A 42,707-nucleotide genomic window follows, 5' to 3' on the forward strand; every position below is an offset into this window, starting at 1 on the left:
GCCTCCAAGACTGCGGTGCGAGCGCTCTTGCTCTCGGTCGCGTGCGTGGCGGGATAGATGCCGAGGGCGTCGTGGTGGCGGAGGTTGCAGTAGCCGCGGGTGTCTGCGGGGTTCATGTGGCGGCTGGCGATGGCCACGCAGCGGTTGAAGTCCCCGGCGGTGCCCCAGCCGATCTGGGCGGCTCCTTCGCCATGCACGTACCAGTGGCGAAGCTGCTCGGCGTCGCCGCGGTTCTTGTCCAGGCCGCCAGCTGTCTTGGCTTCGAATACTGCGGTCCGGGCGGTCTTCGCCTCCGGGCTCGCTCGTCTCCCCGGATCGTTCTTGTCCCGTTGTGAGGGCCTCGGCTCGGGTAGTTCTTCGTGCCCCTTGGACTGGGCGGTCTTGCGTTCCAGCCCTGCGTCATCAGCCTTGACTTCCAGGGAGCGCGTCATGGGGTGCGCGCCGTGCAGTACCGGGGAGACCTCGTACAGGTCGAGTTTGTGGATGACGCGCACGCAGTCAGCGCGCTTGGTCGCACCCGATGGCGGGACCCGGTAGCCGATGGAGAACTGGGCTTCGCCGTGCTCGTGCCACTGGCGGACCTGCTCGTACACGTCGCGGCCCTTCGACGTGCGCAGGTTGAACCGGATCGTTGCCACGAGGGCGCCCGCCTCGGGGGGCCAGTTCGGTATGCCGGAGAACCGGGGATCTCCGGGCTGCCACTCGGCGATGTCCTGGACGACCCCGATGGGGTCCTTCCATTCGTGGTGCCAGACCGTTTTCACGGGCCTGGTGGCAAGGGTGTGGGCGAACGCGCCGGGGACGATGAAGTCCGCCACCTCATCGACGACGCCGGTGACGGCGAAGATCGCCCGGCAGATGCCCTTGCGGGGGGTCGTGGTTCGGGACGGCACGGCGGGGAACCTCCGGCGACTGGACAGGCGGTCCCCGGGACCGTGCCGGGCGCGCAGGGCTACTGTCCTGTCGGCTCCTGCGCCGCCTCGTCGTCTGCCTGCCGCGCCTCCGCCGCAGTGCGCGCGGAGACCCATCCCTGCGTCCAGTAGCGCGCGCCGAACTGCTGCTCCGGATCGGCGCTGTACGGGTCGTAGGGGCAGGCATCCGACGGGTCGCCAGCCGTAAACGCGGCTTCCCCCTCACCGAGCAACGCCAGGTACGCCTGACGGTTCAGCTCCACCGGTGCGGCTCCTAACTCCGGGACGGGAAGAGCGGATCTTGTCCGCCGTGTTCGGTCGGCGGATCGCTCTCGTCGCCGTCCTGGGTGCGGCTGTGGGTGCGGGTCATGTGCGCGTCGTCGACATCAATGGCCCACACGTCCGGGTCGGGGTACCGCCACACCTGTCCGGTGGTGTCCCGGACCCATCCCGTCAGTGTGCCGTCCTGAGCCTGGTCGAGCCACGCCTCCTCGCCGTCCTGCCCCTGGTAGGCGGCGAAGGCGTCTGCGGGATCGGTCTCGTCGCCTTCGTCGTACATGTCGCCGGACCACGGGCGGGCGTCGTCCGGGGGAAGCGGGGGCTCCGCGCTGTCCGGCGGAGGTTCGGTCCCTTCGCCTTCGGCGGATCCAGTGGATTGCTCCGGCTCCAGCGGCGGGGCCTGGACGTCGCCGGTCTCTTCCTGTGGCTCCGCGTCCGAGTCCTCAGCGGCGGCATCGGCGTCGGTGGGCCGGGCGTCCTGGTCCTCGTCCTCTCCGGACGGCTTGCCTTTCTTGGGGAGTGCCTTGATGGCGAATCCGTATCTGGTCACGGTGGGAAGGGTGGGGAAGCCGGGTGGCTTGTGTCCTGCCGCCGACGTGACCTTCTCCGGTCGTGATCATTCTTGCCCATTTGTGCAAGCCCTCCCGCGCCGTGCATCACCTCCAGGACGTTCGTGTGCCGCTGGAGGAGGGCGAGGATGGCCGCCTGGTCGTTGCGAGACACACGGCGAAGCGGGCCCGTTGGCGACAAGGGGATCGCCTCGCCCCTATGCAATGCGACAAGGGCCGCCGCCCGGCGCGAGCCGGTCACCGGCCGGTCCGCGTCACCGGTGACCTGCACGTGGTAGGCGGACCCGTCGTCGAATCGGCCGGTGACGGTGAGCGGCATCGCGATTCCCTTCATCGGGTGGCGAGCAGACCGAGGAGGAACGCGCGGAGGTCGTCGTCCTCGTACCAGTCGCCGTTGAACATGGCCTGGAGGGACCGGGCGAGACTGTCACCCGTCTCGGGCTGCGTCTGCTGCGGGGCGAGGAGCCGCCCCAGGGCGCTGCGGTCGGGCCTGCGCGCGCCGGGGCGCCCGGCGTGGGTCCGGACGAACCAGAACATCCGCTGTGCGGCATCCAGGTCCGGGAGGTGTCCGGCAAGGTGCTGGGCCATGGCGTGTGCGGCGGTGCCCTGCCCCTCGTCGCCGAGATCAGCGATGGTGGCGAGGTGCGCGCCCGGTTCGTAGCGGCCCGTGTCGCCGTCCACGGCGGTGAGACGGCGCCCGTCCGGTGCGGAGAGCCAGTCCCGGGGAATGAGCCGCTGCACGCTGCGCACGGCCCGCTCGGCGTCCGGGGTGCTGTCCGGGCCGAACACGATTCCGGCGTTGCCCCGGGGACCGAGGTCGCGCAGCTCAGCGAGGGCTCCGGCGACGGCATCGGGGGTTGCCGCAGCGTATCGGGCGCGCAGTGCCTCCCATTCACGGCGCGCGGCTGCGGCCTCCATCTGTGCGGCGGCGATCTCCACGTCCACGTCTCCGTCCTGGAGGGCGCTTCCGCTGCGCGCGGCCTGGAGGTTGAGCAGGCGCCGCTCGGTCGCGGCGACGTAGTCGTCGGCGAGGCGCATGGTGCCGTGCGGGTCGCTGCCGAAGTCATCGCCGAGCGCCGCGCCCAGACGCCGTGTGACTTGCCGGTCAACGTCCGCGCCGGCAGCCCGCAGGGCAGCCATATGCCGTATGGCGGTCAGCCCCGGGCCGCCGTCGGCCGCGCGGTCCGGGACCCATTGGGTTCGGTCGGAGCGGCCGGGGAGCCGCCCCGCGGCGAGCTGCGCCCACGTCGTCGGCCGCCACCAGGTGACGTGGCGGGACACTTGGCCGAAGCGGCCCCGCTCGGGCAGCAGGCTCGCCCAGTGGGATACGCGCGTGACCAGGGAGCCGCCCTCGGGCTCGGGGAGATCGAGCGCGGTGCGCACACGCGCGAGGTGACGGGTCTCCGGCCAGTTCCGCACGCGGGAGACAAGGCGGCGCAGGAACGACTTCAGTCGGGATAGCCGGTCGCGGTTCTCGCGCCACATCTCGGCGATCTTCCGTGCGGCGGCCTTCACCAGTTCGATGAGGCGGCGGCCAAGACGGCCGAGGAGAGCGACGGTGTGGGCGAGGAGTCCGGGTTGCCGTGTGGCGTCCGGTGCCGCGGCTCCGGCCCGGCGGACAATCTGGCGGGCTGCGGCCTGCCGCGTCGCGTCCAGGTGCGCGGACAGGTGCCGGGCCAGCGCCTCGGGGTCGGCCGGATCGGCTCCGGCGTCGCCGAGCTGCCGTAGGAGCGCGGTCACAGCGTCATCGGCATGCGCGGTGACCGCGCGAGCCACTTCGCTGTCCTCGTCCTCCCCGCGCTGGTGAGCGGCATCGTGGACCCTCGCCGGGATGAGCCGGAGCAGGTCCGTAGCGCGCTGTGCCAGGTCCTCGTTGCTCTCACCGGGGAGCGGTTCGAGGTCGTTGATCGTGCGCAGGGCGGCCCGGACTGTCTGGGCGTGCGCGTCCTGCCCGGCCCGCTTGAGGGCCTGGTGCGCGGCGGCACGCTCGGGGCCGGTGATCCCGGCCGTGTCGAGGGCGTTGCGCGCCTCCCGACGGGCAGCCTGCCCGGCTCCGCGCAGGGACTCGGGCGTGAGGCGCCGCGCGATCTGCTCGCGCAGCGCGTGGATGTCGCCCGGCGGCTCGGTTCCAGCTGTCGCCTCGTCGATGATCCGCGCGGCCACGGTGCGGGCGTGATCATCAACGATCCGGTTCATGGCCACTGCGGGGGCCATGCGGGGAGCGCGCGGCTCCGGGGCCGGGATCGGCTCGCTCGTGTGGTCGTCGCCTGCCGGGGGCGGCTCGGGAAGCTGCCAGAGGGGCATGGCGGCATGGACGAGGCGCCGCCGCCACTGCCGGTCTTCGTCTTCGAGGAGCAGGCTGCGTATGCCGCCGGGGCCTTCCTCCACGTCCAGGACGCGGAAGACGTGGACCTCGTCGCCGTGTCGCTCATCTGGCATGGCGATGACGTCGCCCTCGCCGATCTGCGCCGCGTTCGATGGGCGCGGCCGGTCGAGTCCGTCAGGGGCGGGTCGGCCGGCGGCCCGGTCGAGGTGGTCGGCTGCCCGTAGGGCTGCCCGGCCTTCCGCGGTCCTCGGGTCGGCGGATGCCCGGAGCTGGGCAACGAGCGCGGTCGCCTGGTCCGGCGTGACGGGCAGATCCACGCCGAGCCGGGCGGCTGCCTGCTGGGCGTCGGGGGTGTCCTCGGGGCTGTGGCCCTGGTCGGCGATGGCGTCACGGTCGCCGGGTGTGAGCTCCGGGTCGATGGTGGGGCCGGTGACGGGGGTGATGGCTGGCAGCGGCTCGTGCACGGTCAGCTCGTCGGAGGGGGCGGGCGCGTCGTCCGGCCCGAGGTCCGGCGCCCCGCCGCCGAGCCCTTCGGCCCGGTGGACGACGGCGGTCGCGTCCAACTCCATGACGCCCAGTTCGCCGGTGCTGGTGTCGGCGTACTCGAAGGTGACGCGATCCCCTTCGCGGTTCTTGCTGCGGATCTCGACCGTCGTCAAGGTGTCGTCGAGGTCGAGCACAGCGACGTCGCCTTCGTTGACCTCCGCGGCTGTCGGGTCCGTGATGCCGGTGACCGGGGAGGTCTCGGGGGCTTCGTCTCGGACTTCGCCGATGACGCGGAGGTCTGCGGCGCTGCGGGTGAGAGTCCCCTCGGCGGTGGTGACCGTGATGCGGTCGCCGTTCGCCTCGTCGACAGGGCCGAGGAGTGCTCCGTTCTCGTCGGCGACGACATGGCCGGGGCGGACTCGCTGGCCGCTTGCGGTCCAGCCCTCGGGCCGGTGGTCCTCGGAGTCGACTGCGGCCAGGGAGGTGGGGGCGGTGCCGGTGTCCGTGCCGCCGTCGGCCCACCTGACGGACACGGTGGTGTCGGTGGCTCCGGTGATCGTGCCCTGCCGGTCTCCCGAACCGGTGACCTGGCGGCCGGGGAAGAGGCCGCGGCCTTCGGCGTCTGCGGGTATGCGGTCGGGCAGCTCGCCGCTGATGACATCGCCCTGGGCGCCAGTGACTGGGGCGCCGGTGGCCGCTGTGTCCGGGGCATCGGCGCGGGCTGCGGCGCTGTCGAGCGGGGTGTAAACGACGTTGCGGGTGCCGGTGCGGCCGTCGAGGCTCTCGCCGATCGACGTGCGCCACATGTCCTGGGTGCGGCCTCGCCGGGTCACCGTGACGCGCTCGGGCGGGTCCAGGACGTATCCGGTGCGGGTCGTAGTGCGCCCGTTGCGTGTGGTGCCGTCGATACGAGCCGTGTCGCCGGGCCGGAGCCCGTCGACGCGGGCCCACTGCGCAGGCTGGCCGCCGACCGGTTCGGGCTCGGCCAGTGGTTCGGGCGGGTGCGTCTCGTCGTCGTGGGGCGGCTCGTGGACGGTGTCCGGGCCTGCGGAGGTGGGTTGTTCGGGGCGGGCAGGCCCGTCGGGTGCTGCGTGCTCGGGCTGGGTGCCGGAGCGTGTGAGTTGGTCGCTGCCTGGCGTGTTCGTCTCCGCCGCGCGGGGCTTGCGCCGTACGACGCCGAGTTCCAGGCGCGCGTCGTGCTGACGCATGGATTGCCCGTCCGGTCCGGTCCAGGTGACGTCAGCCGGGTAGCGGTGGTAGTCGCGCGAGCCGAGGGCCTGGATCCCGGTGGGGTTCCAGATGCGGGACTGGTCCTCGGTGATCGTGCCCCGCACGGTGCCGATCGGGTCCGCGCCACCGTGCGGGGACCGGTCGGTGCTGTCGGCCAGGGGGTAGGCGACCTCGTCTCCGGGCTGGAGGTCTGCGGGGTCGGCGAGCACGGTGTAGCCGTCGGCTTCCTGCTGCCGATGCCAGGCGGGGGCCATCTGGCGCCAGGCGCGTTCCTCGTCGGCGCGGTTGATGTCGAACTGCCAGCGGGGACCCTGGTCCTGGTCGTTGGCCAGCGCGCGGGCCATGGTCTCGGCGAGGCTTTCGTCGTTCGGGCCCCGGAACGTGCGGGCTCGTTCGATGGCGTCGGGGGCGTCCCACGGAAACGGGGTGCCGTCGGCGTCCCGCACGTCCTCTTCGAGGACGTTTGCCGCGTGAAGTGCGGCCTTCAGGGTGGAGAAGCCGTCGATGTGGTCGTTGAGGACGGGGGTGAGACTTCCGGGGGCGGCCACGATGTAGCGGCGGTTGTACTCGGCGCCTTCACGGACCGCACGGTTGCCGTAGACCAGGAGCCGCCTGCCCTGGGACAGGCGAGTGTTGGGGTCATCCGCAATCTCACGCCGTTCCTCGGGGCTCGGTGGGCTGGTGTGTAGTCCAGCACCGGGAGCGGGGGCGTCGAGCTGTCCGCTGCGGATGTGGTCGCGTACGGCGTTGAGATCAGCGAACCGGGGGGTGTCTGAGCTGCTCGGGGCGGCTGCCCGTTCTGACTGGCGGCCGTGATTGGGCTGCGGCTCCGGCGTATCGGGGGTTGACGGGGCCGGGGTGCTGTCCGACTCGGGTACATCGTCCTCGCCCCGGGGCTCCTCTGCTGGTGCGGATGCCTCCGGGGTGTCCTCGGCTCGACGCTGTTCCTCCTCATGCCGTTGGCGCTCGATCCGTTCTTCGGCACGGCGTTGCTGCTTGAACTGGTTGTACGTCAGCCGCCCACCGTTGTTGTCGAACCATTCGATCAGCTCTTCGCTGGCATAGTCCCGCCACCGACCGAACCGGGACAGATTCCCGCCCGAGAACACGTCGCGCTCGCTGACGGACGGCAGGCGCCTGCTGTTCCGGCTGAAGAAGTAGCCGTTGGTGGCAGCGAGGGCAGCCGTGTACCGGGCCTCGTCGAGATCCTGGAACTCGCGCTGCAAGCGCTCCTCGCGAGTCTGCGGGCGCCGAGTGACGTCCGTGCCGCCGAAGCCGAGGGCGGCATCCATGGCCTCACCGCGGCGCCTCACCTCGTCCGTGTCGGCTGCCGGGGTGGCGGGAATGGCGTCGCGTACGCGCTGGTCAGCGTCGTCGCGGCGGTCCATCTCCTCCATGACCCGCATCTGATCGGCCTCCGAGAGGCCGGTGCCCCATGCGGCGGCCAATTCGTCGTCTGACAGAGAGTGGAGTTCGTCTGGCAGGGCGGCGGGCTGCGGCTCGCCGGGGACGGCAGCAGGTTCCGGCTGTGCCTGCGGGATGTCGCTGTCGTCGTGCTCGCGGTCTCGCTGGAAAGCATCCCGCACCGCGCGCAGGGCCTCGGACAGCGGGCGCCTCTTGCTGTCGCGCCACTGGGCGATCACGTCGGGCGTGAGTGGCTCATGCCAGTCGATGGGCAGTCGGGACCCGTCGGTGATGTCCTCGAACCGGTCGGCCAGCTCTCGGGCCTCGTCCGCGTCTCGCGTGGTCAGGCTGATCTTTCCCAGGCGACCGCCGTTGCGTGCCTGAGCGAACCGCCACTGTCGCGCTCCGTCGGGGTCGTCGGCGGCATCGTCGGTCCAGGTGACGAGCCCGCCGCCGGAGGAGAGGGTCAGCGTCGGGTTGTCGGCGAGCTGCGCGAGGAAGGCGCGCCGCTCCGGGGTGTTCTCCCCGGCGGTCAGCCGGTCGCCGCGCCGCCATGCTTCCCGCAGGTCCGCCACCGTGCGGGGCGGTTCACGGTCGAGCGTACCGCCGTCGTGATCAGCAGTGTCTGCACCGTCGGTGCCAGGCGGCATGCGCGGACGGTGTGGTAGGTCGGCTCTGGGCGCTCCTGGGCCACCCGCCGGGCCGCGGCCTTCTCCACCCGCACCGTGGATTCCTCGGTGACGACGGTGATGGCCGCGATCGTCTTCCCTGTCCTGAGCTGCTGGCTCTTCAGCGTTCGGGCGGTCCTCGGTCCTGCCGTCTGGAGTGCCCGGTGCCTGGGGGCCGCCGTCGGCCCCTTCCGGGCCCTCGTCCGGCGATGCCGCGTCCGCATCCGTGTTGGGGTCGGGGTGGCTCCGTTCATGGTCGCGCTGCTCGTCCTCCCCGTGCTGAGCGTCGTCATCGTCCTGCTGCTCGTCTTCCGGTCGCTGAGGCTCCGTTGTCTCGTCGCGCGCGGTGTCTTCCTCATGCGTCGGCACGGTGGCCGTGTCGCCTGCGGGAGAGTTGTTGTCGCGGAGATCCGGTGTTGGCTGCCCGTCTCGGTCGTCTCTGTTGATCTCCTCGTCCGGATGCCGCAGACGGAGTTCGGAGTCGCGCCTGTAGAACCGCTCCTCACCGTCGCTCGTGACGATCCGGACGCGGCCCCGGCCCGTGAGATTCGGCGGCTCGGCAACTGTGTGAGTGCGTCCGTCGGGGTCGGTGTACCGGTCGCCCTCCTCCAGGTCGGCGGGGTGGCGCATCCGGACCGGACGCAGACGGCTGGTGTCGCGCCCCTCGTGGTCCGCGAACATGTCCGGCGTGCCGAAGTCGTCGTCGGGCTGGTCGAGCGGGTTGTCCGGGTCGGCTACTTCGGGGGACTGCGTCTCCGGCTCGTCGACGTCGAAGAGGCCGCCTCCCGCGTCTGCGGGCTCCGGCTTCTTCGGCTCGGCCTTCGGTGCCCGCCCGGCACGGCGGTCCTTCTCCGCCTCCAGCACGGCCATGCGGGTCCGGTCGGCGCCCGTCAGTTCCCCGTGGGCCATCTCCCGCTCCATCAGGGCCACGATCTCGTCGGCGAGCTCCTGATCCGTCATCGCGACGGGCGCCTTGGTGCCCTCGGGACGTATGGCGTCGAGCTGCTGGGTGACCTCGTCCTGGCCGAGGGCGACCGAGTCGTCTGAGCCCGCGGTGTCCGCTCCGGGACGGTCGGCGATCGGCTCGTCGCTTGGGGCCGGTGCCGTCTGCCCGTCGCCTTCCTCCTCGGGGGTCTCGTCCTCGCCGGAGGCAGCGGGCACCGGCGGCAAGGTGGGGCCACCGCTGTCGCCATCGCCTGCGTCCGCCAAGGTGTCCGGTGTATCGGCGTCGTCGTCACGCGTGGCGTCAGCTCCTGGCCGGAGGCGGCCGAGGGTCTGGGAGACGTCCTCGGACGGAAGCCGCACCGTGTCCCGCTCCGGTTCGTCCGGCTGTTCGGCGCGCTGGGGCTCGGGGTGCTCGCGGTCGAACTCTTCGAGGGTGAGCACCGCGGCGCCGACGGCGGCTTGGAGCGGTACGCGGGCCTGGTGGCGTTCCTCGACGATCTTCCGGCGCTGCGCCTTGGTCAGTTTCTTGTCGAGTTCGGCCTCGTCGATCTCGGGCAGCTTGTCGAGGTCGGCGATCCTGCCGACCACATCTTCCAGAAGGTGGGTGCGGGCCCGTGCGTGGTCGATCTGCGGGGTGAGGTCCGCTGCTGTCTGTGCGGACTGCAGGAGGGCTATCTGCTCATCGAGCTCGGGCAGGCGCGCCCGGTCCGTCTGTTGAAGCGCCGGGGCCTTCTCCAGGGCGTTGACCAGCCGGGTGATCATGCCCGCCCCGGCGCCCTTCTTCTTCAGGTCGTCCGGGCTGCGTGCGAAGTCGCTGCGGGCGAGATCGGGGAAGCCGACGTGTGCGACGAGCTGGCCGTCCGCGCGGCGTTCGGTGCGCACGCCAAGGTCGAGCCCGCCGAACTGGCCCAGGATCCTCCAGGGCCCCATGCCGTCGCGGTCGTGTTCCAGGAGCTGGGTGGTGACCTGCCGGTGCAGGGCGGCTGCGGCGTCGGAGCGCTCGGCGTACGACTGGCCGCCGAGGTTCATGCCGAAGGTGTCGCGCACGTCGCGGATGCGGGGCAGGGCGTCCTCGCGGCGGACGATGCCCTCGCGGGTGTCGGCGAGGTCCTGTTCCAGCTCTGCCAGCGTCTCGGCGCGGCGGACGCGCTCGGCGGCCTCGTTGTGCTGGTCGATCTCCAGGTCACGGAGCGTGCGGCGGGCCTTCATGAGCTGGCTCATGTAGGGGTTGCCGCCGATCTCGGCTTCCATCGTCTCGTAGTCGAACTCGGCGCCGTCGAGCTCGGAGACGGTGTCGCTGGTGTCGCCTTCGGCGGTCTCCGGGCGCTGGATGTCGATCAGCCCCTCGGCCTTGGCGGCTACGAAGCCCGCCTTCCAGCCGTCCATGGATCCCTTGGTCGCGAAGATGTCGATCTCGACTTCGGGGTTCTGGTTGCCGTAGCGGAGGATGCGGCCGTTGCGCTGTTCCATCTGCGCGGCGCCCCAGTCGAGGTCGACGTGCGTCAGGGAGACCATGCGGTTCTGCGCGTTCATGCCCGTGCCCGCGACGGTGCTGGAGCCGATGAGGACGGAGATCTCGCCGTCCCGGGCCTTGCGGAACAGCTCGGCCAGGTCCTCGGGCTTGCCGGACTTCTTGGCGTCCTGGACGAACGCGATCTTCTCGCGGGGGATGCCGCGCTCGACCATGAGGTCCCGCAGCTCGGCGTAGGCGTCGAAGCCGCCCTTGTTGTTGCCGCCCGGCACGCCCTCGTTCAGGAAGATCATCTGGAGTGCGCCGGGGACCGGGTGGTCCTGTGCCCTGCCGTAGTACGTCTTGTAGACGCGGTCCTTGTAGCGGTGGTAGCGCTCCGCGTGCGCGTCGGCGACCGCCCGGAGTTTGTGACCGGCCGGCGCCTTCGGGTCGATGAGCCGCGGGTCCAGGGCCACGCTGCTGCCTTCGTTGGACACCGCGAGCATGTTGTCCTCGTGGCGGTCCACGTCGCCGTTGTGGATTGCCCGGCCTCGGGCGACGAGGCTCTTGAGGCGGTCCAGCTGGTCCCGGGTCGGTTCGACCATGACCAGGTTCGGGGTGCCGCCCCGGAGTGCCGGGCGGGGGATGCCCACGTCGTCGGCGCGCTTGGTGTCGGCGATGAGGCCCCACATGGTCTTCATGGCGCGCTTGTTGTGGAACTCGGAGAACCGCTCGACGACGCGGAGTCCTGAGCCGTCGGGGGCGTTCTCGACACGCAGGACCTTGCGGCCGAATGTCGCGGCCCACAGGTCCGGGGCCCCGGCGTTGTACGTGTCGAGGATCCATGGGGCGGCGAGGGCGAGCATCGTGTACTGCTCGGTGATCGAGTTCGACAGCGGGGTGCCGGTGGCGAGGGTGACCGTGGCCCGGCCCGCGCGGCGACGGTGCAGGTCGGTCAGCTTCTGGTGCAGGTCGATGCCGCGGATCGAGGCCGGGTCTCCGCCGCCCTCCTTCGAGCGGAAGCCGACGCCCTTGTACCGGTGGGCCTCGTCGACGACGGCATAGTCGAAGCCGAGGTCGTCCCAGTACGTCTCACCCGGCGTACGCATGGGCGCGGCGTTCTTGCTGATCTTGTTCTGCACCGTCGCGATGCGCTGCTCGATCTTCGCGACGATGAACGGGTGGTTCGGGTTGTCCGCGTCCTCGTACTGCCGGTCGAGCTGCTCGCGCAGGGCCTCCAGCTCGCGGAACTCGTACTCCTCCTGCGCCTCCGGCGACATCTTGACCGACCCGAAGGCGGGTTCGGTGAAGATGACCAGGTCGGGCTTGTTGGCGCGCAGCCACTCCAGGGTGCTCGCGCGCCGCCCGTCGGCCAGGTCCGCGGACGTGATCAGGTGAATGTCCGCGTTCGGGTACGCGAACCGCGCCTCGTCGTACCACTGCTGCGCGAGATGGTCGGGGACGACGGCGAATGGCTTCTCGATCTGGCCGGAGGCCCGCAGCGCCTGGGTGCCCATCACCAGCGTGGAGGTCTTTCCCAGGCCCACCTCGTGGGAGAGGACCACCGACCGCTCGAACTGCATGCGCGCGGCGCCGGACAGCTGCCATGGGTGCGGGGTGCGGTCGGGGGTGAAGCCCTCCAGCGTGGGGGCCATGCCGTCGTAGGAACGGACGACGTGCCCGTTCATGATCTTGTTGTAGGAGTCGGTCAGGCGCGTGAGGCGGTCAGCGTTGGCCGTCGCGTACTTGGCGAACTCCGCCCGCATCTGGTCGGCCTTCTGCCGGACCAGGCGGGACGTTTCCTCATCGACATCCCGGCGCTTGTCGTCGTGGTAGACGGTCAGCGAGCCGTGGCCGAGGACGGCGCGGGCGATGTGGACGGCGTCCTTGCCCTTGGTGCCCTTCTCCGCGTTGGCCGCGACGCCGTACATGGTGTTGTTGGCCTGCGGGACCTTCCCCGCGTGGAGGATCCAGCCGTAGCGGTCGTCGTGAGCGACGCGCAGCGTGCGGTCGCCCAGGTACTCGCGCAGGAAACCCTGGACAAGCTCGGGCGGCGTCCAGTGCGCGCCCATCTCCGGGGTGAACTCGCCGATGGTGCGCTCGGCGGGCTGGACGGCATCCAGGGCGGCGACGTTGACGGCGTACGCCGGATCCTTCTCGGCTGCGCGGCGCGCGGTGTCGAGCTTGTCGCGGACGGGGCCGGACAGGTAGGCGCCGGCCAGCTCCAGGCGGCCGGTGGCCGGGTCGGTGAAGACCTCTTTGCCGAGGCGGCGCACGGTCTCCTGCGGATCGAGATCCAGCAGGCGGGAGACCTCGCCGAGATCGACCTCGCCGGTCGCGGCGACGACCGCGGCCAGTGCCGCTTTCGGGTCGTCGGTGCGGGTCAGCGGCTGGCGGCGGGCGGCGGCGCGCTCGGTGAAGACGCGGGAGAGGACCGGCTCGCCCTTCTCGGCGTCCCACCGCTCCAGCGCGAGGACGGAGGCGGCGTCCGGGTCGGAGCGGAAGTAGCCCCACGCGGTCGGGGTGCGCTCCTGCGAGCCGTCCGGCCGGGTGCCGGACTTCATGCTGCGCACCTGGCCGGGCTTGGACATGGGCCCGAACTCGGCGACGTACGCGGTGTGCAGGTCGCGCAGCTTGCCGCGCAGGTTCTCGGCGCGCTCGTCCTCGTCGTTCTTCCGGTCCAGCTCGCGCAGCTCGGCGGCTACGTCGCGCAGCCGGATCAGGGCGCGGAGCTGGTCGGTACGCCCGTCGGACGGCACGACGGCGACCGGGTCGCCGCCGTTGACGTGCTGGTAGAGCTGACCGTCGTCGTCCTCGTAGAGGCGGCCGGTCCAGTCGTCGGCGTGCTTGTCCCGCGCGGTCCGCAGGAGCACCGGCGGCCGGTCGTCCCCGTCGGGGTGCGGCTCGTAGCCGTTGCCGTCGGCCACGGCCTGGGCGGCGATCTGCTCCAGGGCGTCACGCAGCTGGTCGGCGGCCTTGGCCGGGTCGCCCTTGACGGTCAGGCGCGGGCCGTACGGGGATGACTCGGTGGCCAGGTCACCGAGGATGTGATCGGGGTGTTCGGTGAAATACGCGTTGACGTGCTCGGTGACGCGGCCGACCTTCCGTTCCGGGGCGTTGAGCCACGACGTGTCGCCCGGCTCCTGGCCGTCGGCGCGGCGCCGCAGCACGAGCACGTCCGTGACGACGCTGGTGCCCGCGTCGTGGAAGACGCCGGAGGGCAGGCGCACCGCGCCGATCAGGTCGCCGTACTCGGCGATCCGCCGCCGGGCCTTGTCGCCCTTGGAATCCAGCGTGTGCCGTGAGGTGATCAGCAGCGTGACGCCGCCCGGCCGCGTGAGAGCCAGCTCCTTGGTGATGAACCCGTTGTGCAGGCTCTCCGCCGGGTAGCGCTTGTCACCGAAGGGGACCGAGGCGAAGGGGACGTTGCCGATGCCCGCGTCGAAGGCGCCGGGGTGGGCGTCGGTCTCCGCGAAGTTCTCGTTGAGGACGTTAGCGTCCGGGTAGATCGCCTTGGCGATCCGCGCGGTCGTCGGGTCGAGCTCGACGCCCGTGAGGCGCGCGCCTGCCGGGGAGACGCCGAAGAACGCGCCCGAGCCAGATCCGGCCTCAAGGACGTCGCCACGCTCGAAGCCCAGGGCCTTCAGGCCGTCCCACATCGCCTCGGCGATGGGCTGCGGCGTGTAGTGCATGGACAGGGTGCCGCGGGACGCCTGCCGCCACTCCAGCGGCGTCAGCTCCCTCTGGAGCATGGTGCGCAGGTCGCGGTACTCGGCCCACCGGGCGTGGTCCTGCGCGAACTTCCCGTACCGTGCGCCGCCCTGCTGGTAGCGCGGTTCCTTCTCGTTCGGCTCGGCCGCGAACATGACCGGAACCGAGCCCCACCCGCTCCAGCGGGCGAGGGCGCGCTTCTCCTCGTCGGTGGCGGGACGCTCCTCCCGCTCCAGCCGCTTGAGGACCCGGATCGCCTCGACGTTCGCGGCGGCGCGCTGAATCGGGCCCTTGGCCGCGGCGTCGGCCGGGTCCGGCCGGAAGCGCGGCGCTACATGTCGTACACCGCGTCCTTCATCGCCTGCAGGTCCCGCATCTCCGGGCTGAGCGTCGGCCGCTGCTCGGCCCCCGGCTCCGGCTCCGGCAGCAGATCGCGCAGCACCTGCTCCGTCGCGCTCGCCCTGATCTGCTTGATCTGCCCCGCCCGCTCCTCGTATTCCGTCGCGGCCGGCACGGTCTCCTCCAGCGCCTCCTCGGCCGCCAGAATCGACGTCTCGATCTCCCTGCCCTTGTTCAGGAAGAACGCGTCCGGGTCCGCCATCGTCGCCAGCTCCTGCGGCCGGTACTTCGTCCAGTGCTCCCGTGCCACCTGGCTGTAGATGCTCACCGTCAGCTCCCTCCTCATCCGTTCCCAGGGCAGCGCGCAGGGCCGCCTGCTGCGCTTCGATCTCCTCGCGCGAGATGACCTTGCGGTCGTCGTCCCCACCATCCTTGCGCACGCCCTCGCGCTGCGCCCCGATCGCGTGGAGCGCAGCGTTGATCGAGGCCAGGCGGGTCTTGGCCTTCGACCGGTCCGAGGAGTCCAGCTCCCGGTCGCTGGCCCACAGCATCATCTCGCGGGACAGTTCCTCAGTGGCGCGCTGGAACTCGGCCAGCAGGCCCTCGGGCACGTTCAGATTGACGCCCTTGCCGCTCTTCCCCGTCAGCGGGTTCGTGCCGTCGGACCAGCCGTAGTAGTGACCCTTGAACAGGCCGTAGAGGGTCTGGCGCTCCTTGGTCGCCGAGTCGAAGCCGTCGGCGCGCCGGGAGTCGCGGTACAGCTCGAAGAACATCTTCGGCACCCACAGGCGCCGCACGGACCCGTAAAGGCGCACCGGCTCGGTGTCGGGGTCCTGGTCGTAGCGGTGCACGAGCGCCGCCAGAGCCTCCGTCATGGACGGGTACGCGCCCAGGATGCGGCCGTGCGTGTCGAGCTGGGCGTTCCACCCCTCCTTGGGCCCGCCCGTATACGCGGAGCCGTACTCGCGGTAGACGACCGTTCCGTACCTGTTGCCGTCGACCGTGACAGCGGTGCCGTACGAACCGCTGCCCCGTAGCGGGTCCTCGCGGGTGTCGGCGCGGCTGACCGTCTGTTCCCGGCCCTCGACGCCGCGGCGGTTCTGCTCGTCGAAGACGGCCTTCAGCCGCTCGTCAAGAGCCTCTCGTTCACCGCCGCTGGCCGTTCTGCGCTGCTTGTACAGCTCGCGGAACTCGTCGGTCAGGGCCTGGTCGTCCAGCCCGGTCGGCTCGGGCCGGTTGCGGTAGGCGTCGGCCTTGCGCCTCCGCCGCTCCTCGTAAACCGCGAGCCGACGGGCCGACAGGACCTCGTTCTGCTCCTTGCCCAGGCTCTTCCAGCGGGCGGGCAGACGCAGGAACTCCTCCTCCAAGGCGGCGTCGTCCAGCTCCTGGACCGGGGGCCGCTGCTCGATGTCGCGGAGCTGCCGGGTCTGTTGCTCGGTCTCGACGGCATCCCGCCGCTCGGCCAGCGCGTTGGCCAGGTCGCGCTCCGGGTTGTCGTCCCCGTCCTCCGGCAGGTGGTTGCTCGACACCTGATGCTTCTGGCGGCGCTCGTCCAGGTCCTTCGCATGCCGGGCGAGGGCGTCATCGCTCAGGTCCTCGGGGGTGCCGGTCTGGGCGAGGAGCTGGTTCGTGCGGCGCCGCCGTTCCCCGTACAGGGCCTGCTCGTCGTCGTTGAGGAGATCACCGCGGCGCGGTCCGCGCGGGCCACGGTCCCGCTGGGATTCGACGATCGCGCGGTCCACATCCGCGTCGCTCAACGCAGCCGCGCGCTCCTGCGGACTGGGCTTCGTCTCGCGGTCTTGGCCCTGGGTGTCGCTGTCCTGGTGGGCGATGCGGCGCCGGTCGAGTTCCGCCTCGACCTTGCGGAGGGCGGCGCGTGCCTGCTGCTTGCGGGCGGGAGTCCTGGCGACCTGGGCGTGGATCTTCAGGTTCTCGCGGTGCTCGCGCAGGTGAGCTTCAGGCATGGCCCGGAGCCGCTTGGTGTCCTCGTCGAGCTGCTCCGGCGCGTCCGCACGGTTGTCAGCGTCCTCGTCGGTGATGCGGACGTTACGGCCCTGGCGGGCGAACGCGGCGAGGATCTGCGCTGCCTTGCGATCACGGGTCTCCGGCTTCCACTGAGTACCGGTGACCCGGGCATTCTGGACGGGCGACCACGCCAGCTTTCCGGCGGCGCCGACCGCCCTGTCATCTCGCGCGTCGTCCTTGACCGTGCCGCGGACCGCAAGGATGCGCTTGCCCTTGTGCGTGGTCCAGGCAAGGTGCACACGGTCGGCCTTCGCCGGGTCGAGTGTGGCGAGGTGATGGCGGGCGATGATCTGGTCGGCGGAGGACAGGCTGTCGCCGATGGGGATGTGAACGCCGTCGACCGTGGCGTGCCGGTCGCCGTAGCTGCCGACGACACGGCCGACCAGTTTGCCGTCCGGGCCGTACACGGTGACGTTGCCGCCGGACCAGGTCGTCCAGTAGCCGTCCACTCCCTCAACAGGCTCCGCGTCGTCCGGCACGCCTGCCGGTCGCCCCTCGGCAGCGGCCGGGTCCGGTGTCTCGTCCGGCTGACTGCCCTCGCCACCCGCAGCGTCCGGGGCGGCGTCCTCGGTGGAGGTCTTCTGCGGCGCCGGAGGGGCGTCCGGCTGTTCCGGAGCGTCCTCCGGGGCGTCACCGGTCTCCGGTGCCTGCCGGTCTGGAACGTTTGCCTGCGGGGCGTCGTCCTCACCGAAAGGGCGACGCCGCAGCGTCTCGGCGAGCCGGTCGTTCGCGATGCTGTGCTTCGGCGGGTGTTCCTGGTCCCAGAGGGCGCGCGCGGCCGTCCACTCCTGGTCGTAGTCGCGCCCCTTCGCCGAGCGCCACTTCGTCCGGTACTCGGCGAACTCGGGGTCGGAGAAGTCCAGCGGCGTACCGTCCTTGTCCTTGAGGGCGCCGACGACGTGCTCTGCGAACGCCTTGGCGTCGGCCTGCCGGTCAAACCACCACGACATCCGCTGGCCGCTGCCAGTGGCGTACAGGTACCAGTCCCCGTCAACACGTCGGGTGACGAACTGGCCGTCGCCGACGAGCTTGAGCCGCGACTCCTTCGCAAGGGCATCCAGTTCCCGGGCTCTGCTCCGATCCCGCGGGCCGTTGGCGTTCCGCAGCCCGTCGGCCTGCTGGGACCAGTTGGCACGGGCCTGCTGGAGTGTGGTGAACCTGGCGCGCGTCTGCGCATGGGTCCGCTGCTGTGCGGCAGCGGACGGGGCGTCGGATCTGCCGGAGGCCCGGAACTCACGAAGGGCACGACGAATGGCCTGCTCAGCACCCTCACCCTTGGTGGAGCGCCACGTCGGCGCCCACTGCGCCATGTCAGGGTCGGAGAAGTCGAACGGCTCGTTGAACTCGCCCGGCATGATGTGCCCGTTGCGGACGTTGTCCTGGACGTACTCGGCCGCGGCTTCGGCCTCCTCGCGGGTGGCGAAGTCGCTGCCGCCGAGATAGCCGCCGGTGCCGGTGGAGCTGAGATACCAGTGGCCGGTGGACGCGTCTCGCGTGCTGACCAGGCCGCCGCTCGGGGTGATCCGCAGGTCTTCGTCCTCGGCGAGCCGGCGCAGAGCCTCCCCATTGGTGCCGGTCTGCTCGGCACGGTCGAGGAAATGACGCCGCACCGCGGCGGTATCGGCGAACCGGGCACCGACCTTGGCTGCACGGTTGGGCAGCGCCTCGACATCAACGTCGTGCCGGTCAGGCTCGTCCTGGTCGTCGCCGTCCTGCGGCCCCTTCCCCTGATCGCGGCTGATGGACCGACCCTCGTCGTCGGTGTCGTGCGGAGCATCCGGGGTGTCGGGGTCCCCGTGGTCGTCACGGGAGAGTCCCAGGCCGCGCCGCCCGTCGCTGTCACGACGGGCGTCCTCGGCGGCCACCTTGTTCTCGCTTCTGGTCGGGGCGCTGCCGTCGGGCCGGGCCACCATCGTGATCCACTTGGCGCTGGTTGTGTGCCGTCGGCCGGTGTACTCCCCGTTGCCCGAGCGGTCCTGGACCAGCACGCGGTCATGGGGGAGTGCCCGCAGGATGCGTGCCAGCTTCCCGCCCCACAGCCGCGCGATGCCGCCGGTCTCGACGAAGCGCCCCTTGCTGTCCCGCGGGTGCAGGGCGGGGTTCCACGGCCGTCGGGTGACCTTGGTTTCCACACCAAGCAGCAGGTCGGAGGGGGTGTGCGCGGGCGGATTCAGCATGGCGCGGACGATGCACAGCGCCCGTGCCTAACGTCGCGCCCTTCGCGATCGGTGAGGGGCCGTACGGTGGTCCCGGCCGGTGGTGACCTCGTACCCCTCGGGTTCGGTCACCGGAAGGGCTTGTCGTCGGAGCCCCGCGCTGCGTTCACGTCCGCTGCTGCATCTCCCACAGATGGAGGGCCGGTGGCGGTAGTGCGCGCTGTGGCTACGTCGTCGGCTGCATCGCCGGGCAGCACGAGGGGCATTTCGGCATGGGCCTGAACGACGGTGGACGCGGCCGAGCCCACATTCGGGCCGGTGCTTTCAGGAGGTGCTGTGACCTCCTCGGCAGTGGCTTCGGCAGGGGCGTTCCCGCGTGCTTCGGCAACCACGGATGTGGCGGTGCTGTTGCCGTCCGGATACGCGACAGCGGGCGGGGAGGAAGACGGTTGGCCCAGGGCACCGGGAAGAGCACCCCCACCGGCGGGATCCTGGGCGACGCCGAGCGCGGCGGCATCCTGCTCATCCGAAGGAACGGGCGCCTTCTGAGGGCTGATCCACAGAGCCCGGGTGTGCGGCACGTTGAACGGGCGGCGTCCAGCGATCTCGCGATACTCGTCAGCAGTGATCAACCCGGCATTCCACTCCGCACGGGCTTCCTCGCGGCGCTGGCGGCGCGGATACTCCAGGGCCTCGACAGCGGAGGTGTTGAATCGCACAGTCCAGTCGTCGTCCAGGTCCAAGTCGAAGCCAGACGCGATGAGCGAAAGGTGCGGAAGTTCGGTGTGCTGCCAGAAGTTCCACTCCTCGCGGTCGGCGTTCGCGTACGTCCGCTCCGAGGCGTTGCCCACGATCGACTCGGGCACGCCGAACGCGGACAGGATCTCGTCACGGGCGGCGGTCGATGTCGTCTCGTACGCCATGTCACGCGGCCTCGTACTCGTGTCGACGTAGTTGAGGCCCCCAGGCCCGCTGCCGACGACGACGGTTTCGCCGGCATGCTGCGCACCGGGCGCGAGCCGCTGCTGAATGCGGTCAATCTCGCGCTGGTCGAGCCCGTCAACGTCGATGCCGACGATCCCGCCGGGCCGGGCATCGTTGTCGATGAACGAGATGTTGTACAGCCGGGCCTTCACATCCAGGTCGACCGAGAGCCCCGCGGCCTCCAGCGGGGTGACGCCGCAGAACGGGTCGGTGGGGTGAGGGTCCCGCAGCCAGACGACGCGGCTCGGCTCCAGTTCCCGCACGCGGCCGTCGTAGGTGGTGAACTCGAAGTGAGAGACGTAGTCGCCGTGCGGGTCAGGAATCGGCTCGACTCGGTTAGGCGGCAACAGGTCGAGTCGGGTGATGGTGCCCGCCCGACTGCGGGTGAGCTCGACGAACACGCCCTTCTTGCTGAGTAGAAGCTGAGCGCTCAGCCGCTTCTTGAACACTGCGGCAGGCTCCAGAGGGTTCGCCTGCGCGTTAAGCACCCTCAGCAGCGGGTGGTCGTCCAATGTCTCGGCGAATTCGCGTTCGGTGCCCCCGCGGCCGATCTCGATGCGGAGCGCCCCAGGGTGCTTGGATATCGCCTCGATGGCCTTGAAGGTCCAGATGGACCGTTCATAGCCCTCGGCGATGACGCGATCCAGGTCCCAGCCCTGGGCGCGGCCCTCTGTGCCCCACATCGTGGTGGTTCCCGCGTAGGTCATCGACGCGTAGGTGTTCCCGAGGGGCCCGGCAGACTTCTCCTCGACGACCGACGTCGCGGGGCCGGGCGCGAGCAGACGGCGGAGGCTGGGCAGAAACTCGCGCGTCATCAAGCGCCCTCACTGGCCAGCCACACGCCTCCGGCTGCGGCTGCTGCCGCGATCTCCAGCCAGGCCAGGGGCGGATAGTAGAGGAAGGCGCAGCCGATGACAGCCCCGGCCACGGCCGTGTTGATCCCCCAGATGACGAGGGCTGGCAGCTTGGTCTTCGGAGGCGCCCAGATGTTCAAGGCGACGGTTCCGGCCAGGGCCGCGCCCGCACCAACGAGGGGGTGCATGGCACCGAGCGCGAAGAGCGCCAGGAGAGCACCAGCGGCAACGAGGAGCAGTCCAGCGGCCTCGCGGACGAGGGCTCGCGGAGAAGGGGTCTCAGACGGGGTAGCCACCAGAGGACGATGGGCGCCGCAGGCGGTTAGCGTCGCGGGCTGTCCGGTGATCACCGGGGGCGACAGACACCGGCCATGTAGGCGTTGATGCCGCGCCGCTGGATGGTGCCGCCCGGGACGATCGTCGTGCCCGTGGGCGACGGCGGCAGCTTCCGCTTCTTCCGCACCGACTGGTCTCCGCCTATCAGGTGCCGGTTGTCGATCTTCTCAGCGCAGTCCTCACCCTTGACCTCGTCGTAGGGGCGGCGGCAGTCCCGGCAGTACACCTCCAGTGCCTCGATACGCTGTCCCGCAACCGCTTTGAAGGAGCCGCGGAAGTCGGCGATGCTCGCGATGCGCGGCTCCACCTGGATCTCAGCGGCAACAACCCAGGAGTGCGACAGGTCCTTGAGATGCGCGGAGGGTGTTGCGTCCGCTGCCGGTGAGAGGAGAGAAGTAGTAGTCGTCACCCATGCCTCCGCGCTGTGTTGCTGGTGGGGGCTCACGCAAGGGCCACCCCATTTCACAGCACGGAACGTCGATCAGTCGTGATCTGTTACACCAGCCGCCGAACGAGATCATTGTTGCTCAATCGGGCAAGCTTCCCCGCCATCCAGTCGGCGGGTGCAGTGACTTGCGCCATTACGCCTGCGCTGTCGGGCGCCTATCGGTGGGATACGCGCTCGTACACGGCCCCCTCTGCCTCCCACAGCTCGCGCTCGACGGCTTCAGTGAGGCTCGGGTTGTCGATGAGGACTCCGAATTCCACGTTGTCGTACTCAGCGCTCCAGGAGAAGTTCGCACTGGTCACGAGCAGGAGGTGGTGATCGACGGCGAGAAATTTGGCGTGGTTGCGCACGTATCTGCCATCGAATTTCTTGGTCCGCCACACTTCCGCTGGAGCCAGGTGCGCGGCTACATCTGCTGTCGAGGGGGACCGATGTTGTCCGCTGCCGTCGGCAGCATGGGAATCCATGTAGATGCGGACGGCAACGTCGTTGCGCTGTGCGGCCTCTTTCAGTGATTCCCAGAGCGCCGAGCTGCGCTGGAAGTTGAAGGTTGAGCAGGTGATCGCGTGACGGGCACTGTCCACGAGACGGGTCACCGAAGTGGTGAGCGGACCGCTCTGGGCGAGGTGACCGGGCATGGTCCACAGCGGCGACAACGTGGTCGGCAACGTGCGTGCCCCCTCGATCGCCCGCAGCACCAGTACCTGGTGATCCGACACTCCAGCGTCTCCGGGAAGCGCCTTCAGTAGCTGTCGGACGTCTGCCCGGTGGCCGGCCGGGACGACCTTGAGCGCGGCGGTCAGGGTGTCGCCGTCGGCCAGCCGGTCCGCTATGTCTTTGGCCTCGGTTCCGGTGAGGAGCTGGCCGAGTTGCCTCAGCGCGTCCGCGTCACTCATCGGCTTGGAAGAAGCCGAGGTCACTGCCGGGGAGGTCGAGGAGGAACCGGCGGTCGAGGAAGCGGTTGGCGCGCTCGCAGGAGGTCTCCGAGGCCATGACGCAGCAGTGGCAGGCGGCTCCGTGCAGGAAGTCCTCGGGGTCCTGTGGAGTGCGCCTGGAGCAGATGGGGTCGGAGGAACAGCGTGCGGCCTTGCGGAGCGCGCTGTCGACGACACGTTGAAGGCGCGATGGCTCGCTGAGCTGCACGAGGCCGCCCAGGGTGCCGTCGCTGTCCGAGGCAGTGGTGCAGATGAGAAGACCGGCGGCGGGGTCACGTCCGTCGGCGGCGGGCCAGGCGTAGAGGCGTTCGCTGAGGCTGGCGGCCGAGTATCCACAAGTCAGGGCGAGTTCGCGGATGAGGATGTGGGAGAAGGTGTGGACGAGCCAGTAGCGCGGGGGCTTCAGACGGCTGTCGGGGTTGACCTGGCCTGCTGTGTCGGAGAAGCGGCGCTCGAAGTTCCTGCGGTGTGCCTCACGGTGAAGCTGCCACAGGTCGGTGTTCAGGATGCGCTTCTCCCAGGCGGCGACTGCGTGCTCGTCGAGCTGGAGGAAGATCCCTTCGCCCCGGTCCTCGGTGGCCACGGTCCAGGCCGGTCGTGACGTACGAGTGAGTGGAGCCAGGCGGCGTGGGAGGTCGCCCACGCGGTCCATGTCGTCGATGCGGGTAAAGCCCACGAGGGCGTTCACCTTGCGGAGACGTTCGACTGCGAGGACTCGGGTGATCTCTGGCTGTAGGTCCTTGCCCCGCTCCCGGGTGGCGAGGGTAAGTCCGCTCTTGGGCTCCTCGGCGCGGCTACCGGGGATGGGACGCAACAGGTGTCGCCATTCGGGTACGAGGAGGTCGACGGGGTCCCAGTCGCGCAGTTTCGCCTCTTGTTCCTCTGGGGTGTCGGTCTCTGCGGAAGCCGCTTGGAGTACTTCCTCCAGGTCCTGGTCAGTCAGTCCGGCGACGTCGACACCGCCGTCCATGCCCAGCAGGTCTCGGATCAGGTCGAGGTTGTCGCGGTACTTGGCGAGCTTGTCACCCAGTGCAGTGCGCACTCGGTCGGCCAGATCGCTGGCCTTCTCCTCCGGGGAGTCCGGCATCACGATGATTGACTGGGTGGCTGGGAACCAAAGGTTGGAGGCGCCGACGAGCATCAGCCGGGTCTCGTTGCGGCAGCCCTTGGGCTCGAAGGCGTCCAGGTGAGGGTGGCGGCCACGGCATTGCGGCAGCTTCCCTCTGCCGGCCTCGCCTTGGGCCTCGTTCATCGGGCGCCGCATGTCGCAGGATGCGCACTGGATCACGGCCGAGGCGCCCTTTCCGGCAGTCCGGTCGACCATCTTCAGCGCGGGCAGCTCCGCCATGCTGCACGGTTGCCCGCGGTGCACCCACTGGTCGTACGGGAACTCGTCCAGGTGTCCGTCAGGACAGGCCAGCAGATAGCGGGCGGGGATGGCGGTACGGCGCATCGGCTTGCGTGTGCCGGCGCCCGTGCGCCCCGTGCACTTGGTGTGTTCGAAGACGGCCAGGTCGGTGCGGAAGGGGTGTGTATTGCGGTAGTCGAACTGGGTGAGCAGTCCGAGCATGTCGCAGCCCGTACATCGCAGCCACTGGGGGAAGACTCGGGAGGGGACGCCGAGGTCGTTGCCTTCGGTAGACCGGCTGTGCTTCTTCGGCTGCCAGGGATATGGGCGTAGCTGTACGTCGGGGGAACGCAGCATCATCCGCACTACGTCGCGCAGCCGCGGGGCGTGGATCTGTGGGGGTGCGGAGTCGCGGCGCCGCCAGATGCGGTCCCAGTCGTCTAGGCCCGTGGGCATGATCGTGAACTGAGGCAAGTCCATGATGGCACCGGGCCCGTAGGTGTAGAGCAGAGAGGAGGGGCGGGCCGAGCCGACCTTGGCGCGGTTGTGCTTGGTGGCCTTCTCCGACTCCTGCTCCAGGTCGCCGAGTGGGTCGACGGCGTGGGCGACGTCGTAGACGAAGCGTGTCCCGGCACTCACGAATTGTCCTCCGGCATCTTCCACTGGGGGGCGTGGTCGGGTGCGCGGTACACCAGCCGCTCCTTGATCGGGCTCACCAGGAGATTGATCTCCGGCTGTACTTCGCGCATCGAGTTCGCCACGATGAACGGCGCCGCGTCCCGGGTGTCGATGTCTGCCTTGGCGTTCTCCGCGCTCATCATCAGTGCGTCATGCCGACTATCGTCCAGAACCTTCTCGTACACGAGTGACTTACGATCCTCCGCGAGATGCTTGCGACGCTTGACCCACTGGTCGAGCCGGTTCCCCAGGCGCAGGCGGGCGCGGTCGGCTGCGTCCTCATCACCGGCCCGCAAGATCCGGCGTACGAGGGCGTCGATGAGTTGTCCGGCGAAATGCTGCTCGGCTTCGATGTAGCCAGCGCCGTCCTCGGGAGACAGCCCCTGTCCGCTGCTGGCCTTGGCAGCCTGCAGCACCCGTGCCGCGCTGACCAGCACGCCATCCAGGCCGCGCTCTAGGGAAGTCACCGAGAACGGGGTCACGGACAGGGCCTCGACCTGCGCGTAGAACGTCTCGTGGTAGTGGCGGAACTGTTCGAAGTGGGCGAGGTCCCTGGGGCGCGCCCAATTCCCGAGCGCGACCACCAGACCCGGTCGGTCTGCGGCCCGGCCGACACGCGACGACGCCTGGATGTACTCCGCGGTGTTCTTCGGCTGCCCGACCACGAGCATCAGGCCAAGCCGGGTCACGTCCACACCTACCTGGAGCATGGAGGTGGCGAGGACGACGTCGTACGGGTTGACCTCACGGGTGGGTTCCGGCTTCTTCGCTTCCCGTAGCGCACGCCGGTTCCGCTTGCCCGCCGTAGAGTCGAAGCCTGGATCGAAGGACGCTGCCATCTGGTCCAGTGTCGCGGTGATGTCCGCGCTGGCTACACGCGAAGTCAACTCGGCGACGTGCAGCGATCCGTAGTCGGTCCCGGTACGGCGGGGGAGCTTCGACCAGGGACGGCCCTTGGCGAGCGCGGTCTGGATGTCGTCGCTCATATATCGGGCCATGCCTGCGAGTTCACGGGTTGCGCTGAAGTAGCCGACCAGGCTCAAATACGGATCGGCCACCTGGCCGGAGCGATCCAGGAGCAGTTGCCCTGCAGCCATGAGAACCTCAGCCACCCGGATCTCCGCTGTGGTCAAGCGCACTCCGGTCGTGCTGATGCCGATGTAGCGGCGGCCCGGTGACTTCTCGGAGACCGGGATCTCCTTGGAGAAGAAGGTGTTCCCGGCGTCCAGGACCTGCGGGGGGAAGATGGTGACGTCGCGCCCGTAGAGCGCCCGAACCTGCTCGGACGCGTTGCGCGCAGTGGCCGTGGAGGCGACCAGCAGCGGGCGTACCGGGCGCCCGTCCTTGGTCTGCCAGTCGGTCATCACGTCGATGGCCACCTCGAACAGGCCCACCGTCGTGCCGAGCGACCCGGTGATCAGGTGCAGCTCGTCCTGGATGATCAGATCCGGGGGCCTCAGCCGCGTTGCCGGATGCACGGGGGCGGCCGGGTGGCCGTCCTTCTTAGGGTGTTTGCTGCCGTCCTTGATGTCGCAGGGCTGATAGTCCGGGTGAACGAAGCCGTGCCGCTCACAGCGCCGCGAGACATGCCCGAAGAGTGAGGCGGCCTCGCCCTCCCGTGCCAGGCGGGCGAACTTGTCCACGGTGGCGATGACGAATGCCGGCGCGAGGCGGTAGATCTCCTCGTCGACCGTGAGCACCGGCAGACCGTCAGGGACCTCACCGCCGTTGGCGAACGGACACTCGGCCAGCTCGTCACCGCAGTACACGTAGACCCTGCGCAGTGCTGGGTCTGTGTCCACGTCCCGTGCCTCGACCCGGGTTCCGCACCACGGGCAGCGCTGGACCTGCAGCACTGTGAGCCGATAGCCACGGCCTCCGTGAGCCTTCTCAAGCTGCTGGGCTGCCTCGTCGTACCGCTTCGGGCTCACATCGGTACCGACCCACAAGCCGATCCGGAACGGCTCCTCCCCCCATGTCGCCACATCGTCGCGCCGCGCCAGCTCCGCCGCGCACACCAGGGCGGTGGCGCGCTGAAACTGCTGGGACGTGAGCAGCCGCAACGTATACCGCATCAGAACAGCCACCCCGGACCGTCCGTCCAATGGCCCGTCGAACGCCTCGACCACTCCCTGGCGGCGGCGGATGGCGAAGGTATAGGCGGCCAGACCGAGATACGCCTCCGTCTTGCCACCACCGGTCGGGAAGAACAGCAGTTGCGCCTTGGCCAGATCCCCCGACCGTTTCTCGGCCGCCGGGTCGGACAGCAGCGGCAACTGCATGAGCACGAAGGCAAGCTGGAACGTACGCCAGGAGTGCGCCCGTGCCCCCTTGTCATCGAGGATCGCCTTGGTGGCCTCCTCGATGCTCTCCCCAGGCACGCTTGCCCGCCGCTCCGAGACCTGCGACTGCACACGCTGATCGGCCATCACCCGGTTCATGAACCGGAAGCAGCGCAACGCCTCCTCATCCTGGAGGAGGAACTTCAGACCGTTCGCGAGCTGCTCTTGCACCCGGCGTGCATCCCCGACCGCCTCCAGCGCCTCGGACCGCAGATGCTCCGGAAGAGCGTTGGCCCTCTGCTCCTCGCCATCCAGCCAGGCCGTGTACCCCGCGACGATCGGCTCAAGCCCCGCGCGCAGCTCAGCCGCGGACGCCTCCTGGAGCTTGCGCATGTCCAGCAGGGCCGAACTGATCTCCTCGGCGGCCGTCTGCGGCGTCTCGCTCACCGGCAGCCACGTCGTCCAGACCGCGCTCGCCCTGCGCGACCCCTCGGCTGCCTTCCAATCCACCGAACACGTCCGGCCATGAGCGAACTCCAGACGGTTGCAGTACTGAAGCCGCAGCCGACGCAACTCGTCGTCCCGCTCTTCACGTGTGTCCAGGAGTACGTCATTGACCGGCAGGAACGCCTCAGCGCCGTCGGCCGACACCGACAGCTTGGTCTGGTACAGCCACGCCTCGACAGGGATCTTGCGGGGAGTCTCCCGGTCGTTGCAAAGCGCCACCTCGATCAGACGGCAGCCACGCTCGCCATCGTCGTATCGATCGACCCGAAGGATGACCTTCTCCTTGAGCGCGATCTCCGTCGTACGGGACGGCTCCAGATCGGCAACCTTGATCGTCTTCGCGATGGCGTGCGGGGTCCGCTGGAAACGACGGAGCGCCGGGGAGGGCGTCGCATCGTCGGTCCCGCCCTCTTTGGCACCCTGGCCCCGCTTCTCCTTCACCGGCTCGTACGTGCCCCACGAGGCAGTCACCGTGAACTCGTCCAGATCGTCGGGGATCTGGAACCGCAGCCCCATGGACGCCGGAATCATCAGCCCACGCTTCTGTGGCTGATCCTCGACCTCGTCCTCATCCGAGCTGGCACTGCTGTCGTCCACAGCGGTGAGTGGCACGCCCCGACTCTCGGCAGCGTCCACGGCATCGCCTACGTCGGTGGCAGCGTCGTCCGAGCCTGCCTCGCCGGGGTCGTCCTGGCTGGCGGTGAGCCGGACCGGGGCGATCCGACCGATCAGGTACGCCGAGTCCGGGACACCTTCAAGGATCTCCTCCGGACCGTTGGCCGGGCCGAGGAGCTCACGCTCCAAGATGTCGACCAGGTTCTCCCGGGCCGTCCAGGAACGATCATCGGGTTCGAGGGCGAGACGGTAGGCGGGGGCCTGGGGGGCGCCGACTGCGGACTGGGCGCTGTTGCGCTGCGGGGTGGTCACTCGTCGCCCTCCTCTTCCTCGATGGCCTCATTGTTGCCGGTGGCTCCGACAACGCCCTGCGAGGCGGCACGGCGATGATTCTCTTCGAGGAGGCGGTCGAGGATCTCCACCCGTGCGGCGGGGCTCACCGTCCAGCGTTGCATTTGGCGGTAGGTGTGGAAGCCGTGGTCCAGGGGGATGTCGTCCCACCCGTAGGCGGCCGTGACTGCGCGGTCGAGTTCCACGTGGATCTCACGGAGGCGGGCGATGTCGGGGTCGGCGGCGTTGGTGATGTCGGGGTCGTTGACCAGATTGTAGAGCTTAGTTAGACCCAAGCCGCGGCGAAGCATGATGTCTCGACGTTGCGTGTCGAGGGTTCGGCCAAACTCGGTGAGCTCATCCGTGCTCCTCGGCTGAGGAAAGCTGTCGAAGACGTCGGAAGGTGTGTATCGGAAGCGAGTCTCCAGCGTGGACCCGTACTTAATGGCCCAGGCCTGGTGGATTGACGAAGACAACACGGCCTGGCTCGCGTACGAGTCTGTGGCGAACACCCCCAACATGTGGCTACAGATTTGATTAGCCGAAACACGCACCGGAATCACTGTCTTGCTTACAAGGGCGATTGCGAGCATCTCGTCCAAGTCGGCGATCGCCTCACGCATCGCGGGAGCTGGCCTAGCAAATTGCCACCACTCCTCTCGGCGATGCCTCTCCTTATTCTTCACTCGTGTCGGCTTCACTTGCTCAAGCACTCTCTGAAACGGTAGTGCATACTCTTGTGCCTGCCGCTCCGTTCGGTCATTGAAATCGATGACCCATCGTGAATACGAGGTATCAGGCCGGGAGTTAAGGTCCTCACCGTTGAGGTAGGGGAACAACACTTCCCCGTTCTTTGCGTCGGCTCCAATCAATGCCTCAACCTCACTGGACTCCAGGACAAATCCCATGCCGAGTACATAGCAGCCGATGAACGCAACTCCTGCGTTTTCTACCAGTCGTACTGGATCACCTTCGATTCGACCGCCAGGCTCCAGCAGAGTGGAGATCCGCGCAGCCTCGATGTAGCCCCCGGCCTCGGCGACGATCCTCGGCACCGTCGGGTCGATCTCGGCCCGGCTGCCCCACACCGCCGCATACTCCAGATTCGCGCTAGCCGCCGGCCATGATCGACTTTGGATCGCTCGGGAAATCGTAAAGTCCCTCGCAGCAAGCTGGTCGAGGCCGACGTTACGGGTGTCCCCCTGGGCAACTGTATTAGTGGCGATCAGCCCGAGCCCACCGTGACGCGATAGCAGTCCGTACGCACGCAGGAAAAAGTACGCCACAAGGTCCGCGCTGCCCTTCCTGCCACCCGCGAGGGTGTTGACGAACCAGTCGCGGACGTTGGTTCCCATCGAACCGGTGAGCTTCTGACCACCCAGGAAAGGCGGGTTCCCGATCACCGCGTCGAACCCACCCCGCTCCATCACATCCGGCACCGCCAGGATCCAGTGCAGCGGCTTCCACCGCACGTAGTCCGTCGTGACCATCGGCGTAAGGCCGACCTCCTGGATCCGATCAAGCATAGTCCGGTCAGCCGACGTGTCCTCACCTACCGGGTACGCGCTCTCGACCGCGATGCGCAGATTCTCGTACGCTTCCCGTCGCTTCTTATCGGGCTTTCCGCCGAGTGCTAGACCCGCAGCGATCACCCCGTCAGCAATGTCGGCAAGTTCCTGCGTGACCTGCTGGTAGCGGTTCCACAGCCGCCGCTTGGAGTTTGCGGAGCGCTGCGGGTCGTCGTTGTCGACTTCTGAGCAGAGCTGACGGCGAATTCGAGCAGCCTCCGCGAGGCTCTCATCGATCTTTACATTGAACATGGTGAGCTGCCCACCAGCCGCATCCGGGTCGATGTGGAGCTCGTGCAGCTGCCGCCTGTTAGTCAGCCCAAGCAGCGCGTTACCGTGCAGCACCTTGTCGTCAACGAAGGAGAAGGGGAGCTTCGGGTCGAGTGATACCAGCCACAGCGACAGCTTGCACATCTCTACGGCCATGCCGTTGATGTCGGCGCCATAGAGACAGGTCGCAACTACAGTCCTTATGGCGTGGACGTGCAGGTCGTGCGGTGTCCTTCCGTACGCCACGCCTTCGCGCTGCCACGCTTCGACGAGCCGGTCGGCGAGATAACGTGCCGCAGCCACAAGGAAGGCCCCCGAGCCGCAGGCGATGTCGGCGATACGCAGTTCGAGGATCTGGTCGGAGTCGACCAGCCGCCATGCGTCCTGGTTGGTGGTCTCGTGTGGCCCGCGGTAGACAAGAGGCTCCAGCGCGTACCGGACTACTTCCTCTGCCAGCGACCGGGGCGTGTAGTGCGCTCCAGCCGTGGCTCGTGAGGGAGTTTCCACCAGCAGAACGCCCCCGGGCTCCACCACCAGAGGGCGGTCACGCAGATCACGGCGAATGATGCCGATGAACGGACGCAGCCGGTCGCGTAGCGCGGGGTCGTCGGTGACGTCACGCAGGGCAGTCTCGGTGTCGTCGAGTGTCTCGCCCGCCTTCAGCGCCTTGGCGAGGGCATTCTTGCTGGACGGCTTCGCGGCCGGCTGGTTCTGCTTGATCCAGGCCAGGATCGCCTCGGACAGTGCGGCCTCAGTGCGCTTGCTCTCCGCGAGTTCTTCGAGGGTGGCGAGGAGGATCTCGGGTTCGGATCCCGCGCTGCCGGTGAGGCCGACGATGATGTCGTCGACGGGTTCGCAGGAGTAGCCGAGTAGCCCCTCGTAGATGTAGCCGATCTGCTCGACGTCGATGTCGCGGAAGGAGATCCGGCGGGCGCCACCGGTCAGTTGGGCGATCTGGACGGCGCGCAGGACTTCGAGCATGACGCGGTCGCTGACCGAGATGGCCAGGGTGTCCTGGGAGCCGCAGGCGGTGAGGAAGGGGAAGCGGGCCGGGTCGAAGAGGGAGCCGCCGTACTCGGGCAGGCGCAGGTCCTCGAAGGTCGCGCCCTGGTACAGGGCCTGAGACGTGGCGAGGAGACGGTGCCAGGTCAGAAATGTGGCGTCGACAGCCTGTTCGCCCTCCTCCTTCTCCCGTGCGTCGAGAAGATCGAGCTCGTCGCTGATGCCGTAACCCATCGCGAAGAGACGGCTCTGCGGGAGCAGTCCGCGTTCTTCGGCGAAGAGGAGGAACACGACGCGCATCATGACGGTGACGGCAGCCTCGTAGACCTCGGCGCGCTGTGCGGGCAGCGGGTCGGGCTCGCCGCGTCGTCGCGCGTCCAGGGCGCCTTCGGACAGGGCCTGGACGATGAGTTCGACGGCGCGGCGGACCTGAGTGCCAAGCGCTTCGGTGATCTTCTCGGCTGCGGTGACGGACTCGCCGAACAGCTCGGTCAGCCGGTCCTGCGGTTTGCCGCCGACCAGGCGGCGGCGCTGGAGGAGCTCGATGAAGGCGTTGCGGGTCTCGGGCTCTTCGATCCAGGTCTGGGCGTCGACGATGCCGGAGGCCACCATGGTCTGCGGGCGGGCGCTGACGATGGCCCACCAGCGGCCGTCGGTGACAACGCCGATGGGGACACCGGAGGCACGCAGCAGCTCTTCCATGCGGTCGATGGCGCTGGCCGACCAGCCGTCGGTGAGCGGGTCGCGCAGGGAGTCCGTGGGTTCGGTGACCAGGACGAGGGCCCCGGTGGTGTCGCCGTGGACGAGGGCGCCGTCGGCTCGCACGGTGACCGTGTAATCGGGCGAGTGGACCTCGGTGGCGGCCGGGGCGGGCACGGTGTAGGAGGTGCCCCAGCGCAGGCCCTGGCGCAGCACGAGGTCGACCCACGTGTCGCGTGCCTCGCGGTACACAGCGAGGGCGGCCTCGTCGTCGCGGTGCTCGTCCCAGTTCTCCCACGCCTTCTCGAAGGCGGGCTTGGCGTCCTTGATGGCATCCAGCGCCCGGGTGTCGGGCTGGGGGATGCCCTGCGGGTAGACGCGCTCCAGGGCGGGGACGGCGAGGAACGGGCCGTCAGCGTCGACGAGTTCGAGCCAGGCGCGGTGCAGGTCTGCGGTGGTCGGGGCGTACTTGCGGCTCATGCCTTGACCATTCCGTTCTTCGCGTCTTCGGGGGTGAGAGCGAACACGACCGCGGCGGCGGATACGTAGGGCCTGATGTCGCTGTAGCGCTCCTGGATCGAGGCGATCTCGCGCGCTTCCTCGTCATCCAGGCTGTCGAGGCGCTCGTTCATGTGGTGCAGGTCGCGGCGGCGCTGCTTTTGCTGGTCGTCGGTGAACAGCAGCTCTTCCTCGGCGCGGATGGCCTGCTCCAGGCGATCTCGGGACTCGCGCAGGTTGAGCCGGAACGCGTCGAAGATCTCATGGGCGCGCTTGATGTCGGAGTCCCGGCGCTGTGTGAGGGCCTCGGTGACCTTCTCCTGGCGGCTGGCGCTCTTGCGCTCCATCGCGTTCAGCAGACGTGTGCGCAGTCGGGACCCGTCGTCGTTCCACTGCTCGGCAAGAAGGGCACGGATCTCCTCATTCGCGAGGAGCAGGTCCTCGGAGTCGAGGGTCTCGTCGAGGACCTGCTCGACCTTGGCCTCGGCGAGTGCCTGGCCGCGCAGGCGGACGCCGGTGAGGAAGACCTCCTCGTGGAGCCGCAGCCCGCCGCGCCCGACCAGGACGAGCCGGGAGACGGCCGCGACACAGGACTCGGGCAGGTCGGGGGCGATGACGGCGGTGACCCGGTGGACTGGGGAGTCCGTGCTGAACAGGGCCGAGCGCAGGGCGCGGGTGGCGCGCTGCATGAGGGCGTGGCCGAGGTGGATGTGGACGAGGTCGGTGCGGTGCTGGGCGGCCTGGTCATCGAAGGTGATGGGGCGCGGCACGCCCGGCTCCAGGCGAGTGTCGAGGCCGCGCAGCGTCGGCTGCCAGGAGCGGCTGAGGTTCGGGATCTCGAAGACCTGTGCGTCGGTGTGGTCGTCGCCGATCTCGACGAGCGGAGGCTGAGCGGTCAGGCCGAGCGCGGTGTCCACGACCCGACGGGCGTTGCCAGGCGTGAGGTGCATGGTGGCCTTGCGCTTGTCGTACGTCTCTGACAACTGCGTGAGTCGGCGGTTCAGCTCCATCCCACCGGCCAGCACCCGGGTGATGACTTCATTGCCGTCGTCCGGCGGAGCCGGGCGCGCTTTGCGGGCTTTCCGGGTGGGAGTGAAGTGTTCCTGCACCTCGGCGTCGATGACCTGGTTGACCTTGCCCAGGTCCTCGGTGGCCTGACCGACTTTGGTCGCGATGATCCCCATGAACTTCATGTCCGCTTCGTACGTCGTGGAGCCGGAGACCGGTACGAAGTGGAGGATTTCCGGGGTCCTCGTCTGCCCGTACCGGTCGATCCGGCCGATGCGCTGTTCCAGGCGGGACGGGTTGAAGGGGATGTCGAAGTTGACTAGGCGGTGGCAGTGAGTCTGGAGGTCGATGCCTTCGCCCGCGGAGTCGGTGGCGAGTAGGACGCGGACCGGGTGCTTGTCCGGGCTCTCGGTGAACCGGGCACGGATCTTCTCGCGTTCCTCGGTCGGGGTGGAGCCCTGAATGACCTCCAGCACGTCGTTGTAGCCACGCTGTCGCAGGATGCGTTCGATCCATTCGAGGGTGGCCGCGTACTCGGTGAACACCACGACCCGCTCGTTGGTCCAGTGGTTGCCGTCCGGTCGGCAGACGCCGCCGAGGAAGGTCAGCAGTGCTTCGAGCCGGGAGTCCGGCTTGTGCTCATACCGGCGTCCCCACTCGATGAGCGATGCGATCTCGCTGCTGGTTGCCGTGACCAGGGGATCCGAGCCCTTGGAGTGGCGCAGCGCGGTGAACTCGGGGTGCTCGGCAGCACCCTCCTCCTCGTCCGACTGACCGCTGCCCAGCACCTCCGTGTAGTACTCGTCCTCGTCGTCCACCCGAAGCTGCCGGTCGCCGCCGTCCGCGCCCTCGTAGAGCTCTAGGGTGCGGGCGAACGACCACGGGCTGGACAGGAAACGCTTCTTCAGCAGCATCGCGACGATGTCACCGCCCGATCCCTTGCCGTTCGCACGGGCACTCTCCGCCAGCAGCCGCTCCAGCCGCTCGAACTGCTGCTGCTCCTCCTCCGACGGTGTGAACGGGAGGGTCCCCAGCTTCCGGGCCTTGAACCCCTTGTCCGGGAGATCGGTCTTCAGCCACCGCACCATCACCTCCCTCAGCGCGCCCTCATCGATGCTCGCGCCGCGCGTGAACCGGCGGCCGTCGATCATCTCCAGGAGCGCGGTGAACGACTCCGAGTAGCCGTTATGGGGTGTCGCGCTCAAGAACAGCCGGTGCTCGCACGCTTCCGCGAGCTTCTTCGTCGCCGTCGTCCGCTTGCTGTCCACCGCGTAGCCCCGCTGCCCCGGCGCCGTCGTCGGGCTGGCCGGCGCCACATGGTGGGCCTCATCAACCACCAGCGCGTCGAACGCGTACCGCCTGGCCGTCCCAGAGCTGCGCACATCGGCCAGCACGTCACGCAGTAGACGCTGCGCCCGCAGCGACGGCAGCCACGCCATGCTCACGATCACGCGAGGGAAGAGCCGGAACGGATTGGCATTCAGCCCGTGGCTCCGCCGCACCTTCGCCATCAACTCGCTGTTGACGATGACGAAATCGAGGCCGAACTTCTCCCGCATCTCGTCCTGCCACTTCAGCGACAAGCTCGGCGGGCACACGATCACCACGGACCGCGCACGGTGCCGCAGCAGCAGCTCCTGCACGACGAGCCCGGCCTCGATGGTCTTGCCCAGGCCGACGTCATCCGCGAGCAGCAGGTTCGTACGCGACGACTGCAGAGCGCGGCTGAGCGGCACCAGTTGATACGCCTCCACATTCGCGCCGCTCCGGAACGGAGCCTGATAGGAGTTCGCGTCCGCCGAGGTGACCGCACCCCAGCGGACCGCGTCCACGAACGCGGCGAGCGTGTTCGGATCGTCGAAGGCTTCGGCCCGCACGGTCTCCGGAAGCCCTTGGTTCGGAGCTACGGTGTGCCCGACCTCCAGCTCCCAGACCACCGTCAGCTCCTGACCGAGCCGGTCCTCATCAAGCGACTGCAGGCTGACCACATGCGTCAGACCTGGCACTCCCTCGTCGGCCGGGCTACGGGGAAGGCCCTGCTTCTGGACGTCGGACACGGCCCAGGTAGAGCCCCGAACCTTGACGACCTGCCCCGGATCCGGGACCGGCGGAAGGGCCGCCGCGTCCGGGGTGCTGCTCGCTGATCCCTGCGGATACTCCGTCGCGGTCGCCACCTGGGCAGACTCCTTCACCAACGCCATCATGCCAGAGGGTGATCACCCCGGCACAATGTGCACAACCAGGCCACGGGTGGTCACGGGAACATCAGTATCCCTGACTCAGGGTAGGACCCGCTTCCAGTTCCGAGGACTCTGCTCTGCCGTCGGCAGGGTTTTACTCAGAGTGGTCGGGGACGGCGACACCGATGAAGCCCTCGGCACGTCACGGGCTTCTCAAATTTGCTGTCGGCGCCGCTGACGCGGCCAGGATGGCCACACCGTTCTCCGGCCCGATCATCTCCCCCGGCGTTTCCTTTTGGGCTGCCGCTTGGGCTGCTTGCGGACGGTGCCGCTGCGGTCTGGCGGCGCTGCGGTCCGGCGGGGGGTGCCCGTGGCAGCGCGCAGGATCGAGGTCGCCTGTGCGCGCAGGTTCTCCTGCTGTTCCGGCGTGGTGGCAGAAGCGGGGGTTTCCAGCAGGTGCTGCTTGGTGATGGCGATGATGTCCCTCTCCCAGACCGCTCGCTCCGTGGCATCACGGGGAAGGGGGCAGTTCTCGTCGTAGAGCTGGTCCAGGAAGGCGAGCGCGTCCTGGTCGCTGATCTCGGTGACGATCTCCCGGTCGGGGATCTTCAGGGCCTTTGCCTCGTTCTCCCGGATCTCCTGGATCAGGGTCAGGCGAGCGGTCTCCCGGGAGCGGAAGACCTTCGGGTGTACGGCCAGCCAGGCGCTGGCGGCAGCGAAGGCCAGCAGACCGGCCGCGTCGTCGCCTGCGGTGGGCGAGAACTCGGCTTCGCTCTGGCGGCCACCGCCCTTCATGACGGTGAGGAGCTCCCCGGCGGCCTGCTGGTGTTCCGTGGGCGCATACCGGGTGATCAGGTCGCGGGCGCCGTCGGCGACGGTGGTGTTGGCCAGGAAGCTGCCGTGCGTCTCGGCCTGGTAGAAGTAGGCGTTGGTCAGCTTGAGCGCTTCGCGGGAGGCGAGCCGGAACCGGGGCTGCGGGTAGGGGCGTCGGCCCGGATCGTCGTCGTAGGTGGCGATGCGGTTCACGACGGCGGCGAGGGTCTCCCGGTCGCCGTCGATGAGGGCCAGGATCGCGCGCCGTGCCAGGGCCCGCATCCGGCCGATCCGCTCGGCGACCTCGTCCGGCATCTGCTGCAAGACATCGTACGCCGTCTGCTGTTCCGCGTCCCGAGGAGCCCGGCCGACCGTGCGCTCTGCTTGTCGTGCGGCCCGGCGGGCGGGCTGTGCCCGGATTGCCGCGATCATCATGCCCAGCTCGAACAGCAGCGCATGTTGATTTTCCTGGGACTGGGCTGCGAACTCCTTCTGCGTGCGTCGCTGTTGGCTGGTGGTGCCGTGGACCGCTTCGACGGTGCGGCGGGCCAGCCCTACCGGAGCGGACTCGTGCGGGAACGGTTCCATATGCTCAAGGGCGCGCGAGGACAGCACGGAGGCGGCCACCTGCGCCCACGTCCGCCACACATCCGCAGCGTGGCCGGCTTCCTGCACCAGGTGCTCCAGCCGGGCGCTGGCCGCCTCCTCGTGTAGCTCGGTCAGCGCGCAGATCGTCCACGCGGCCGTGGTCACCCACGGCGCGTCTCCGTTGCCCGCGTAGTGCCGGTGGGCACCTTCCTGCTCCAGTAGTTCTTCCAGCCCGCCCGCTAGCTCCACAGAGCGGCTGGTACGGGTGGACAGGTGGGCGAGGAGCGCGGCGCGACCCGGTGCGTCCAGCTTGGTGGCGCAGTCTCTGGCGCTCGCCTCGGTCTCCGCCTCACCCTGCACAGCGGCTTCGGCGAGCTGTCGACCATGCCGGACCCAGGGCTCCTGCTGGTCATCGGCCTCGGCGAACAATGAGGAGGTACCGATTGCCGCCAGGCAGATCTGCGTCCACGTAGCCAGTAGTGCGGCGGACCGCTCGCTGTCCTGGGCAATGCCCTGGTCGGCCAGTAGCGCGGCGGCTGACCATTGGCGCGGATCTTCCTCCAGCGTCTCGGTCAGGTGGCGCGCCTCGGCGAACCGGGGCTGTTGGATGAGCATGCGGCTGCCCTGTCCCCCCCGCATCTGGATCGCGGCAGCGTCTCGGCCCTGCCGTCTTGGTGTCTGGTTCACCGGTAGCGTGTCAGCGGCTCGGCTGCCGCGGCAAGGGGCGCTTCCACAGTCCCAGGCGCCGCCGACACCGTGTCCGTCCGTCGCTGGAGCCGGTGTACCGACTGCCCGGCGTCTGGTGCGCCCCGGCCACCGGGCGCGGGTATCCACGGCGACTTCGAAGATGTTCTCGCGGGTAGGGCGTGTACCGCCGCAGGTTTTAGCAGATCAGTAGCCGTTGCGCGGTATACGGCAGCCATCGGGACTTGGCCAGTGGCTATACCGACGTGTTGGGGCGGTCGCCTCTTTGCCGGTCCCCGATCAGTAGTCCACGTCCCCGGTCACAGCGGCCATCATGGTCGAGCCGATCGTGGCCAGGCGAGCCCAGGCCGGGTGCGGGTTGTCCCATCGGGCGTAGGGATCGTGTTCCTCTTCCCAGCCCACCGCGTTCCAGTAGCGCAGGTTGGCCTCGGCCTGCTGTTGGGTGACGCTCAGCCGCCACGCTTCACGGGCGATCTCGTGTGTAGCCGGCTCGGGCAGGGTTGCGCTGTGCCAGGCCGCCCGCATTCGCTTCGCGTGCAGCAGCAGGGGCTGCGCGCCGCTGATATACAGCTCGACCAGTTCGATCATCGGTGATGCGGGAAGCCGGTCCCTGCGCTGCGGCACCAGCTCGTCGTGGGCATTCTCGACAAACCGGGCCAGTACCGTGAGGTTCTCGACGTGCAGACGATCCCCCCTCTCCGGCCCCGGCGGAAAGTCCGGGTGCTGCTCCTCCATAGCCTTGGCTTGCTGGAAGAAGGCGCTGCCAAGCTCGACTTCCTCAACGGTCGGCAGCCACTCGCGGCGGTTGAGGGACCGGGCGATCTCGCTCAACCGGTCCGGCCTCGTGGTCATGCCGCACACGGTACGCACACACGCCCGGCGCTGCCACCGACCGCAGACACGACGGACCATCGCACGGTCCGTGCGGACGCGCGTTGGCTCCCTCTTCGGGCACTCCCAACTCCTCACATCGCAGCCACACAGCGGGCGATCTCGCTGCCGGTTTGCATCATTGCCGGGGGTGAGGACGTCAGAATCGGACACCGTGCATCGGGTCAAGGACCCTGTCGAGGCCCGCGACCAGGGCCGGTTCGAGGCGCTCGTCGATGATGCCGACCGGGCGCTCGGTGCACAGGTGCCGCCACAGTGCTGCGACGGGATCGTCTTCAGCGTCGAGGTCGTGTCCGAGCGCCTGAAGCCGCGCGCCCCACCGTGGCGGGGCCTCACCGGCTGGCTCGGCGGAGTCGACCGGCAGCAGGTCACGGACATCGTCCACGCTCACCTGGTCGGCACCGGTGCCCGCCTCACGGGAGAGGATGTAGATGGCGAGCGTTAGTGCCGCGCAGCCGTCGCTGAGGATGCCGTCGCGCACCCGGTGGCGGGCGAAGCGGGGACCGGCCACCTCCAGCGTGCGGGTCCAGGCTGCCTGCCACGCGTCCGGCCCACCCTCGTCGCGCCATGCCTGGAGCCGGTCCGGGACCGGCTGCCGACTGGAGGCCCACCGGTCGCACTCCGCCTTCAGATCGCTCACGAGGGCGCATGCCTCGTCGGCCAGGCGGCGTCCGTCCTTGCTTTTGCTGACGGCCGGGATGGACAGTGCGAACGCCACCCGCAGGAGAAGCAGCGTGAGCGCGCGGCCCCCGTGGCGCTCGGGCAGTTTCGGACGCAGGGCCGCCATCAGGGCCTGCACCAGTTCCTCGCCGTTCAGGTCGATCGCCTCGGCGAGAGCGACCTCCCCGGCCTCTGGGCCGCAATACCAGGTGTACGCGCGGCTACGGTGCTCGCGCTCCCGGTGCTCGGCGAGCGGCGGCATGAGGCGGCGTGCCGCGTACGCGGGGTCTGCTTCGCACAGGATGAGCCGCTTGAGCAGGCGACGTCCGAGATCGTCGGGGGGCGCGTCGAGGGGGGACATCACGGTGACGCCGCAGCGGCAGTGCAGTGTCAACGGGTCGCCCCAGCGGCCTTCGACGAGGAAGCTCTCCTGGCTACCGCAGGCGGGGCATGCTAGGGCCTCCAGGCCCACCTCGTGATCGTAGTTGGGCTCGCTGATCGTGGAGTCTTCCGAGACGTTGTCGTTCCCGCGGGCCACGTCGGCGTCCCATCGCTCCAGGAGGATCCGGTCGACGTTGATCTGCCAGGCGTGGTCGGTGGGGTAGTCGTCCGGGGCACCCTCGACGGGTTCGTCCTCTCGGTAGCCGATACGGGGCAGGGCCACTCGGCGGCCCTCCTTCGTGGCCTGTGCGCTCGCCGGGGTCTGGGCGTCGCTGATGATCGCCGATGCCCGGTGGGCGACGGTGCACGCGTGCTCGACCTGGCGCAGGCCGTGCGGGCAGTCGCCGGTGTGGGCAGAAAGAACATGCCGGGCGAAGCGGCACAGCTCAGTGAGGGCGTCGTCGTCGTGCCGAGCGAGGCGTTTGACGGGCACGGCGATGTCGTCGGCCTCCGGCGGCGCCGCCCAGGTACGCAGGATGCCGCCCGCCTGCTCAGGCTCCCGCAGAACCGGGACCGCGCGGGTGAAGACCAGGTCCGCGATCGTGCCGACCGTGGCGTCATCCTGGACGGCCTGGCGGTGAAGCACCGCGCCGAGGAACACTCCCAGGGCGTCGGTGCTGTTGCCCGGCACGCCCAAATCGCGGTGCGCGAAGACCCGCTTCCTCCACCTGTCGGTGAACTCGCGGGCGGCCACAGGCGCGGTGGTGAACCACCAGTCGACCATCCCCAGCCCGACCGCGACGCAGGCTTGGGGGCGGGTCTGCCCGCCGTCCATGCCTCCGTAGTGGGCGACCGTCAAATGCCCGACAAGAAGGTCGAGCGCGGTGTCCGCGGCCCTTCGCCGTTCGGCGTGCGTCATCCGCCCGTACTCCTCAACGAGGGGCTCGGCAGCGTTCACTGCCCGGACCAGACGTCGGAACTCCATCGAGCCCGGACCGGACCTGTCGTCATCATCCGTCATGAACGGCGGCAGTTCACCCTGGTAGACGCGGAGCGCAGTGAGCCGGGATACCTCCACGAGCCGGGACAGGCAGGCCGAGTCGCGAGCGACCTCACTCAGAAGCTGGTCCACGCACTCCGCACAGTCGTTGAGGGCCGCACCCATCAGCTCGCCGAGCAGACGCCCGTCGACAACCTGCCCGTCGGCATTCGTCGAGCCGCCCGGAAACTCCACCGGCTCGTGATGGTGCTGGTGTGTCCCCACAGCGGGACCCCTCCCGTCCGTTCGCGAGAGCATCTGCGGTCGGGGTCCGCAGCTCCCACCCGGTCTACTCTCTGTGATCGTGAACCGTGCCACCGGCCTGGTCAGCGGCGACAGGGGCAGCCGCCCCTACACTAGATTGACAGCCTGGCAGGGAGAACATGCACAGAAGACCGTGACTGGCGGGCGCCGGACAGATCCCATACCCGACTGACTCTGCCGACGGGCAGGTTCAGGGTTTCCTGGCGACTCCCGCCAGGGCATCAACCGGAGAAGCTGGTGCGGGATCGGCCACTTCGGGCCGCCAGTCCGGCACCTGCACTACGCCTGGTTCCAGCACCTCCAGGCCCTCGAAGAATCCGGTGACTTCCTGCGCGGTGCGTAGGTTATAGGGGACGGCGCCCGAGCTGTTGTACGCGTCGGCAGCCGCCACGATGTGGTCAGACGTGCTCGTGCAGTCGCGCAGGACGAGATAGCTCCCGCTCGGCACGCCGCCCATCAGCTCATCGACGATGGCGCGCGCTTCCTGGTAGTCAGCTACGTGGCCGAGGATGCCCATGAGGATCACCGCGACCGGACGGTTGAAATCTATGGTTTCACCCGCTTTGGAAAGAATATCCCGAGGGTCGTGAACGTCGCCGTCCAGGTAGGCGGTGCGGCCCTCGTGGGAGCTGGTGAGCCGGGCCTGCGCATGGGCGAGGACCAGGGGGTCGTTGTCGACGTAGACGACGCGGGAGGACGGGGCCAGCTCCTGGGCGACCGCGTGGACCGGGTCGACGGTGGGCAGTCCGGTGCCGATGTCGAGGAACTGCCGGATGCCCGCCTCCCCGGCGAGGTGGCGCACGGCCCGCACCAGGAAGTACCTCGACGTACGGGCCACATCGATCAGACCGGGCCAGCGCTCAGCAATCCGCTCGGCGATCTCGGCATCGACCTCGTAGTAATCCTTACCTCCAACCCAGAAGTTCCAAAAGCGGGCCGAGTGCGGCGTGGTCGTGTCGATCTCGGGCATGGAAGCCTCCATCCTGGGCAACTGTGCTCCTGCGCCGGTCTCGGGCAGGGCGGATATGGCGATATGGGCGGCATAGCCGGAACGGGATGGGTCCCCTTACCCTCTCTCGTTCCGTTGGACGCATTGTGGGTAGAGAAGGCTGAGTTGTCGGCGCCTCAGTGCCCCCTGTCGGGATGTATGGCACACGCCAACGACACGGAAGGCAAGAGCGGGCGTATTCCGTGGGGCTGGAGTCCACGGCGTATGCGCCTAGCTTGGTGATCTCATTGATGGTGTCCAGGCGGTCAGGGCTTCTAGGAGTGGAACGGCATGCCTTCTTCGGCACCCGTGGCTGAGGGTGGTAATGCGTTCGCTTCCCCGAGGGGGATCTCGTGGAGGTGCTGGAAGGTGTAGGTGGGCGGGGTGACGTGCTGGCGTTCCCACACCAGCCACACCGTGGAAATCTCGGCGCTGACACGGGTGTCCGGCAGTAGAGCCCGGCTGATGTGCGAGGCGCACGCGTCCGAGCGCGCGGCCAGCTGCGGGGTGTCCGTGTCTCGCAGTCCGTAGCCGATCGTCATATGCGGCCAGAAAGGATCACCTGCGGGTGGTATGTCCAGGCCGGCTGTGAGCGTTCCCGCGCGGACGCGGCAGTGCAGCTCGTGGAGTACGTCGGCGGGCGCGATGTCGACGACGGCGGCGGACCGGTCCAGGCGCGGGGGCCCGATGTCGGCCCGGATGGGAGCTAGGCCCCGCAGTTCGTCGCGGATCGCATCGGCTGCGTCGGCGAGCTGCTCCCCGTCTGCCCGCTTCCCGTCGCTGGTGCGTGACCGGATGGCCTGGATGGTCATGTGCAGATCGCCCGGGGCGATCAGGGCCAGGAGATCGGTGTAGTCGTGGAGTGCGGTGCGAAGCCGGTCGAAGTAGCGCATCACGTCCGGCTGCTGCTGGGGGAGCCACAGTACGTGGGGGCGTATCCACTCCGTGTCCGGGCTGCTGGGATGTGCCCACAGGCGGGACGGCTTCATGAACGCTCGCATGGGCCTTCTCCTAACTGCTGAGGCGCGGGGAGGTGCGTAAGGAATGTCGCTCGCGGCCAGGCCCCGAATCCTGCACGCTGGGAGGGTTGGTTTCTTTGTTCGAGCAGGCGCTGCCGATTCCCCGGCCGGGGTGGGCGGGGCGGTGTCTGCCGGTCGTTACCGGGCCGCCTCGTCGGGGTGGTCGGGGATTGTGAGCGCTACCGCGAGTTCCCCTCATCCGCCGCTTCAGAATTCACGAACTCCCGGGGGATGCGGTCTTCGTCGTAGGTGGTCAGCACGGGCAGGTGGTCGGAGGCGGTGCGGGTCTGGGGTGTGTTGAGCGCGCGGTGGTCGAGG

General features: G+C 69.1%; 17 protein-coding genes. All 17 read right to left on the reverse strand.

Annotation, left to right across the window (positions count from 1 at the left end):
- Positions 1-893: HK97 family phage prohead protease (locus tag G5C65_RS01530; RefSeq protein ID WP_165296732.1), on the reverse strand; the 893-nt coding region annotated here is incomplete at its 3' end.
- A gap of 59 nt (positions 894-952) precedes the next feature.
- A complete protein-coding gene (locus G5C65_RS01535) occupies positions 953-1,174 on the reverse strand; it encodes a hypothetical protein (protein ID WP_165296733.1) in 222 nt (73 codons plus the stop codon).
- 11 nt (positions 1,175-1,185) lie between these two features.
- Positions 1,186-1,740 carry a hypothetical protein gene (locus G5C65_RS01540; RefSeq protein WP_165296734.1) on the reverse strand — a complete coding sequence of 185 codons (555 nt, stop codon included), beginning with the start codon at positions 1,738-1,740 and terminating at the stop codon, positions 1,186-1,188.
- Positions 1,741-2,089: 349 nt separating this feature from the next.
- Complete coding sequence (locus G5C65_RS01545) at positions 2,090-18,520, reverse strand: hypothetical protein (protein ID WP_165296735.1); 16,431 nt, start codon at positions 18,518-18,520, stop codon at positions 2,090-2,092.
- Between the two features lie 107 nt (positions 18,521-18,627).
- Complete coding sequence (locus tag G5C65_RS01550) at positions 18,628-20,298, reverse strand: phage portal protein (protein WP_165296736.1); 1,671 nt, start codon at positions 20,296-20,298, stop codon at positions 18,628-18,630.
- Positions 20,298-20,633, reverse strand: coding sequence for a hypothetical protein (locus G5C65_RS01555; RefSeq protein WP_165296737.1), 336 nt, complete (start codon positions 20,631-20,633; stop codon positions 20,298-20,300). Before G5C65_RS01555 ends, G5C65_RS01550 begins: the two co-directional genes overlap by 1 nt.
- A 50-nt stretch (positions 20,634-20,683) precedes the next feature.
- A complete protein-coding gene (locus G5C65_RS01560; protein ID WP_338146194.1) occupies positions 20,684-21,082 on the reverse strand; it encodes a hypothetical protein in 399 nt (132 codons plus the stop codon).
- A 194-nt stretch (positions 21,083-21,276) separates the two neighbouring features.
- The gene (drmC, locus tag G5C65_RS01565) at positions 21,277-22,017 is read right to left on the reverse strand and encodes a DISARM system phospholipase D-like protein DrmC (RefSeq protein ID WP_165296738.1); all 741 of its coding nucleotides are present in this window, start codon (positions 22,015-22,017) and stop codon (positions 21,277-21,279) included.
- Entirely contained in the window at positions 22,010-24,043 is a 2,034-nt protein-coding gene (gene drmB / locus G5C65_RS01570) for a DrmB family protein (RefSeq protein ID WP_165296739.1), read from the reverse strand. Before drmB ends, drmC begins: the two co-directional genes overlap by 8 nt.
- Positions 24,040-27,798 (reverse strand): DISARM system helicase DrmA, encoded by a 3,759-nt coding sequence (gene drmA, locus G5C65_RS01575; RefSeq protein ID WP_165296740.1) that lies wholly within the window; start codon positions 27,796-27,798, stop codon positions 24,040-24,042. The genes drmB and drmA overlap by 4 nt, the downstream gene beginning before the upstream one ends.
- Positions 27,795-31,835: an Eco57I restriction-modification methylase domain-containing protein gene (locus G5C65_RS01580; protein WP_165296741.1), complete on the reverse strand. Its 4,041-nt coding sequence runs from the start codon at positions 31,833-31,835 to the stop codon at positions 27,795-27,797. Before G5C65_RS01580 ends, drmA begins: the two co-directional genes overlap by 4 nt.
- A complete protein-coding gene (gene drmD, locus G5C65_RS01585) occupies positions 31,832-35,035 on the reverse strand; it encodes a DISARM system SNF2-like helicase DrmD (RefSeq protein ID WP_165296742.1) in 3,204 nt (1,067 codons plus the stop codon). Before drmD ends, G5C65_RS01580 begins: the two co-directional genes overlap by 4 nt.
- A gap of 279 nt (positions 35,036-35,314) precedes the next feature.
- On the reverse strand, positions 35,315-37,129 hold the full coding sequence (locus tag G5C65_RS01590; protein ID WP_165296743.1) for a hypothetical protein: 1,815 nt from the start codon (positions 37,127-37,129) through the stop codon (positions 35,315-35,317).
- A gap of 297 nt (positions 37,130-37,426) precedes the next feature.
- Positions 37,427-37,999, reverse strand: coding sequence for a hypothetical protein (locus G5C65_RS01595; RefSeq protein WP_165296744.1), 573 nt, complete (start codon positions 37,997-37,999; stop codon positions 37,427-37,429).
- Positions 38,000-38,177: 178 nt separating this feature from the next.
- On the reverse strand, positions 38,178-40,343 hold the full coding sequence (locus G5C65_RS01600; RefSeq protein WP_165296745.1) for a hypothetical protein: 2,166 nt from the start codon (positions 40,341-40,343) through the stop codon (positions 38,178-38,180).
- A gap of 229 nt (positions 40,344-40,572) precedes the next feature.
- Positions 40,573-41,352, reverse strand: a complete 780-nt coding sequence (locus G5C65_RS01605; protein WP_338146195.1) for an SAM-dependent methyltransferase — start codon at positions 41,350-41,352, stop codon at positions 40,573-40,575.
- 293 nt (positions 41,353-41,645) lie between these two features.
- A complete protein-coding gene (locus G5C65_RS01610; protein ID WP_165296747.1) occupies positions 41,646-42,371 on the reverse strand; it encodes a 2'-5' RNA ligase family protein in 726 nt (241 codons plus the stop codon).
- Positions 42,372-42,707: the final 336 nt, after the last annotated feature.

This window comes from Streptomyces boncukensis, assembly GCF_011045075.1.
Lineage (GTDB): Bacteria > Actinomycetota > Actinomycetes > Streptomycetales > Streptomycetaceae > Streptomyces > Streptomyces boncukensis.

What these genes read in the sequence shown, in the direction of transcription:
- G5C65_RS01610 (WP_165296747.1), bottom strand. Translation starts at nt 42,371, where the DNA reads ATGCGAGCGTTCATGAAGCCGTCCCGCCTGTGGGCACATCCCAGCAGC.
- G5C65_RS01550 (WP_165296736.1), bottom strand. Translation starts at nt 20,298, where the DNA reads ATGACGCGCGAGTTTCTGCCCAGCCTCCGCCGTCTGCTCGCGCCCGGC.
- G5C65_RS01545 (WP_165296735.1), bottom strand. Translation starts at nt 18,520, where the DNA reads ATGCTGAATCCGCCCGCGCACACCCCCTCCGACCTGCTGCTTGGTGTG.
- drmC (WP_165296738.1), bottom strand. Translation starts at nt 22,017, where the DNA reads ATGAGTGACGCGGACGCGCTGAGGCAACTCGGCCAGCTCCTCACCGGA.
- G5C65_RS01595 (WP_165296744.1), bottom strand. Translation starts at nt 37,999, where the DNA reads ATGACCACGAGGCCGGACCGGTTGAGCGAGATCGCCCGGTCCCTCAAC.
- G5C65_RS01580 (WP_165296741.1), bottom strand. Translation starts at nt 31,835, where the DNA reads ATGAGCCGCAAGTACGCCCCGACCACCGCAGACCTGCACCGCGCCTGG.
- G5C65_RS01605 (WP_338146195.1), bottom strand. Translation starts at nt 41,352, where the DNA reads ATGCCCGAGATCGACACGACCACGCCGCACTCGGCCCGCTTTTGGAAC.